Genomic DNA, 44,912 nt, shown 5'->3' with positions numbered 1-44,912 from the left:
AAGGATGGCCCATCGCGGCGGCCCACGGATTCAAGCCGGAGTGCGGGCATGCCGAGCCTAGGCGAGGCACCGAGTGGTGGGGCGAGGACCTTTTGGTTACTTTTGCGTCCTTGCAAAAGTGACCCGCTGTAAGAGCGGAACCCTAGGTAGCCGTTACCGCAGAAATGGATATGTACACCAAAAGACCGCCATCGCAGGCAAGCCAGCTCCCACAGTTTTTATCGAGTATCGGGGGAGTTTAGAAATCCCGCTTGTAGAAGATGTCCAACGAACTGGCCACACCACTGGCCACTTCCAGGTACACCTTCTTGCTCAGCAAGTAACGCAAGGCAATGGTATTGGCCGGCTCAAACACCCCCACTCCATAGCGCAAGCTGAGCTTCTCGGTAATCTTGCCACTGGCCACCACCGCTGTTTTGTTACCGCTGCCTTGGGTATCAAGGTCAAAATCCTGAATCCCCAGCTTGTTGGCGATATCCGAAGTCACCCCCGCACTGCCCATCAACCCCAGGCCCAGTGCAGCCTCAGCAAGCATATTGTTATCTTCACCGGTGTTGTTACGCGAACGCCCCAACACCAGATACGACAACGCATCCTCCTGAGGCATCGCCGGCTCAGAGAAAATCTGCGTAGTCGGCTGCTCCGCGCTACCACTCAGGCGAATACCGGCAGTCACAGTTCGGGAGTCTTCGACCACGACCCGTGTCGCCTCGATATCCAGGAACGGCTGATCCAAGGGACCTGCAAACAACAACCGCGCACGCCGCACATTGAGGCGCTGCCCGTAGGCACGGTAACGCCCATCGTTGAGCCACAACTCACCACGGGTGTCCATGTTGTCGCCAATATGCACATGGCCCTGAACCTTGGCGGTCAAGCCAAAGCCGGCAAAGTTAAGCTGGTCTTCACCCACCTCGACATCAATGTCCATGGCCATCGCCATCGGCGGCTTGCCCTGCTCGGTCTGGCTGCCGACGATCACCGTGTCATCCGAGACCTTGACCGTCGACGGCGGCAGTTCACGCACGGTGATATCGCCGCGCGGGATGTGCACCTTGCCGGCAATCGCCAGCTTGTCGTCTTTAAGGCTGATCTTAAGGTCCGGCGCCACTTCCAGCTTGGCATAGGGCTCAACCGTGACCGGCAATTTCGAACCTTGCAGGCTCAGGTCCACCGCGAGTGCCTGGCCCCAGCCGACATGGCCCTTGAGGCTGCCCTGCCCGTCTTTACCGCTGCGCCACCCGCCGTTGAGCTGCACACTTTCACCGGCGATCAGCGCCTGCACGTTCAAGCCCTCAAGGCTCATAGGCAGCTCCGGCCCGGAAACTTCACCGTCGACCAGGTTCACAGTGCCGTTGACCTGCGGCGCCAACAGCCCACCCGAGATGCGGCCGTTACCGTTGAGTTTGCCATTGAGGGTTTCCACCATGGGTACAAACGGTCGCGCCACGGCGAGGTCCAGGCCGGTAAGGCTGAATGTGCCGGTGATCGGCTTGTCCTTGGGCAACGGGTTGATCTGCGCCTGCAACAGCAACTCGCCGAGCTTGCCACCGCGAAAATTCAGCTGCGTGTCGATGCGCTTGGGGTTGAGGGTGGTTTCCAGCTTCAAGGTGTCGTAGGGGAAATCCACCCACTGATTTTTGTCCTTCACGCGCAAGGTGCCGCCGCTGGCGTCCACCGCGACTACGCCTTTAGGGCCGCTGCTGGGCAGGTCGAGTTGCACATCGGCGTTGAGCTTGCCCTGCCAGGCGAAATCCTTGGGCAAAAACGCCGCCAGGCTGTCGATCGGGAATTGCTTGAGGTGGTAGCGCAGCTTGGGTTCGGGCATCAGGCGTTGGTCTTCACCGCACAGGCTGGAACCGCCAGACACCCAGCAGTGCGCGGCAAAGGTCAGCTTGCCGTCGGCCAGGCGTTCGATTTTGGCCGGGGCTTGCAGCTTCCAATCCTGGCCGCCGGCCTGCACATCGCCACTGGACAGGCGCCCACGCCAGTTGCCTTTGTCGAGGTTGCCATCCAGGGCCAGGGCGAGTTTGACCAATGGCCCAGCCAGATCGAGTTGGACTTTCTGGCTCTTGATGTCGCCCTGGGCACTGGCGGTCAGGGTGCCGACCTGGGTTTCACCGGCTTGAATGCCGCTGCCCTTGAGGTCGATTTTCGCGCGCTGAGCGCTATCGAGGGCTGCATCGAGTGTGAGGCTTTGCAGTTTGTTGTCGGCAAACGCCAGTTGCTGGCCTTTGAGATCAAGCTTGCCTTGTGGCGCCTTCAGCGTACCGGACACGTCCATGCGGCCGTTGATTTGCCCGCGCAACTGCGGCCACAGCTGGGCCAGTCGCGCCAGTTTGATGTCGATCTGCCCGGCCAGGCGTTGTTGCAAACTGCCACTCCCGTTGATGCGGTTGTCACCCAGGCGGATATCCAGGTTGGCCAGGGTCCACTGCTCGCCCGCGCCTTCGGCCTTGGCCGACAGCACGGCGGTTTGGCCGCGCAAATGGCCCTTGAGGTCGAGGTCGGCATTCAGTTTAAGCTGCTGGTTTTTGAACTCACCCTTGCTGCGTAACGGCCCGGCCAAGGTGCCCGGCAACTCTGCGACCCAGTACGCCGGGTTGAGTGCCGATAAGTCCAGCGCAGTGTCCCAGGCGATACCGTCGGCAAATTGCAGGTTCAGGTGGCCTTCGGCCTTGCCTTGGCCGGCGGTCAGTTTCAGCTCGGGCAGGAAGATTTGCTTGAGGTCGCCACTGAAGGGCGTGACCAGATTGAATTTGCCCGCGGGGCCGTCGAGGTCAGCTTTTAGATTGCCAAGGTAGTTGCCGTCTTTATAGGAAACTTCGCCGTTGAACGTACGCAAGGCGACCTGCGGCTCGTCAATTAACGGATAGAGACGATGCCAAGGGAAATCCAGCCAGTTGATTTTCGCGTCGGCACTGAAGCCTTGCTGCCAGTCCAGGTTGGCGCTGAGCTTGAGGCTTTGCTGCTCACCGGCAGTCAGGTCGAGGCCGGCGATCTGTGCGCCCTTGGCGTCGACCTTGCCCTGTAACAGCAAGGCCACCGGGCCTTTTTCTGCGGGCAGCACGGCCCGGCCGAGCAACTGGTAGCCGCTGCTCAAGTCGCCCTTGGCAGTGAGGTCCAGTTGATTGAGCTGCAAAGTGTCGGGCAAGTCGGCGCTGGGTTTGAAGCCATCCGCCGTGATGTGCAACTGCGCGGGCAGGTTCTCCACCAGAGGTTGCAGCTCGCCGCTGAGCTTGGCGGGCAAGTAGCCGCTGCTGTCGGCGTCGAGCTTGAGGGTCTTGAGCAGGTCGCCGTCAACCTTGAGCGCAACCTTCCACAGCGCGCCGCCGGGTGCATAGGGCAGGCTCAGGTTCCCGGTGGCGCTCAGCGGCCAGTTGCCGGTGGGTTGCAGCAGGCCGTTGAGGTCCAGCACCAGGCCATCGCGTTGCAGGTGCACCGAGTCGATCTGCATACCGGCGACTGTCCAGTGCGCCGCCAGTTGCAGGCCCTTGAGTTCTTCGCTGCCGTTAAACAGCAGGCTGCCGACGCGAACGTCGCCCAATTGGATGGCAACCGGCAACTTGAGATCCGGCAATGTGATCGGGCCGCTACTCGGTTCATTGCTCGGCGGGAATTGCAGGCTGACCTGCTCCACGTCCAGCTGGTTGATGCACAGGGTCATGCGCAGCAAGCAGCCCGGTGACCAATCAAACTTCGGTGCATTGAGTTCTACCCGGCTGCCATCCTGTTGCCATAACAGATGGTCGGCGCTCCAACGGCCGCCCAGGTGGCCCTGGAAATTTTCCACACTCAACCCCGGGACCTGGTTCAAGGTCCACCGGCTGCCGGCCTGGGTGCCGAGCACTGACCACACTGCCAACAACAGCAGCATGAGGACCGCCACAAGGGCCAGCCCCGCTATTTTCAAACCACGCATCACAGCTCAGGCCCCATGGAAAAGTGCAAACGAATGCCGCCCGGATCTTCGAGGGCATGGGCCAGGTCAAGGCGAATCGGCCCCACTGGCGACACCCAGCGCACACCCACGCCCACGCCGGTTTTCAGGCTGGGCATTTCCAGGGTGTTGAAGGAGTTGCCTTGGTCGATAAAGGTCGCGATGCGCCATTTTTCCGCGATGGAATATTGATACTCGGCGCTCAAGGCCACCATGTAGCGCCCGCCAATGCGGTCACCGCGATCATTCTCGGGGGACAGCGTCTGGTACTCGTAGCCGCGTACGCTCTGGTCACCACCGGCAAAGAAGCGCAGCGACGGCGGCACCGACTTGTAGCCGTTGGTGGCACTGCCGCCGAACTGCGCACGGCCGAGGAAACGGTGGTTGTCCCACAAGGTGGTCAGGCCTTTGATGGTGGCGGTGCCGTACAGCAAGTTGGTGTCGGAGCCGAGCCCTTCCTTGGCGACCTTGGCATCGAACATCAGGCGATAGCCATTGTGCGGGTCGATGCGGTTATCACTGCGCAGGTAGGAATAGTTGATGCCCGGCATCACCAGGTTGCTCAAGCCCGAGTCATTGCCCAGGCGATATTCTTCGCGCTGGTATTTGAGCGAGATGACCCGGGTCCAGCCGCTAGGCAATTTGCTGTGCCATTCCGGGCCGAGGGTAAGCAATTTACTCAAGGTATCGGTGTTGGCGATTTCTTCATTCTGGTAACCACCGGCGAAGCGCAGCTTGTCGGTCAACGGCGGGTCAAGGGGAATGTCGTACCACAGGCCGACGTTCTGGCGTGGCGCCGACAGTTCGGCCTCCCAGCCATAGCTGTGGCCTTGCGGGTTGACCCAATGGCGGGTCCAGTTGGCTTTGCCGCGCGGGCCGACGTCGGTCGAGTAACCGAGGCCCAGGCCCATGGTGCGTGGCTTGCGAGTATCGAGCTGCACCGCCACCGGGATCACATCGTTGGTCGAGGCGGTTGGGCTGGCGTCCACGCGCACGCCTTCGAAGAAGCCGCTCGATTGCAGGTTTTGATTGAGTTCGGCGATCAGCTCGGAGTCATACGGCGTGCCACTTTTGAACGGAACCATGCGTTGCAGCAGGTCGTCATCGAACGGCGTATCGCCGGTAAACCCGACTTTGCCCAAGGTGTAGCGCGGGCCGCTGTCGTAGATGAGTTCGATATCGGCGACACCGGCTTGCGGGTCCACCAGCAGCTTCTGGCTGCTGAAACGCCCATTGAAAAAGCCATAGCGTGACGCCTGGTTCTGGATCAGACGCTTGGCGTCTTCGTAGTTGCCGTGGTTGAGCACGGCGCCGGATTTAAGGTCGTCGCTGACGGGCACGCGAAACGTCTTGAGGCTCGCGGCCTGGCCGTCGACCCGAATGGTCACGTTGCGCAAATGCACCGGCTCGCCGGGGTCGATGGTGAGGGTCAAGCGCGGGTTCTTGCCGCCCTTTACGTCACTGGAGATCTGCGGCTGATAGAAGCCCAGCGCCTGGGCCGCCTTGCGGGCCTGCTCCTCGGCGCCACGGCTGAACCGCAGCAAGGCTTCTTCATCACGATCGCCAACCCCGCCGATATAGCCTTCGATGTTGGCTTTCAACGCGTCGTTTGATGGCTTGATGCGCACGTCCAATTCGCTTTGCGCAAATACGCCGCAGCTTGTGAACAGCAGAACCAAGCCGCTGGTAAATCTTCCTGGGAGCTTCATAGGCGCGGATGCTACACAGCTGGGGAGACTCTTTGAACCCGGAATTGTCTGAATAATTCTGTCTTAAGCCGTTGCAGCATGTAACGCCTGGGGATTGGGATGAAAAAACACGTGTTCCAGGACGGGTCCTACGGCGACCTCACCGATTTCTTCATAGCCCTGGCGCTTGTAGAAATCCAGATAACGCGAATTGCCGGTATCGAGCACCACACCCGATGAATGCGGGTCTTCAGCACACCAGTTGTGCACCGCCTGCAACAGTTGTTCGCCGTAGTGTTTGCCCTGGAACTGCGGGTGAATACCCAGCAGCGGCAACACATGCACCGACTCGTTCGGCAGGCACGCCAGCACCGCGTAGTGGTAATCCAGGTAACGCCGAGTGCCGCGCACGCCGGTGCTCAGCCACATACGCAACTGCCAGGCCCAGCTCTCGGTGATGCCCAGGCGCCGTTGCGGTGGCGCAATCAAGGCGATGCCGATCAGCCGGTCGTTGACGAACAGGCCAATGGCAGGAAGCTTCTGGAAAAAATGCTGCTTGACCAGCTCACGCACAGTGGCACGCACCCGCTGTTCGTACCCCGACCGTTCAGCCTCGAAAATGTAGGCGAAGGTCGGCTCATGCCGATAGGCCTGGTACAGCAAGGAACGGGCCTCGCGGGAATAGCCGCTGTTGAGCAGGCGAATTTCGGCAATGGCAGTGGCAGTGTCCGGCATACAGTCAATCTCCCTGGGCGCCATTCAAAAGATGGCGTTCTTATAGGTACGAACCCGCGCAGCACCGGTCGTTCCCAGACATTAGCAGTGCATGCGCCCTACCGCCACGCTGGCCCCCGCCGGACTTGTCGGCTAGCATCGCCCTTTTGCCAGACTGGACTGCCGACCATGAAAATCGTCTCCTTCAATATCAACGGGCTGCGCGCCCGCCCTCATCAGCTGGCAGCGTTGATTGAAAAGCATCAACCCGACGTGATCGGCCTGCAGGAAACCAAGGTGCACGACGACCAGTTCCCACTGGCCGAAGTGCAGGCTCTTGGCTATCACGTGTACTACCACGGGCAAAAAGGCCACTACGGCGTGGCCCTGCTGTCGCGCAAGCCGGCGCTGAGCCTGCACAAAGGCTTTGCCAGCGACGAAGAAGACGCCCAGCGCCGCTTTATCTGGGGCACGTTTGCCGACGAGCATGGCCAGTCGATCACGGTAATGAACGGCTACTTCCCCCAGGGCGAAAGCCGCGACCACCCGACCAAGTTCCCGGCCAAGCAACGCTTTTATGAAGATTTGCAGCAGCTGCTGGAAAGCCAGTTCAGCAATGACCAGCCGCTGGTGGTGATGGGTGACATCAATATCTCTCCGGAAGATATCGACATCGGCATCGGCGCCGACAATGCCAAGCGCTGGCTCAAAACCGGCAAGTGCAGCTTCCTGCCGGAAGAGCGCGAGTGGATGGCGCGCCTGAAGAACTGGGGCCTGGTCGACAGCTTCCGCCACTTGAACCCGGACGTGGCCGACCGTTTCAGCTGGTTCGACTACCGCAGCCGTGGGTTTGAAGATGAGCCCAAGCGTGGGCTGCGCATTGACGTGATCCTGGCCTCTAACGGCCTGGTGTCGCGGGTCAAGGAGGCGGGTGTGGATTACGACCTGCGCGGGCTGGAAAAACCCTCGGACCATGCGCCGATCTGGCTTGAGTTGAGCTGACCCCAAGATTTGTGTACTTCAATGTGGGAGCTGGCTGTGTGTCAGTCATATTTTTGAAACCCCACTGACTTAATCTGGCGGCACTCCCTTTGGCTTAAGAAGGTGCCGGCATGATGCTGCGCGTTCTGTTCCTGTTGCTACTGCCGCTCTACGCTGTCGCCGCTGCCATCCCCGTTGCCGACCAAGGCCCCGCATTGCGCATCCAGGGTTCCAATACCATTGGTGCGGCGTTGGGGCCTGCGCTGGTCAAGGGCATGCTCGAGCACCAGGGCTTGCAGGCGGTGCACAGCGAGCCCGGCGATGGCGCCAATGAACAACGGGTGATCGGCAAGACGCGTCAGGGCAAAACCGTCACGGTCGAGGTCGCGGCCCACGGTTCCAGCACCGGGTTCAGTGCACTGAAAAAATCCAACGCGGACCTTGCGGCGGCTTCGCGCCCGATCAAGGACAGCGAGCTGGTGGACCTTGAACCCCTGGGCGACCTGAAAAGCCCGGACGCCGAACAGGTAATCGCCATCGACGGCCTGGCCATTATCCTCAACCCGCAAAACCCGCTGAATACCTTGAACACCGAGCAGCTGGCGCAGATTTTCAACGGAGAGGTCAGCCAATGGGAGGATGTGGGCGGTGTCGGCGGCGCCATTCATCTGTACGCCCGGGATGATCAGTCCGGCACCTATGACACCTTTAAAGAGCTGGTACTGAACCGGCGCGGTAAACCGCTGGCCACGACTGCCAAGCGTTTCGAGTCCAGCGAGGCGTTGTCCGATGCGGTGAGCCATGACCCGCACGGCATTGGTTTTATCGGCCTGCCCTATGTGCGCCAGGCCAAGGCACTGGCGATTGTCGACGGTGACTCACAGCCGATGTTGCCGGCGACCAGCCTGATTGCCACCGAAGATTATCCGCTGTCACGCCGCTTGTATTTCTACCTGCCGCCATCGAACCACAACCCGTGGGCCAAGGCCCTGGTGGACTTTACCCAAACTGGCAAAGGCCAGGCGATTGTGGCCGCCAACGGTTTTATCGCCCAGCAGGTGCAGGCGATTGCCGTGGAGCCACGGGCGTCAATGCCCGAGGACTATCAAGCCATCGTGCGTGACGCCCAGCGCTTGAGTGTGAATTTTCGTTTCGAGGAAGGCAGCGCCAGCCTGGACAACAAGGCGCGCCAGGACTTGCAGCGGGTGGTGGCGTATATAAAAAGCCACGGCAAGCTCGACAAGCAGGTGACGCTGGTGGGGTTTGGCGATGCCAAGAATGACCCGCAGCGGGCAGCGCTGTTGTCAAAGTTGCGGGCGATGGCGGTGCGCCGGGAATTGGTCAAGAGCGGCGTGGTGCTGCGGGATATTCGCGGCTTTGGCGCGCAGATGCCGGTGGCGGCGAATACGGCGGATGAGGGGCGGATCAAGAATCGGCGGGTGGAGGTTTGGGTGTACTGACCCCTCGGGTTTTGTGTTGTAAATACTGGCCTCTTCGCGAGCAAGCCCGCCCCCACATTTTGACCGCGTTCCCCCTTTGGAATACGGTCGAAATGTGGGAGCGGGCTTGCTCGCGAATGCAGGCGCCTCGGTCTTACTGCCCGCCGCGCATCAGCTCTTTAGGCACATACTTGCCAATCTCAAACTTGCCAATCGCCGCACGGTGCACTTCATCCGGGCCGTCGGCCAGGCGCAGGGTGCGTTGCATGGCGTACATGTAGGCCAGCGGGAAGTCGTTGGAAACCCCCGCGCCGCCATGTATCTGGATCGCACGGTCGATCACCTTCAAGGCCACGTTCGGCGCCACGACCTTGATCTGCGCGATTTCGCTTTTCGCGACTTTGTTACCGACGGTGTCCATCATGTACGCCGCTTTCAGGGTCAGCAGGCGTGCCATGTCGATTTCCATGCGTGAGTCGGCGATCTTGTCGATATTACCGCCCAGGCGCGCCAATGGCTTGCCGAACGCGGTGCGGCTCACGGAGCGTTTGCACATCAGTTCCAGTGCACGCTCGGCCATGCCGACGGAGCGCATGCAGTGGTGAATACGGCCAGGGCCAAGGCGGCCTTGGGCAATCTCGAAACCACGGCCTTCACCCAGCAGCACGTTTTCATACGGCACGCGCACATTGTCGAATAACACTTCGGCGTGGCCGTGTGGCGCGTCGTCGTAGCCGAACACCGGCAGTGGTCGTACGATTTTTACCCCTGGCGTGTCTACCGGCACCAGGATCATCGAGTGCTGCTGGTGGCGCGGCGCGTCCGGGTTGCTCAGGCCCATGAAGATCAGGATCTTGCAGCGCGGGTCGCAGGCGCCGGAGGTCCACCATTTCTTGCCACTGATCACCCACTCATTACCTTGACGCTCGGCGCGGGCGGCCATGTTGGTGGCGTCGGATGAGGCCACGTCCGGTTCGGTCATGGCGAACGCCGAGCGAATCTCGCCGCGCAGCAGCGGTTCAAGCCAGCGTTGCTTCTGTTCTTCATTGGCGTAGCGCACCAGCACTTCCATGTTGCCGGTGTCAGGTGCCGAGCAATTGAACGGCTCTGGGCCCAACAGCGAGCGGCCCATGATTTCGGCCAGCGGCGCATATTCGAGGTTGGTCAGGCCGGCACCCAGCTCTGATTCGGGCAGGAACAGGTTCCACAAACCTTCGGCTTTTGCCTTGGCCTTCAACTCCTCCATGATCGCGGTGGGCTGCCAGCGGTCGCCTTCGCTGACCTGGCGTTCGAACACCGGCTCGGCCGGGTAAACGTAAGCGTCCATGAACGCGGTAACGCGTTCACGCAGTTCCTGAACCTTGGGCGAATAAGCGAAATCCATGAGCAGCTCCCTTCTCTGAGAGGTTGTTTAGGTCATGCAATCGATGCTAGAACAGCGTTGATAATTTACCTAGCCTATTCTCGGCGTGTATTAACATTCATCACCGATATATGATCGGCGTATGAGCACCTGATAAATCGCCAACTGAAAATAAGAGCGCAACGACATGAATCTGAGCAAGGTCGACCTCAACCTGTTTATCGTCTTCGACGCGATCTACACCGAAGCCAACCTGACCCGCGCCGGGCAGATCGTCGGCATCACCCAGCCGGCGGTGTCCAACGCCCTGGCCCGCCTGCGCGAAACCTTCAACGACCCGCTGTTCGTGCGCACCGCCCAGGGCATGGTGCCCACGCCCATGGCGCAGAACATCATCGGCCCGGTGCGCAACGCGTTGTCGTTGCTGCGGGTGTCGGTGCAGGAAAGCCGGATTTTCAACCCGCAGCAGGCGGCCAAGACTTATCGCATCAGCATGACCGACCTCACCGAGGCGGTGATTCTGCCGCTGCTGTTTCAGCGCCTGCGCCGCCTGGCGCCGACCGTGGTGATCGAGAGTTTCTTGTCCAAGCGCCGTGAAACCACCAAAGAACTGGCTGCCGGGCGCCTGGACTTTGCCGTGGATGCACCGCTCAACACCGACCCGCAAGTGCGCCACGTCAAGCTGATGGAAGACCGCTACGTGTGTGCCATGCGCAAGGGCCACCCGATGGCGGGCAAGGACAAGTTCACGCTGGATGATTACCTGTCGCTGACCCACATCCATATCTCCAGCCGTCGCAACGGCTTGGGGCACGTCGACCTGGCGCTGGGCAAGATGGGCATCCAGCGCAAGATCGCCCTGCGTTCCCAGCATTACCTGATGGCCTCGCAAGTGTTGCAGCAGACCGACATGGTGATGACCGTGCCCGAGCGCTTTGCCCGACGCCATGAGCTGCATTGGTTCAACCTGCCGGTCAACGATGTGCCGCCGGTGGAAACCCACCTGTACTGGCACGAAAGCACCGACCAGGACCCGGCCAACCGCTGGATGCGCGAGCAGATGATTGAGCTGTGCCAGCAAGTGACGGCACACGAAAAGAAGCTGGATGGCAAGCAAGCCTAAGCGCCTCTGTGGCGAGGGAGCTTGCTCCCGTTGGCCTGCGCAGCAGGCCCAGCTTTTGGGGCCGCTTCGCGGCCCAGCGGGAGCAAGCTCCCTCGCCACAGGGTGGGAGTCAATCCAGGCTATTTGCTTGACGTAAACGTCAACCTGCCTTTAGCTTAACGCCAAGACCTTCTTGAGCGCCCCCATGAGCACGACCTACAGCATCTCCGACCTCGCTCGCGAGCTCGACATCACCACCCGCGCCATTCGCTTCTACGAAGAACAAGGCCTGCTGGCCCCGGAGCGCCGGGGCCAGGAGCGCATCTACTCGGCGCGCGACAAGGTCAGCCTCAAGTTGATCCTGCGCGGCAAGCGCATCGGTTTCTCCCTGGCCGAATGCCGTGAGCTGATCGAACTCTACGACCCCACCAGCGGCAACCACATTCAGCTCAACAGCATGCTGGCCAAGATCGCCGAGCGCCGTGAGCAACTCGAGCAACAGATGCTCGATATCGAACAGATGAAGCTGGAGCTGGACACCGCCGAAGAGCGCTGCACCCAGGCGCTGGCGCAAACCATGAACCCGGTTGGCCCATAAACACAAGGTAGCTGCCCATGTCTCTCCCCTCTTTTGTGCGCCTGGTGGAAGTCGGCCCGCGCGACGGTTTGCAGAACGAAGCCCAACCGATCAGCGTGGCCGACAAGGTTCAACTGGTGGACGCACTCAGCGCAGCCGGCTTGAGTTATATCGAAGTCGGCAGTTTTGTCTCGCCCAAATGGGTGCCGCAGATGGCCGGCTCCGCCGAAGTGTTTGCGCAGATCCGGCGCAAGCCCGGCGTGACCTACGGTGCGCTGGCGCCCAACCTGCGGGGCTTTGAAGATGCGCTGGCGGCGGGCGTGAAGGAGGTCGCGGTGTTTGCGGCGGCGTCCGAGGCGTTTTCCCAGCGCAATATCAACTGCTCCATCAGCGAAAGCCTGGAGCGTTTTGCGCCGATCATGGCGGCCGCCAAGCAGCACGGCATCAGCGTGCGCGGTTATGTGTCGTGTGTGTTGGGTTGCCCTTACGAAGGCCAGATTGCGCCTGAGCAAGTGGCGGCGGTCGCACGTGAGTTGTATGCCATGGGCTGCTATGAAGTGTCGTTGGGCGACACCATCGGCACCGGCACCGCAGGCGCCACACGGCGGTTGTTCGAAGTCGTCGGTGCGCAGGTGCCACGGGACAAATTGGCCGGGCATTTCCATGATACCTATGGCCAGGCAATCGCGAATATCTACGCCAGCCTGCTTGAGGGCATCCACGTATTCGACAGCTCTATTGCGGGCCTGGGCGGATGCCCTTACGCCAAAGGCGCCAGCGGTAACGTCGCCACCGAAGATGTGGTGTACCTGCTCAACGGCCTGGGTATCAACACCGGTATCGATCTTGCGACATTGATGCGTGCAGGCCAGCAGATCAGTCACGTGCTGGGTCGGCCGACGGGTTCGCGAGTCGCCAAGGCACGTAACGCCGGTTGAGTAGCTTAGCCGTGACAATGTGTTACCGCACGCCTACACATCGAGTAACACGGGAACATATTTTGTCGAATATCCCGCAGGGAAATTCCTACACAAAAATCAAACCATTGATTTTAAAAGACTTTTAAAAGTTGGCACGGCTCCTGCTATCTCTATGGCATAACAAGAATAAAAAGCGCCAAACCTAATAAAAATAAGACGAAACGACTCTGACATAACAAAAACAACACGGCAGAGACGCAGCTAACAGATTTTTTTGAAGAAGATGTGCTTCGCAGGGTACGGCGTGCCGAAACCCGCAACCGGTTAGAGAAAAATAAAACTACCTCAGGTAGCTACCACTGGTTGGATCGTTAACGAAGAAGCAGATCAGCGTTCAAAAAAATACGTTTGCTCTTGACCCCGGATGGGGGTCGCCAAAAACAGCGGTAAAGGGTAACGGTTGCCAAAAACAACAATAGACCGCCCCTCAATAATAAAAAAAGAGCACGCAACGACAAATTAAAGGGGACCTTCGGGTCCCCTTTGTGCTTACTGACGCACGGGGTCGGATGGGCCCGGTCGATCCAGTATTGATTGCGTAACCGCCACCAAAGCACGCTTTTCCTCCAGCGCCCAATTTTCTCCCAAGGCCTCTTGCTGGGTGGATATGAAGTTGGCGTGTGGCAACCCGGAAGGCTCAACAACTTGCTCGCGTTCCAAGCCAAAAAGCCTCGTCACCTCGGCCACCATCTCGTTGATATCTTCCTGATACGAGGCACGCGCCTCAAAGTTTTCGGTTTGATAATAGTCTGCGACGCTGGTTTCGAGTTCATCCAACGCCGATGACTTTTCCTGAAGCAGTTGTTTGGGTTCACTGAAGCGTTGTTCAATCTCTGTGGCATAGAGCCGCCTCAGGTGATTCTCCCAAAAGGGCTCCTCCACCAAAAAGCGCGCCAGTGCACCCGGCACAGCCTCCTGCTCAAGCACGGTATCGCCAGCCTGGCTTATAAGTGATTCGTTGACCGGGTACAGATCCCCAAACGTAATATGGCGCGGCTGAAGGGGGAGCTTGAGCCGATCGGCCAGGGAGGTTCGATACACCAGGTCCACCTCGATACCTTCACTGAATGGTTCTCTGGGCCAATCCACCACACCTACCTGACTGGCAATCTCGCTTAGCTGGCGCAGGGCGTCGTTTGCGGCCCGTAGCCCGGGCGCCCCTGACTCCGCGGCCGCTTGTGCGGCATCGGCAGACGCCGTTGCCGCCAGTGAGGCGTCGGCCAACGCTGCGGCGTTGGGCAAGCCTTGATCCTCAGCGGCTGTCGCAGCCACGTACACTGCATCAGCGGCAGCTCGTGCCTGCGATGCCGATTCGCGCGCAGCAATATCGGCGCTGACCCATTTATCCAGCTCCACCAGACGAAAATGGCCCTTGCCCAGCTCTATCAGCCCCGGCTCAACCTGCACGGTACCTGCGTCAAGCCCGGCTTTATGAATGCGCACCTGTAGACGCAGCTTGAACAACACATCAGTGCGCTGGTCCACGCAGGTGCCTGGGGCGTCGACGGCCTTGAAAATCTCCCGGCGAAGCGCCTCATCCTGCGAAACATCGCTTATCAGCTCCCAGACTTGCTCCGCAAGGGCGGCACGTGCAGCCGCTGCCTTGTAGGTTGCTGAACGGGTCATATCCGCCAACAACCGAAAGAACGCATCGGCCCCTGGTTCTACCCGAAGGTCCTGCCAACGCTGTGTGAGTTGTAAACGTTGAGCGGCTGGCATTTCCTCAAGCCAGACCAACAACGCCACGCTCTCGGTAACATGCCGTGGCATCGCCCTGTCGAGCAATGCCACACCACTACGGTGCCTGTAGGCTTCGATGCGATCCCGGGTTTGCTGCGACAGGGGATTCTCACCCAGCGTCGTGCCTCTGTTCTGCTCAGTCGTGCGTTGAAACAGCGCATCAGGCAGCTCCACCAACGCGTTTCTATTCACGTCCAGACGCTTTAACCTACGCAGCTCCAGTGCCCCGATGGGCAGTTCAAGTAACCCGCAATCTGACAGATAGAGTTGGTCCAGCTGTGTCATGGCGCTGACATCCGGGGCCAGTACCAGAGGGTTCTTCGCCAAAGAGAGCACGCGCAACTGTTTCAAGCGCGCCAACGCAGTCACGCTGTCCGGAGTCAACTGCAGTTGGTTGGCCTCCAGAGACAACTGGGTCAGCCCGCTCATACTGCCAATAATCTTTGGCAGCCGAGTCAATCGGTTCCCACTCAAAACCAAGTGGCGCAGCCCTTTGAAGGAACCCAGAAACGCGTCGACGTTATCCGTCAAGCCCATGCGTCGTAGACTCAGGCTCGATACGTGGGGGATTTCAACCGTTAATATCGGCAAGTCTTCGACAAGACAATCGTTGAGGTTCAAGGCATAACCCGTCACCTCACCGACATTACTGCGAACAATCTCGGTACGGCGCTGCCAGGCCGCCTTGATCTTCTGCGCCACCTGCAACTTACTGCGATGAGTACCTGCCCACTGCTCCAATTCATTGCCCAATCGGTCAAATTCGACCTGCCTGCGGCGAACCTCCTTGAGCATGAAGGCATCTCCCTGCCCCTTGACGTTCAGGTACTCCTCTATCTGCTCCAGTGTTGAGCCGGGATAGAGTTTCTGAGCTTCGAGTTGACATTGCAGCGCACGTGTCGACGGTACTTGCGCGCTGTAGCCCCGCGCACCCCGAGCCAATGCCAACGGCGATTGGTGGTCTTGCCGCACGGCCGGCATATCAAGGTTGCTGCGTAATTCGTCCGGGGTGGGTGCGTGTCGCCGCAAGGCTTGGCGCAAATTCACCCAGCGCGTTTCGGCCGGGTAAACCATGACCTCGACATCAGGCGTCGGCACCATGGCAAACAGCGACTCATAGAAGCGGTCGGTGTCATACGGGTGCCAGACACTTCCGACCCGACCATCGGCATGCTTGATCCAGACACCGGTCCGTTTGGCCTTGAGCGGTCCGATGCTGTCCAACAAAGGCCCTGCGAACGAGCCTTCACGCAATTCGATACGCACCGTGTCCGACCACCCTGGCATGTCTTTCAGAGTGCGCAACGCGAGACGCGCCATGTCTTCGCTGACGTCTTCATTGAGGTACAGGCCTTCATAGGTGCGCTGCAGTCGAAATGCATCCAGGTATTCGCGCGCTTCTTGCGAAAGCTGCAAGGGAGGGCGTTGTGTCGTACTCAGTTGGTTGCGCTGAGTTTCATTCGTATGCTCCAGCATTTGGTCTACCGCGGCAGCGGGCAGCTCGGAAAATGCCTCCTGCACCCACCGCGCAGGCTCGTCCGTACTCTGCGGCAGGACCGTCAACAGTTCATCACGCCGCAATCGAGCCGCCAGTGCCAGCCGCAGGCGCAACCTCGACAGGGTCATGCCGGGATCACGCGGGCGCTGCAACAATTTGTTCAGCTCGTGCGCGTAAACGCTCGCGGAGGGATTTTTTCTCAGCCCTTCGCGCAGTCGAGCTTCCTGAACATCCTCGCCCAACACGACCTGCAACTGTTCGTTGTTCAGCTCCGCAACCACAGAGTCGAGCAACTGACCGCTGTACAACGCCTGCTCACTGATCGCAACCTGGGCCTGTGCCTGGGAACCGACGGGGGCCTGATAAATCGTGTCGCCGTGTTCAGTGCCGATTACACTCAGGCCTCTGGACGATGGCCAGATTTTTTCGTGGGTCAGCAGTTCCAACTGCAAGTCAGGATCGGCCTGGCTGTAGACCATGGGGTCGGGGCTGCGCATCTGCTCAATGAAACTGCCATAGCGGCGATCAACTTGAAAACGTCGGATGCTCTCGGCCAATAGCGGCGGCGGTGGCGTGAGGTCGATATACATCTTGCGCAACTGATCTTCCTGAATCCCGCTGACCTGGAAAACCTGCTCTAACTGCTCGTCGTTGAGCCCATCCACTGAAGGGCCGATACGCCGCATAAGCGTGCGCCGGTCCCAACTCAGCGGCTGCTCGAATTCGTATACCCAGGCGCCCATACCGTTGTGCGTGGCGCGTGGCGTATAGCGGCGTAAATCACTGGGGTGGCGCAGGGTGTATACGTCATCTGCCCACGCTAGTTCGTAATAACGCCCATCCTGCGCAGGCAGGTAGCGTTTGCCGGCATGGGTATACACACCCTGGGAGTCCGGGCGCGCGCCCGGCGGTAAGGCTACGACGTGTTGATAATCTTCCAGGTTCGGTTTCGCCAAACGCGTCTTCCCTTGCGGGGAAACCACATGCACCCACCCTTTGACATACTCGGACTCGCTCAACGCCGGAATCAGCTTATGCCCGGCCGCCACAAACGCCAGGTTCAGCATGACCCCCGATACGTGTGCCCACGCCTCTTTCGTATCACCTGCGCGAAAAGCGGCAACGGTTTCCTCAAGCTCATACATCATTTGAACGGCACCGACCACCATCATCAAAGGACCCAGCCCCGGCACAACGAATGAGGCCAGGTTGAAAACATCCAAAGCCGCGCTGCCGACAGCCTGCAGCCATTCTCGCCGGGCGCGGCTGTCTTGATCAGCGGTGGACACGACGAGCGCCTTGGCGTTATTACGGATCAGGGTGAGTTTCTGTCGCGCCCAGGAATGCAAATCGACGTAGTACGTTGTCTCGAATATCCGTGGCCGGTGGTGCCCTGCATTGCTGTCCAACGTAAGGTCGTCTTGGGACGAATACCTGTCGTCAGGATCCAGGGAGCGCTGTATCGCGGCAAAAAATTCGTGCTGGTGTTCGACCGGAATAAATTGACTAAAAAACACTCGGTACTTGAATGAACAGAGGCGCCTGGCCAAATCATCGGCCACATTCCATAGCGAGGTGTATTCCATCAGCGGTTTGTCCGGATCCCCCGGCACGTAAAGGACGAAGTCCTCACTACGTGGTGCTTCGGTGTAAAACAACATGAGCTGCCGGGTTTGGACCCCCTCGATGGTCGGCGTCGAACACCGCAGATTGAACTCTCTCCAGATCACATCCTTTTGACTCAGGCGGTACGCGGAGTAATCAATCAGCATCTGGAAACTGTCGGCTTTAATGTGGTTTCGTGCAAACGCGATTCTAGCCTCCACCTCCAACCGTGTTTTTTTATACTTTACCAACGCTCCAAGCAATGCCATGGCCGCAGTGCCGGCCTCTGTGCCCGGTTCGTCAACGGGCAGCAGCACTGCGTCGACATGCGCCTGGTATTGTTTACCCAGATCAAGGCGGCGACAGAGGTCCGCAAACCGACAGGCCGGCAGCGTCAGCGCCAGCCGTTTGACGGCAAATTCGGTAGGCAATATTTCGCTGTCGGCGTGGAAGTCGAACTGCGTGATCAGGTGACAATCGCCGCATTCCCCTGGTAGCGCTTCAGCCGCAGAGAAGTTACCCATGGCGGCCTCCAGCAGCGTGGTGCCGGAGTAGTAAAAGTCTCTTGGCCCGCCAACGCCAGTGGCAAACGCAAACGCCCCGCCAAAATCGCTACGCTCATCGACACGATTGAGGTAGTAAATTTTGCGCGCGTAAAAGGTTCTGCGCACATCCAGGTCGAGATTGAGCTGGGTTTTTATTGCCTCGACCAGTAAAGGCTCGACAAACTCGACACTGTCCTTAAGGCCATCAAAAACCCGATCGACCGCGTTCAATGCCGCCCAACCGTCGGCATGGGCAGCATGGAAGGCTTCACGCGAAGAGGCACTGGCGGTGCGGTAAAAGTCCGGCACCTCAAGTGCCAGGCCAGCCAATTCGCGCTTGCGGCGCAGCGAAGCGTCGGCATACCAGCCAGGGATGTGCTCCCTGATCGGAGCAGCGTGGATACTTTGCACATCTACACGTGCGTTGACGCTGTCTATTTCGTCCATGTCAGGTCCAGAGAAGGTACTCAAAGGACCAATTTAAAGCGCTGCTCCTGTGCCGGGGGCTAAGTAGTTAACGCCGCAGTTCCTCGATACTGATTTCGCGCATGCGAAACTTCTGAATCTTGCCCGTCACTGTCATCGGAAACTCCTCCACGAACTTGAAGTGCCTGGGCGTCTTGAAGTGCGCAATACGGCCCTTGCACCAGGTTTGTAACTCCAGCTCGTTGGCCACATGCCCGGGGTGAAACTTGACCCAGGCGACGATCTCCTCACCGTAACGCTCGTCAGGAATGCCGATGATCTGCACATCGGCCACCGCCGGGTGGGTGAAAAAAAACTCCTCCAACTCGCGCGGGTACACATTCTCGCCGCCGCGAATAATCATGTCCTTATTGCGCCCGGCGATGCACACGTAGCCGTGCTCATCCATGGTCGCGAGGTCACCGGTGTGCATCCAGCCGGCATCGTCGATGGCGTCGCGGGTGCCTTCGGGGTTGTTCCAATAGCCGAGCATCACGCTGTAGCCACGGGTACAGAGTTCACCGATGTGGCCACGGGCCACGGTGTTACCGGCCTCGTCGATGATTTTGTTTTCGAGTTGCGGCTGGGTGCGCCCGACGGTGGTGACGCGTCGCTCCAGGTCGTCATTGGCGCCGGTCTGCAATGACACCGGGCTGGTTTCGGTCATGCCATAGGCGATTTGCACTTCACCCATATGCAACTCGCTGATGACCCGGCGCATCACTTCGATGGGGCACGTGGCGCCGGCCATGATGCCGGTGCGCAGGCTGGAGAGGTTCAGTTCACCCCGCTGCGGGTGATCGAGCATGGCAATAAACATGGTCGGCACGCCGTACAGGCCGGTGGCACGTTCTTCGGCAACAGCAGTGAGCGTCAGCAGCGGGTCGAAACCGTCATTGGGGTAGATCATGGTGGTGCCGTGGGTGATGCAGCCGAGGTTGCCCATGACCATGCCGAAGCAGTGATACAGCGGCACCGGGATCACCAGGCGGTCCTGCGCGGTGAGGCCCAGGCTTTCACCCACCATATAACCGTTATTGAGGATGTTGTGGTGACTGAGGGTGGCGCCCTTGGGGAAGCCGGTGGTGCCGGAGGTGTACTGGATGTTGACGGCTTGATCGACGTGCAGGCTGGCTTGGCGGCTATAAAGCTGCTCGGGCGGGATGCCGGCGCCGAGGGCCGCCAGCTGCGACCAGGGCATAAATCCCGCGGGCGGGCTGGGGTCCAGGCTGATAAGGCCGCGCAGTTCGGGCTGCAGTTCCTGCAGCATGGCGTGGTAGTCGCAGCTTTTGAACGAACCGGCGCATACCAGCCATTCGCAGCCTGACTGTTTGAGCACGTAGTCCAGTTCACTGCTGCGATAGGCCGGGTTGATATTGACCAGAATCACCCCGAGCTTGGCGCTGGCGATTTGGGTGATGCACCACTCGGCACAATTGGGCGCCCATATGCCCAGGCGATCGCCGGTTTGCATGCCCAAAGCCATGAATGCGCGGGCGTGCAAATCCACCGTCTCGGCCAACTCCCGCCAGGTGTAGCGGCGCCGTTGATGGCTCACCACCAAGGCTTCGCCATCGGGGTAGTGCGCCACGGTGCGATCGAAAGCCTGGCCGATGGTCATGGCCAGCAAGGTCTTGTCCTGGGAGCCACGGCTGTAGCTCGGGTGCGGTTGATCCATAACGACCCCTGTTGTCTTTTTTGTAGGTTGACGTAAACGTAAACTACGATTGACAGCGTCGTAACGCAAGCTTACGTTAACGTAAAGGTGAGCGCCCTCCCCCGCGCGCCGCCCACACAACAACAAAGCTCACATTAAGGTGCCTGTCCATGAGTTACCCGTCACTGAACTTCGCCCTCGGTGAAACCATCGACATGCTGCGCGACCAGGTGCGGTCGTTCGTGGCCAAGGAGATCGCGCCCCGCGCGGCCCAGATCGACATCGACAACCTGTTCCCCGCTGACTTGTGGCGCAAGTTCGGGGACATGGGCCTTTTGGGCATCACCGTGCCGGAAGAATACGGCGGCGCCGGCCTGGGTTACCTGGCGCATGTAGTGAGCATGGAAGAAATCAGCCGTGGTTCGGCGTCGGTGGCACTGTCCTACGGCGCGCACTCCAACCTGTGTGTGAACCAGATCAACCGCAACGGCAATCACGAACAAAAACTTAAATACCTGCCCAAGCTGATCAGCGGCGAACATATCGGCGCCCTGGCCATGAGCGAACCGAATGCCGGCTCCGACGTGGTCTCGATGAAGCTGCGCGCCGACAAGCGCGGCGACCATTACGTGCTCAACGGCAGCAAGACCTGGATCACCAACGGCCCCGACGCCAACACCTACGTGATCTACGCCAAGACCGACCTGGAAAAAGGCGCTCACGGCATTACCGCGTTTATCGTCGAACGCGACTCGAAAGGCTTCAGTCGCAGCAACAAGTTCGACAAGCTGGGCATGCGCGGCTCCAACACCTGCGAGCTGTTTTTCGATGACGTCGAGGTGCCCGAAGAAAACATCCTCGGCGTGCTCAACGGCGGCGTCAAAGTGCTGATGAGTGGCCTGGACTACGAGCGCGTGGTGCTCTCGGGCGGCCCTACCGGGATCATGCAAGCGTGCATGGACCTGATCGTGCCCTACATCCACGACCGCAAGCAGTTCGGCCAGAGCATCGGCGAATTCCAGCTGATCCAGGGCAAAGTCGCCGACATGTACACCCAACTCAACGCCAGCCGCGCCTACCTCTATGCGGTGGCCCAGGCCTGCGAACGTGGCGAGACCACGCGCAAGGACGCCGCCGGGGTGATCCTCTACAGCGCCGAACGCGCCACGCAAATGGCCCTGGACGCGATCCAGATTCTAGGCGGCAATGGCTACATCAATGAATTCCCTGCCGGGCGCCTGCTGCGTGACGCCAAGCTGTACGAAATCGGCGCCGGCACCAGTGAAATTCGCCGGATGCTGATTGGTCGCGAACTCTTCAACGAAACCCGCTGAAGGAGCGCCCCATGGCCATCTTGCACACCCAGCTAAACCCCCGTTCAGCGGAGTTCGCCGACAACAGCGCGGCGATGCTTCAACAGGTCGACGCACTGCACACCCTGCTCGCCCATGTGCAACAAGGCGGCGGCGCCAAGGCCCAGGAGCGGCACACCTCGCGCGGCAAACTGCTGCCCCGTGAGCGTATCAACCGCTTGCTCGACCCTGGCTCAGCGTTCCTGGAACTCAGCCAGTTGGCGGCGCATCAGGTGTACGGCGAAGACGTGCCGGCGGCCGGCGTGATCGCGGGGATCGGCCGCGTGGAAGGCGTGGAATGCATGATTGTCGCCAACGACGCCACGGTCAAAGGCGGTTCCTATTACCCGCTCACGGTAAAAAAACACCTGCGTGCCCAGACCATCGCCGAGCAGAACCGGCTGCCGTGCATCTATCTGGTGGACTCCGGTGGCGCCAACCTGCCGCGTCAGGACGAAGTATTCCCAGACCGCGAGCACTTCGGGCGGATCTTCTTCAACCAGGCCAATATGAGCGCCCAGGGCATCCCGCAGATCGCCGTGGTGATGGGCTCGTGTACTGCCGGTGGAGCTTATGTACCGGCCATGGCCGACGAAGCGATCATGGTGCGCCAACAAGCCACGATCTTCCTCGCCGGGCCGCCATTGGTAAAAGCCGCGACCGGCGAAGTGGTCAGCGCCGAAGACCTCGGCGGTGCCGATGTGCACTGCAAGATCTCCGGCGTGGCCGACCACTATGCCGACAGCGACGAACATGCACTGGCCCTGGCCCGACGCAGCGTGGCCAACCTCAATTGGCGCAAGCAGGGTCAGTTAGTGCAACGCCCGCCGGTGGCGCCGCTGTACAGCAGCGAAGAGCTTTACGGCGTAATTCCGGCCGATGCCAAGCAGCCGTTCGACGTGCGCGAAGTGATCGCGCGGCTGGTAGATGGCTCGGTGTTCGATGAGTTCAAGGCGCTGTTTGGCACCACGCTGGTGTGTGGTTTTGCGCACCTGCACGGCTACCCGATTGCGATTCTGGGCAACAACGGGATTCTGTTCGCCGAAGCCGCGCAAAAAGGCGCGCACTTTATCGAACTGGCCTGCCAGCGCGGGATTCCATTGCTGTTTTTGCAGAACATCACCGGTTTTATGGTTGGCCAGAAGTACGAAGCCGGTGGCATCGCCAAGCACGGTGCCAAGCTGGTCACGGCGGTGGCTTGCGCCAAAGTGCCCAAGTTCACGGTGATCATCGGTGGCAGTTTTGGCGCAGGCAATTATGGCATGTGCGGCCGCGCCTATGACCCGCGCTTTTTATGGATGTGGCCGAATGCACGCATCGGCGTGATGGGTGCCGAACAGGCCGCCGGCGTGCTGGTGCAGGTCAAACGCGAACAGGCCGAGCGCGCGGGCAATGCATTCAGCGCCGAAGAAGAAGCCGCGATCAAGCAGCCGATTCTCGACCAGTACGAAACCCAGGGCCACCCCTACTACTCCAGCGCACGTTTGTGGGATGACGGTGTAATTGACCCGCAGCAGACCCGAGACGTGCTGGCGCTGGCGCTGTCCGCCGCGCTGAATGCCCCCATCGAGCCGAGCCGCTTCGGCGTGTTCCGCATGTAAATGGAGCTGTACCCCATGAGCGATTTCAACACCCTCGAACTGGTCACCGACAGCCGTGGTTTCGCCACGCTGTGGCTCAGTCGTGAAGCCAAGAACAACGCGTTCAATGCGCAGATGATCCGCGAACTGATCATCGCCCTCGACCATGTGCAGGCCGATGCGTCCCTGCGGTTTCTGGTACTGCGCGCACGCGGCAAGCACTTCAGCGCCGGCGCAGACCTGGCCTGGATGCAACAGTCGGCTGAGCTGGATTACCACACCAACCTGGACGACGCGCGCGAACTGGCCGAGTTGATGTACAACCTGGCCAAGTTGAAAATCCCGACCCTGGCGGTGGTGCAAGGCGCAGCTTACGGCGGCGCGCTGGGCTTGATCAGTTGCTGCGACATGGCGATTGGCGCGGATGACGCGCAGTTCTGCCTGTCGGAAGTGCGCATCGGCCTGGCACCGGCGGTGATCAGCCCATTCGTGGTGCAGGCCATCGGCGAGCGGGCGGCGCGGCGCTATGCGCTGACGGCCGAGCGTTTTGGCGGCCAGCGTGCGCGTGACATCGGCCTGCTGGCGGAAAGTTACCCGGCCATCGAGTTGGATGCGCAAGTGGAACTATGGATCGCCAACCTGTTGCAAAACAGCCCGGCGGCGATGCGCGCCAGCAAGGATTTGCTGCGTGAAGTCGGCAACGGCGCCCTCACCCCGGCGCTGCGTCGGTATTGCGAAAATGCCATCGCGCGAATTCGCGTGAGCGCCGAGGGCCAGGAAGGCTTGCGCGCGTTCCTGCAAAAACGCCCGCCCAGCTGGCAAGCGCAGGAGCCACGTTCATGAGCACACTGACCACTGTGCTGGTGGCCAACCGCGGCGAAATCGCCTGCCGAGTGATGCGCACCGCCAAAGCGATGGGCCTGACCACCGTGGCGGTCCACAGCGCCACCGACCGCGATGCGCGCCATAGCCGCGAGGCCGATATTCGGGTCGACCTGGGTGGCAGCAAGGCCACTGACAGTTACCTGCAAATCGACAAACTGATCGCCGCCGCCCAAGCCAGTGGCGCGCAGGCGATCCATCCGGGTTACGGCTTTCTGTCGGAGAACGCCGGCTTTGCCCGTGCGATTGAAGCCGCCGGTCTTGTTTTCCTCGGCCCGCCCGCCTCGGCTATTGATGCCATGGGCAGCAAATCAGCGGCCAAGGCGTTGATGGAAACCGCCGGGGTGCCGCTGGTGCCGGGCTATCACGGTGAAGCCCAAGACCTGGAAACCTTCCGCGACGCCTGCGAACGCATCGGCTACCCGGTGCTGCTCAAGGCCACGGCCGGCGGCGGCGGCAAGGGTATGAAAGTGGTCGAGGAGGTTAGCCAGTTGGCCGAGGCCCTGGCTTCGGCGCAGCGTGAAGCGCTGTCGTCCTTCGGCAATGGGCAGATGCTGGTGGAGAAATACCTGCTCAAACCGCGCCATGTGGAGATTCAGGTGTTTGCCGACCAACACGGCCATTGCCTGTACCTCAATGAGCGCGACTGCTCCATTCAACGTCGCCATCAAAAGGTGGTGGAAGAAGCCCCCGCACCGGGCTTGAGTGCCGAGCAGCGTAAGTCCATGGGTGAGGCTGCCGTGCGTGCGGCACAAGCGATTGGCTATGTGGGTGCCGGCACCGTGGAGTTCTTGCTGGACGCGCGTGGCGAGTTCTTCTTCATGGAGATGAACACGCGGCTGCAGGTGGAGCATCCGGTGACCGAGGCGATTACCGGCCTTGATCTGGTCGCGTGGCAGATTCGTGTGGCTCAGGGTGAGCCGCTGCCGATCACCCAGGATCAGGTGCCGTTGATCGGCCATGCGATTGAAGTGCGCTTGTACGCCGAAGACCCGGCCAATGATTTCCTGCCGGCCACCGGGCAGCTGGCGCTGTACCGTGAGTCTGCACCGGGGCCGGGCCGTCGTGTGGACAGCGGCGTAACTCAAGGCGACATCGTTTCACCCTTCTACGACCCGATGCTCGGCAAGCTGATCGCCTGGGGCGAAGACCGCGAACAGGCACGCCTGCGCCTGGTGAGCATGCTCGACGAGTTTGCAGTGGGCGGGCTGAAGACCAACCTCGGCTTTTTGCGGCGCATCATCGGCCATCCGGCGTTTGCGGCGGCTGAACTCGATACCGGATTTATTCCGCGCTATCAGGATGAGCTGCTGCCAGCTCCCGGCGCCTTGAGCGATGAGTTCTGGCAGGCGGCGGGTGCGGCGCTTATACAGAGCCAGCCCGCCGGTGATGGCCCGTGGGCGGATACCCGCGGTTTTCGTGCCGGGTTGCCTGCACAAATATCGTTGCATTTGAGCTGCGCCGGGCAGGACCGGCTGTTGACGTTGCAGGGCGGCGTCGCGCAGTTGCGTGGCGATCAATTGCTGATCGAACACCAGGGCGTGCGCCGCGCTCATCTGGCGGTGCGCATCGAAGGCATACTGTACCTGCGCTGGGACGGCCAGATGCAGGCCGTCAGCCTGTTTGACCCGATTGCTGCGGTCGAGGCCAACCAGACTCATCAAGGCGGCCTAACGGCGCCGATGAACGGCAGCATCGTGCGGGTGCTGGTGCAAGTCGGTCAACACGTGGAGGCTGGCACTCAGTTGGTAGTGCTGGAGGCCATGAAAATGGAGCACAGCATCCGCGCGCCCCACGCCGGGGTGGTCAAGGCGCTGTTTTGCCAGGAGGGCGAAATGGTCGCCGAAGGCAGCGCTCTGGTAGAGCTGGAAGCCGCGGGCTAAAACTTCGCCGTGGCCTGCACCACAACGCCGAGGATTCGGCACGCGTCAGTGAACCGCTGTTTGGGGTAAGTCGGATTGAGCGGCACCAGGTAAAGCTGGCCGCTCTCTTCGAGCAATTGGCGAAAGGTCGCCTGGGTGCTGTCGGGCCATTGCGCGACCACCAGCTTGCCGGGCTCGGCTTCGATGGCCGGGTCCACCAGGATCATCATGCCCGCACCAATGCTCAGGCCGCTGGGCGCGGTCATGGCATCACCCGTCACGGGCAACCAGAAGGCTTCGCCCTGGGCGTGGTAATCGGTCAGTTCGAAACGTGCCGCGCCGTAAGCGGGGCGCTCTTCGCGGATTTCGCAGACGCCCTTCCAGTCGCTGACCGGGTAGCGGAAGTACGGGTTGTAGTGTTTTTCCAGCACTGGCGTTTCGTCGGCCTTTTCGCGAATCTCCAGCGCGACTTCCAGGTAGCCCAGCCCCAGCTCGGCCAGCACCCGGTTCATGTCCGCCAGGCTTGGCACACGACGCTTATTGAGCCAATGGCCAACCCCGCCCTGGGACATGCCCAAGCGTTCGGCCAGTTCATCCTGCGTGACCTTGCGGTCTTTCATGTTGGCTTTGACCAACGCTATCCAGTTATCCATGGGCGTGACGATACGTTGCGCAGTGGCCACGACAATAAACAGTTTGTAGTAATCCATCAAATGACATAAATACGATTCGTATTACTATCAGGTGCAGGTTTTCAACGTCCAGCCAGAGTAATCGCCCTCATGATGACCCTCCCGAATCACCTGCCCAGCACGCCCGAAACCGACGAACTGCTGACGCTGCGCAGCAGTGGCGCCGCACAACGGGCACTCGATTATTACTTGAAAGAAGATGTATCGGCGCCCACGCCAGACCCCGCTTTTTTCGACATCCGGCCCGGCATCAGCCAGGAAGACGCCCTGGTGCACGCATCGGACCTGCTACGCAGTGCGGCGGCTGCCGCTTATGAATCGGCAAGTAGCCGGCAAGGCAACCAGCGCGACCTGGCCTTTTCGGTGGTGTATTTGATTGATATGGCCAAAGCGATGGTGGAGCAGGCATTGCAGGTACCCGCTGCCCAGGCGAACGCCTGACAGGCACGAAAGAAAAATATTTCTATCCCTGGGATAAAAACATTTGACTTGCAAATGATAATGATTATTATTGGATCCAGCTGATCGCGAGATCAGTCGATAGACCAAGGGACCTTAGGTCGGACTCTTGGAATATCTCCTCATCAGGCTAATCACGGTTTTTGACCCGGCTCTTTGGCCGGGTCTTTTTTTTGCCAGTTTTTCTGGCGTGGCTTCAGGCTAATGAAGACTGTGTGTTGCTTGATGGCGCGCATGGTAGCAAAAGAGCATCGCCAAAAGAAAGCCGATGCAACGCTCTAGCCCGGATCTTTGCGAAATAGCGCTTGAGAATCAATCTCATAGATTCTAAGCTGCTGCGGCGTCAAGGACGACGCCCCCTTCCCCGTGCAACAATTTTGCACCAAGATTTTGCCTCACTCCTGTGTAAGATATCCGCCACAACAATCATACGCAGGCAGCCAGACCATGACAGTGGCCTTGACCTCTATCAAGATCAGCACCGACTTCGACAGCGGCAATATCCAGGTCCTGGATGCCAGCGACGCTTACCAGTTGTTGCTGGCGATCAAACCCGATACCCGCAGCGCACATTTCCAATGGTTTCACTTCAAGGCCGAAGGCATGCATGTGGGCCATACCCACACCTTCCGCCTGAGCAACGCCAGCCATTCGTCGTATAAAAACGCATGGAGCGGCTACAACGCCGTGGCGTCCTACGACCACGTCAACTGGTTCCGTGTGCCCACGCGCTTTGATGGCGATACCTTGCATATCAGCCTGGAGACCCGCGAGAAGCAAGCCTGGTTCGCCTACTTCGAACCTTACAGCCGTGAGCGTCACGACTGGCTGATCGAACAGGCGTTGAGCCGCGCCGGTACCCAACTGCTCGCCACCGGCAAAAGCGCCGAGGGCCGTGATATCCAACTGCTACGCCGCGGCAAAGGTGGCGAAGGCCAGCGCAAGGTGTGGATCATCGCCCAGCAGCATCCCGGCGAACACATGGCTGAATGGTTTATGGAAGGCGTCATCGAGCGCCTGCAACAGGACGGTGATGCTGAGCTGAAAAAACTCCTGGCCGTCGCCGACCTGTACCTGATCCCCAACATGAACCCCGATGGCGCCTTCCACGGGCACCTGCGCACCAACGCCATGGGCCAGGACCTCAACCGTGCCTGGCAGAACGCCAGCGAGGCGCTCAGCCCGGAAGTGCTGTTCGCCCAGCAGCAGATGGAGAAATACGGCGTCGACCTGTTTCTCGATATCCATGGCGATGAAGAAATCCCCTACGTCTTCACCGCCGGCTGCGAAGGCAACCCCGGCTACACGCCGCGTATCGAAGCGCTGGAAAAAACCTTCCGCAGCCACTTGAGCGCCCTGACCCGCGACTTCCAGACCACCCATGGCTACACCCGCGCCCTGCCGGGCGAAGCCAACATGACCCTGGCCTGCAATGCTGTTGGCCAGCAGTACGACTGCCTGTCGCTGACCCTGGAGATGCCTTTCAAGGACAACGACGACGCACCTAACCTGAAAACCGGTTGGTCCGGTGAGCGCTCCAAACAACTGGGCAAGGACGTGTTAAGCACCGTGGCACATATCGTCACCACCCTGCGCTGACCCGCCCTGCCCCCGGCATCAGCCTTTGGTGCCGGTCATGCTTTGCAGCACGCCATCACGGCGAATCAGTCCGTGGAACAACGCCGCCGCCAGGTGCAACAGCACCGTCAGGAACAACAGGTAGGCCAGATAGCCATGGGCCTTGCGCAGCAGCGCAAATAACGGTGCATTGGCGGATACCAATGCCGGCAACTGCACCGAACTGCTGAGCATCACCGGGTCACCGGCCGCTGAAATCATCGCCCAGCCCAGCAGCGGCAATACCAGCATCAACGCATACAACACTACGTGGGACGCCTTGGCGGCCAGCACTTGCCACAGCGGCAGGTCAGCTGGCAGCGGCGGTTGCCGGGTGGAAAAACGCACTACCAGCCGCACGATCACCAGCGCCAGAATCGCGATACCCAGCGGCTTGTGCAGGTGAATCAGCCATTCGTGGCGCTCCGACACCGACGCCGCCATGCCCGCGCCGATAAACAACATGGCAATCACCATCAGCGCCATCAGCCAATGCAGCAAGCGCGCCAGAGGCGCGAAAAACCGTGGTTGGACATTCATGGCTTCGACTCCTGAGGGGCACTTTGCAGCGGGCTGACTTCGCCGGCGCGGCGTACATAGGAACTGGCATAGGCGGCAGAGCGTGCAGCCAGCAGCGGGTCATTGGAGGCTTGGATACCGCTGGGCAAAATCAACGGGTCAAAATTGATATCGCGGCAATCGCCGTCAGCTTGCGGCTGGCTGCTTTGCAGCACCAGAGTGCCGGCGTTGAGCACCTTGTGCTCGCCGGTCCAGGCTTTACTGGCGTCGTCCAGCGGGTCGCCGGGGTTGGCCAGGGTCATGCTTAATTGCCAACGCAGCGGGCCTGCCGCCAAGCGCTGTACCAAGTCTTTTTCGAGGAAATCCGCCCCGGATGGCGCGGTATCTCCCGCCGCATCCTGGCTCTGTGGCACCACGCCCCAACGCACCGCCTGGCGCTTGCCATCGGCGCTTACCAGGTAAAAGGCATTGATGCCGTTGTAGGTTTCGGTCGCGTAACTGGCCGAGGGCTTGGCGGTCTTGACCCACGCCAGGAACGGCGCCGTCTCGGGGTGCGCGGCAAAAAACGCCGGCATACTGGCCGGGTTCGGCTTGCCGGTGGCCGGCTCGGGTGCGCCGGCCTTGAGCATCTGGTAAAACGCCTCAGGCGTGCCCACCGGGAACACCGGCATGCTGTTCATCCCCGTGCGCCATTGCTGGCCATTGGCCTGGCTGAACTGCAAGGCGAAACTGCGGATCGGCACACTGCTGTCCGGCGCGTAAGGGTTGCCGCTGGGCAGGGCGAATCGACCGATTACCAGGGTTTTCGCCTCGCTGAACACCTGGGCACTGGAGTAAGCGCGCGCCTCGGCGCTGCTCTCGAAGTAACCGGCCACACACACGCCCTTGGCATGGTTACGCCGAAACCCAGGGTGTACACCGTTATTGGTTTCCAGGGCATTGACCAGGGTTTTGGGACGCAGGCGCTGTGGGTCAAGCGTGCCATTGACGTAGGCGAATGCCCCGGCAACGACCGCCACTACACCGCCAATACACGCCAGCCTGACTAACAAACTGGCGGTACTGAGGGGCGTACGTGGCGGCAATGAGTGATCTACCATGAAAAACTCCAGGGCGAGTGGCCGCAGGGAAAATGAACTATGAGACGAATCCCACGTAGGTCTATTCCCTTTTCACTGTAGTTTTTTTCAGAGCAGATGCGTTGCCAAACCGAGCGTTCTTCTAAACCGCGTTGAAGACTGCCGGGCGCTTGTTTATAAACGCCTGCATGCCCTCCTGTTGATCCGGCGTCGCGAACAGCCCATGAAACAGTCGGCGCTCCAGGCGCACGCCATCGTGCAACCCAAGTTCCAGGGCTTGCTCAACTGCCTCCCGCGCCGCCCGCGTGGCGGTGCGCGAGAACCCGGCAATCTGTGCAGCCACCGCCAGCGTCTGCTCCATCAAGTCTGCCGCCGGGTACACACGCGACACTAACCCGGCCTGGTGCGCCTCTTGAGCCATCATCGGCCGTCCGGTCAACACCAGGTCCATGGTCTTGGCCTTGCCGATCAGCCCGGTCAAACGCTGGGTCGCACCCATGCCCGGGATAACGCCCAGTTTGATTTCCGGCTGGGCAAAGGTCGCCGTATCGGCGGCGAAAATCATGTCGCACATCATCGCCAGCTCACAGCCGCCGCCGAACGCATAGCCGGCCACTGCGGCAATCGTCGGCGTGCGCAGGCGGGTAAAGGCTTCCCAGCCGACGAAGTAATCCTCGTTGAGCATGTCCAGGTAGGACTTGCTACTCATCTCTTTGATGTCGGCCCCAGCGGCGAAGTATTCAGGCGTGCCGGTGATGACGAAACAGCCGACCTGCGGGTCCTGGTCCAGCACTTGCAGAAGGCTGATCAACTCCGTCATCAGCGCTGAACTCAGCGCATTCTTGAGCTGTGGGCGATTAAGCCTGACCAATACCACCCGACCATGACGTTCTATTAATACATTCATAAAGACCTCTACTGATTAATGGTGTGCCTCAATGCCGCGGCTTCAGGAATCCCAGATCGCGCCATAAGCCGGTATGCCGCGGGCTTCCATTTCGTGCACCACGCGCTCGGTCAACGCCTGGTTGGCGATACAGATCACCGCTTCTGAACCGAAGGTTTGCACCGCGCCATAGGCCAGTTGCACCAAGTCCGGTTTACCGCGCTCATCGGTGTCCCAGATCAATGCTCCGGGCTGTGCACGCAGGATTTCGTCCACCAGTTCATCGCCGTAGGTTTTGCGCGGGCTGCGGGTAGACCAGATCAACTGGATCGGCACCTGGGCGGCCAGCAGATGCGGCATGACCGGGCCGATTCCACTGCCGGTGGCGATATACACCACTGACTTGAACAGGGTTTCCACATTCGCCACGCCCGCCGTGGTGATGCCTTTGACCCACACGTGGCTGGGCAGGTCTTCGATAAAGTGCCCGGTCCAATCGCCGGCACGGGAAATAATCAGGCGAAAACCCGCCTCGCTTGGTGCAGGAATATTGGCAAACGAATGCCACTCCAGCAGAGGGTTGCGGCTGATCGCAGTGGATGAACCGGCGAACGGTGTGGTGTGCTTGAAGCGCGTAATCACCGCATGCCCGGAAGGCCGAGTGTGTTCAACGGCGACCTTGCGCAGACGCAGCCATGGCAGGGCAATACTCAACGTCAGCAGCACCAGCATCCAGAATGATCCACTGCGTAACAGGCTGGCCGAGGTCTCGCTGGATGCCAGTAACGTCAACGCCCAGAACAGCAGCAGCGCGCTCCAGCCGGCAAACCGATGGACCCGCTCGAAGCCATTATGGAATCGGCTGCGAACCCACGGCTGCGCCATGCTAACCATCAACAGCAACAGGCCGAGTAACATACCCGTGAGCCACAACCAGGCTGACGACACGCTATCGGGCTGGCGCAGATAGCGTGCAACCTGAACGCCGACCATCGCCATAAACCACGCGGTCGCCGCCAGGGCCGCGCCACTGTGCAGCCCGCCGAAGTGGTAAACCTTGGCCGCGCTGCGCCGCACACGCAACGGCCAGGTGACTGGCACGCGAGTTGCCAGCCAGAACAGTGCATTAATCAGGTATTGCTGGCGAATCAGGATGGCCAGCGACAGGTTGATCAGCACCATGTCCGAAAGCCTTTCAACCGTGATGGCAGCAAGATCGAGCGCCAACAGCAAAAACCCCGCATTTACAAGCAAAACCAGCGCCACCAGGCGGTTGTAGTATGAAAACACCGGCAGTGCGGTCCAGCGACGCCACAGCGCCAGCTTGGGCGGCACAACGGTACGGGTCAGTGCATCAAGCATGACGAGCCACCTCGGCCGCGAATGCCTGTTGCAGCAGCAAGGCCTTATCGATTTTGCCCCTGGCGGTCAGCGGAAAAGCCTCCACCGCGTAGATGGATGTCGGTACGCAGTAGTAGGCCAGGCGCTCCTGGCAACGGGCTCGGCACGACTCGACGTCTGCATTGGCAGGCGAGACGAAAGCCACCAGGTTGCGGCTGTCCAGCTTCAACGTGACCGCCCGCATGCAGCCATCGCCCGCCTCCAGGGCCGTGGACACAGCGTCCAGTTCCACACGAAAGCCACGCACTTTCACCTGATCATCGACGCGCCCCAAGTGTTCCAGTTGACCGTCTGCCGTCCAGCGCCCCAGGTCCCGTGTGCGAAACATCATGGCGTCCCCGCCCATAAAAGGGTCCGGGCGATAGCGCTCCCGGGTCAGCTCGGTATTGTTCAAGTAACCGACCGTTACCCCGACGCCGCCGGCCCACATTTCACCGGTTTCACCCAGTTCACAGGCACGGCCGTGTTCGTCGAGCACATACACGGTGTTATTCGGAGTCGGTTTGCCGATGGTCAACAACGTGCCGGGCACATGCCGGTGCAACGTGTTGACGATGGTGGTTTCGGTAGGCCCGCAGCCGTTGTAGAAGATGCATTGCTCGGCCCAACGGTCGGCCAGTACCTGGGAACAGGGCTCTCCCGCGACGGCGACCACTTGGAGGTCAGGACACTGCGTGGGGTCAAGGTTCGCCAGTATCGAGGGGGTGGCGATCAGCACGTGGCATTGCGCAGCGGTTTGCGCAATGTCCTTATCACGAATCAGCAAGGTCGCCCCATGGGCCAGGCAACCGAGGATTTCCCAGGCCGCCATATCAAAGCCGATGTTGAGGATTTGCCCCACGTTACGGCCCGGTGCCATGCCGATCTGTCCCGGCTGCGTGAGCAAGATGTTGCATACGTTGCGGTGGCTGACACACACGCCGTTGGGCCGCCCGGTCGTGCCGGAAGTGAACAGCACGAAGCAAAGGTCATCGGTGTCGCCGGCAGCGACTACAGGGGCGTTGTCCTCGACGATAAAGGGCTCTTCGGCGAGGAAACTGTCCAGGCACAGGCTGCGCGGGGCCGCATCGGCCGGCAGGCGATCGGCCAGGTTCGACAAGGTCAGAATCACGGGACTGGTCAACGACTCCAGCACCATGCCCAATTGCACGGTCGGCACGATTCTGGCGTCTTGAGGCACATACGCAGCCCCCACCTTCAACACCGCCAGAAGTCCTACCAGCATGGAAATCGAACGCTCGACAAACAGCCCCACGGTGTCACCACGCTTAACGCCCAGCTTAATCAGGCGCGCGGCCAATCGATTGGCTTGACGGTTGAGTTGTTCATAACTAATACGCTGTCCCGCCCATACGGCAGCGATTGCCTGGGGCGTTAACGCCGCTTGCGTTTCGATCGCCTGGTGCACACTGCCATAGGCAGGCTTGGCCCAAATACCACAGCCCCATTGCTCAAACACCACACGTTGGGCGGCAGGCAAATGGGCCAGAGCGGCTCGGGAAAAGAACTGTTTGTCGGTCGGAGAAAATGTCATGCACACACCCTCATCAATGAACTGCGCGAAATTGTTCGCGGCGGTTACATGGATTGATTGAGCGGTGGAAACGGTATTACAGGTCCGTATACAGAGCAGATACCCCCTACAGGAAGGCCCAAATTTCTTACAGCCCTTGATGGAATAAGCTACGTTGTCTGGCGTCTTCCTCTGCACAACCGACCAGAATTCACGCCCATGCACGAGCTCGACGAACCGTTACGTGAACTCATCCCCAGGCTGCGACGCTTTGCCGTGTCCTTGACGCGTAACACCAGCAGCGCCGACGACCTGGTGCAGTGCACGCTCGAACGGGCGATCACCAGTTGGGCCGACAAACGCCTGGAAGGCGACCTGCGTGCCTGGCTGTTCTCGATCCTCTACCGCCAGTTCCTCGACGCCCACCGGCGCAGCCGGCGTTATGCACGCATGCTCGAATTCTTTACCGGCCGTGACGATACGCAACCCTCGGTGGAGCGCACGGTGATGGCCCAATCGACCCTGCGCGCCTTCGACCAACTCAACACCGAGCAACGGGCACTGCTGCTGTGGGTGTCGGTCGAAGGGTTAAGTTACAAGGAAGTCGCCGAGATCCTGGCGGTGCCGGTGGGCACCGTGATGTCGCGCCTGTCCCGTGCGCGCCAGGCCTTGCGGCAACTCAGCGAAGGCGAAATTACCAGCCCTGCCCTGCGGATACTCAAATGATCAGCCTGCCCCCCAGCGAACGCGATTTGCATGCCTACGTCGATCACCAACTGCCGGAGAGCGACCGTCGCGTGCTTGAAACCTGGCTGGCTGCCCACCCTGAAATGGCCGCCCAGGTGCATGCCTGGCAACAGGATGCACACGCCCTGCGCGCGGCCTTGAGCGGGACGTTGCAGCAACCGGCCAACCCCGACCTCGACCCGGCGCTGATTCGCCAACGCATTCGGCATCAATCGCGCCGCCACCTGGCCAGTGCCGCCGTGCTGCTGATCGCGGTCTGCCTCGGCGGCCTGGGTGGCTGGCACGCCCGCGAAGCGACTCAACCACCGATGTTGCCAATGGCCGATGCCATGCAGGCGTTCCGCCTGTTTGCCCAGGACGGCATCATGCCCGCCGACTTCAGCGCCAACGATGGTGGCACTATGCAGGCGTGGCTGGATCGCTATTTCAACCAGGCCCATCGCCTGCCCGATTTGAGCCAGGCCGGTTTCAAGCCGGTGAGCGGGCGCCTGCTCACCACTGAGCAAGGTGCGGCAGCGATGGTGTTGTATGAGGATCAGCAAGGCCATCGCATCAGCTTCTACATCCGCCCGCCGGGACCGGAAAACGGCTTCCTGCCGCGTGGCAGCCGCAGCGCCGATGGGCTGCAGGCCGATTACTGGTCCGATGGCGGGTACAACTATGCGATGGTCAGCCCGGTGGATCAGGCGGCGACGCACTTGCTCAAGTTCTAGAAGACCCAGACCGGCTTTTGTGGGAGCGGGCTTGCTCGCGAAAGCGGTATATCAGTGACAAATGAATTGACTGACCCACCGCATTCGCGAGCAAGCCCGCTCCCACATTTTGATCGCGTGGGCCTTCAACGGATGCTGTACTAGAAGCCCACATCCAGCACCACATTATCAATGTAGGTGCCGCCCGGCGGCGTGGTTTGGTCGGTGTAGATCTTGGCGTTGTAGTTGAACACCTGGCTGCCGGTGCCCAGGCCGTTGCCGGGGTTGATCTCGGCCGAGGAACTGGCCCGTCGCGCTGCGCCCACACTGCCCCAGCGTGTAGTGCCGGCACTCATGAAGATGTCGTAGGCGAGGAAGTTACTGCCGGAAATCATTTGCCGACGCCCGCCCACGCTCACCGGGTTCTGCCCATCGCTGAGGCCGACGGTGTAGGCGCTGCCCTTGGTGCAGGCCACGCTGGCCTGGCCGTTGACAGTGGCGAAGGCGCTGACCACCGGCGCGCTGCCGAAGGCAATCGGTGGCGTGGTGATCTGGCAGTCGTTGACCACCGTCATGCTCACCGTCAGTGTGGTGGTGCCGTTGTTGATCTCACGGCCCAGGCAGATCCCGCCAATGCCAATGCCTGAGCAGTAGTTCCAGTTCCAGAAAATACTCAGGGTCTCGCTGTACACGCCTGACGCCACATTGCTGCCAAGGGTGGTGGCGAAGTACAACGGCACGACTTTGGTGCCAGGCCCGAACACCAGGCCAAGGGAGGCGGCAATGCCGCCGCTGCCGCCAAAATCGAACGCGGTGCCGCGTGTCATCGGGAACGCCGTGGTGTTGTTGGCATAGATCGTATATTTAATGACATCACCGGTCGGCCCCACCAGCCCCCCTTGGGGCGAACCGCTGACAGTCGCATAGAAATGGTCATTGGAGGTCAGCACCGACAGTACCGCAGGCGTGCAGCTCAAGCCGGCGTTGGTGGTCGAACTGGGCTGGGAGGTGGTGCGCACGGTCATCGAACTCACCGTGGTGCCAAAGCTGGCCGGTACGGTGGCCACCACCGAACACACGGCCTGCACCTGCGCCGACACGCCCAGGCCCGCCAGCAACACGCCCCGCAACAGCCATTCCTTGACCCGCACACCCACACTCCTTATGTCATTGGCACACCAGTGGCCCGATCAGCGGCACCTGGGCCTGGGTGGTATCCAGCTCAAACGTTGCCTGGCAGGTCTGGCCGTTACCCAGGGTGACTTGCAAGGTGTTATGGGCCGCCAGGTTTTCCAGGTACACCAGGCCGTCCCACCCCACCACCGCCTGCGCGCCGCTTTGCTCGTGCCGCACCTGGCTGCCCAGGGGCAAGTCCTGGTGCTGGGCGTCGACCAAGGTGATGCTTGCCGCGATCACCTGGCGCACCGGAAACTCCAGCAGGTAGCCACTGCCACGGCGCACGGCCACCCGTTGCTCGACGTTGGGCACCTGCACGTTGGATGGCAGGTTCAGTGGGTCGATCTCATATTTGGCGCGGTAGTAAGCACTGGTCCACGGCACCAGCAAGTGCCCGTTGCGGTCGGTTTCGCCCACCACCTGGTTCTCGTAGCGCACCGGTACACCACTGACCCCATCGGTGCTCACCACCACAAACGCATCGTTGACACGGTTGGCGGCGAACACTTGATTGTCCATCCACACCAGCGAGCCACTGGCGTCGGCCCAACGGGTTTCGGCGTCGCTGCTGCCGTACACGCCGGCCTGCAACTGCACCGACTGCAGGCGCCAGGTCAGGTCGGCCTGGCGATAAGCCGGCCCATCACCGCTGGCATAGCCCAGGTTAAAGCCCACGCCGCCTTCGGCCGGCACGGCTCGGCTGTAGTTGACCCGCTGCAGGCTCTCGCCGGTTTTACTGCGCTCGGTGCCCACGCTGAGGCTGCCGTACACGTCGAACGGCACCACCACCTGCGCCTGCACCGCCCAACTGCTATCACCCACTTCATGGTTGGCCGACAGGTAAAAACTGCTGTTGCGCCACAGCGGCTTGCTCCAGGTCAGGTTCACCAGGCGAGTACGCGAATCATCGGCCGCCTGCACATCGAAATAGCCGACGCCCAGACTGCCAAAATTATTCAGGTTCAGGCTCACCGTCGCCTGCTGGCTGCGCTTGCTGAGGCTGGCGTAAGGCGTGTCGATCAGGCTCAAGTCGGCGTATTGCTCACGGCGCTCGACCCGTTGGTACGACAAGCTGTAGCGCTGGTTGCTGTATTGGTAGCCCAGGCTCAGTTGCTGACCGGTCCGGCCGTCGTACTGGCTTTGGCTGACGGCGGTATTGAGCACACCAAAATTACCCACCCGCAGGTTGCCGCCGACACCGCCCAGGCTCAGGTCATTGGAAGCTTCGGCATGGCTTTCCAGGGTAAACGCGTCGGAAACCCCATAGCGAAAGGTGCCGCTGGCCACGCCAGGGCCATAGCCAAAATCGCGCAAGGTGTAGTCGCGGCGCAAATTACCCGCCGCCACCGAGAAGTCCGACAAACCCTTTTGCAGCAATGTACTGGTGACATAGAACGGCACCGTGGTCGACACCTGCCGACCCAGCGCATCGGTGGTGACCACCACCGCCTCACCGGCGCCGTTGATAAACGGCACGTTGGTCAGGGTATACGGCCCCGGCTGCAGGTCGGCGCTGCTGGATTTATAGCCATTGATAAACAGATCCACCGACGACGGCACCGCCGCCTCCCCGGCAAACTGCGGCAGCGGGTAAGTGACCAGGTCCGGGCGCACGCCGAAGTCGCGCGACAGCTGCACACCGCCCAGGCGCACCGAGGTGCTCCAGGGCAAGGCGCCGCTGATCACATCGCCCGCTTCATAAGTCAACAGGCGTTCATCGTCAGAGAATCGCCAAGTGGTGTCATAGCGTCGATAGCCATTGTCCAGGCTACTGCCGGCGGTTTCCCGGCCAATGGTGGTACGGTATTGGCCGGTGTTGGACAAGGTGCCCCAGGTATCGAACAAGCGCACTTCGTTGAAAATGCCGAGGTAGGTACCGGCATCGTCGGTGTCGTTCAGGTAGGCGTCATAGTTGAGCAACGCACCGAAGCTGGTCAGCGCCTGGGTGCGTGGGTAGTTGTTGCGGTTGCCGATAAACTGCTCCGGCAGCCAGGCTGGCGGCACGCTCAGTATCAGGCGTTGGCCCTGGCTGTCGTAATCGGTGTGCAGGCCGGGAAAGCTCTCCAGCGCAACCTCGACCGGCACGTCGCCTGGCAACTTCACGCCAACCTCCTGCAACACCGACGCCGGCAAAAAAAGCTGCCCGGCACGCTGATTGACGGCGACCACACGGCCGGTGTCCATCTGGTTGACCACCAGTTCCAGGAACAACTGCGCATCGGCAACAGCCTCCATACTGCTGGGCGGGGGCGGCAATGGCGCGGCGAAGCCCGGCGGCGCCAGCACCAAGCCAGACAAGCCGCCCACCACCCACACCGATCGCCATAGACATCGAGCCCGATCCTGGCTCACCAAGGCTTTGTGTCCATCAATGGACATCTCCATCCGTATTTAACACCAGGGCCTACTCCATGCCCTGCCACACTGAGTCAGCGTCCCGGCGCGAGATTCTCCACTTGCGTTGCCCCGTTGATGCGCACCTGCAACGGTTGATCGGCCGGCAAACCGTCCGGCACCGGCCAGCGCATGGTCGCGCCCGGCAGCACATAGCCCATCAAGCCTTCCACCAAGGGCCGCGGCTGGCCGCCCTGCTTGAACGTGGCATCGGTGAGGCGCGCATGCACGGCGCCCTGGTTGCGCATCTCGACGTAGTTGCGCCCGCCCACGCTGACTTTTTTCCAGCTTAAATCCGGTTTACCGGCAGTTTTCGGGTCGCGGTCTCGGGTGCCGTCAACCTTGCTCCACAGGCCCGGGCCGTAGGCAAACAACGGCACCGAATAGCGCATCTGGAAGCGGATAGCGGCGGCGGTCTTGCCATCCGCCGGGGCCGGCGGCGGCGTGGCCGAAGGGATCTCATCGATGATGATGCGATAGGCCAGCTCCTGGCCGGGCGGCACTTCTTTGGTTCGGGTCAGGCGCACCAATTGTTTTTGCCCAGGCTCGATTTTCGCCACCGGCGGGCTGCCAATCACATCGCGCTGGTTCTGGTATTGCTCGTCAAAACCACTCTGGGACCAGGCAAACACGCGGATCTGCAGGTTGGCGGTCTCGGTGCCGCGGTTCTCCAGCCACAGCGCGCTGGCCTGTTGGTCGGCCTCCAGCACCGGGTCGATTGGCCAGATCAGCACCGAGCTGGCCGCCTGGGCCTGTCCCGCAGCCAACATCAACAACCCGCTCAAACCCGCTGCCCACCCGTGCCGGGAAGCTGCACACATAGATCTCACTCCTTATACCGAAAGCCTTACCACGACAGCTGCACCTGCAACGTGTCGCTGTACGTCCCCCCAGGCTGGTTACCCGGTAATTGCACTCGCCCATAAATCGGCAAGGTGATGTTGTTGGCGTTGCTGTACGCCACGCTCACGCTTTGGCTGATGCCCAGGTTCTGGCTGAACGCCGCGTCCCGAAACAATTGATAAGCCACTTGGGCAGTGCCGCTATTGAGCTGCATCCGCCGCCCGCTGTTGTTATGCAAACCACCATCGACACTCATGCTCAGCGCCACCCCCGGCGTGCATTGCAGCGTCACGCCGCCGGTCAGCGCGACAGACGCCGTGCTGGTGGCCAACGCCGAATAAGTGCCGAACGCCAGGCTGCCGTAATTGCTGCCGCCGCCGACCACCAGGCAGCCCGGCGTGATCGTCGCGCTGACCTGAAACGACTGGCTGGTCACCGCCAACAGCGACAGCGGCATTCCCCAGCCGATGCACACCGCCAACGCCGCCCATCCTGACCGGCTCATGGCCCTTAGAACGTCAGCGTCACGTTAACCGTGTCGGTGTAAGTACCGGCCGGCAAGCCCGCTTTGCCATTGGCCTTGCCGTAGATATTCACGGCCTGGGCCACGCCGGTGCTCGGCGCCAGGTTGATCACCCCGCCGATGGCCAGCAGCGTCGAGTGGCCGCTGTCGGTGTAGAGGTCATACGGCACGTAGTTGGCCACCCCGTCATACAGCGCGCGGCCACCGCCCACGGACTTGCCGTCGTTGGCACCGGCAGACACCGTCAACGTCGGTGAGGTACCCGCCGAACACAGGATCGACAACGCCCCACCGCCGCCGCCCAGCACCTGGCCGTCGGCTTCAGTGAACAGGCTGTTGGCGGTACCGAAGTTCAAGTTACCGAAGCTCATCCCGCCGGTGGCTGCGGCGCCGTTGACCTGGCAGCTGCTGGTGAGCACCAGGGTGGCGCTGACCGTACCGGCCACCGTCGCCGCCTGTGCGCCCGACACCCACGCCAACGCCATCAATGGAAAAACCGCCTTCGCTATAAGTGCATGCATGATGTCCATCCTCATGGTTTACCAATCCAGAGTCACCGTCAGGGTGTCTGTGTAGATGCCGGCCGGTAAGGCCCTGGTATTCGCCACCACTGAGCCGAATACCGGGATCGGTACTTGTGTGCCCTTGGTCACGACGAAATTGCGTTGCTCGCCAATGCTGTAGCTGCGCCGGCCGAGCGGGTCAGCCGAGAGTTGATAGGGAATGGTCTGGCGCCCGTTACTCAGGCGCCTTGTAGTGCCGTCACCGTGGGCGCCGCCGTCGATAGTCACGGTGAAGCTGCTGACCACCGAGGGGTTGCAGGACACCGACAGCGGCGCCTTGCTGCCGTCGGTAACGCCCGCGCCCAACGGGTTGCTCCACGTCGGGCCCTGGCTGCCGAAATCCAGCAGCGCGCTACCGCCGGCCGGGCTCACCGGCGCGCTCTCAATGTCTTTGCTCACCTGGCAACTGGCGGTAATCACCAGCCGTGCGTGGATCTGCCCGGCGACGGCCGCCTGGGCGTCATCGGCCAGCAGCAACAGCCCGCCCATGGCCACCACGGCCCAGCCGCGGCTTACCATGTGACGGTGACCTTGAGCACGTCGGAGTAGCGACCGACCGCCGGAATGGCCTTGAGCGGCTCAATGCGCCCATACAACGGCAGGTCGACACTGCCGGAGTCCGGCACGCGCCCACTCAGCGGCTCGTTGATCGGCAAGGGAATACGCCGCGCGGCGTCGGCATAAATTCGATAGGGAATCGGTTTGCTCGAAGGGGTCGCGGCACTCAGGTAGCGCACTTCGCCGGTGCCGCCATGCAGGCCGCCGTCAACGCGCAGTTGGTAAGGGGTGTCGGGGTTGCACTCCAGGCGCGGCTGGCGCTGGCTGATCAGGGCCGCACTCAGGGGCCCGGCCGGGTCATCCAGACGCGGGCCGCTGCCAAAATCCAATACGCCAAGTTGCTCGATGCCCGCACTGCGGGTAGTGCCCACCAACTGGCAGCCCCGCTGCACGTCGATGCGCACCTCCACCTGGAGTTGCGCAGCGTAAACCGTGCTGCAGAGCATCGTGCCCATGACTGCCAAAACGCCTCGTCCCTTCACTGCCCCAAATCCTTGTACAGGGGTGACTGCTCTGTAAGAGGTTAGCCACAAAGGGCGAAACTGCCAGTCTGGGCCGGGTGGCAGGCGTAACATGCCTTTTCGAGATAGCGAGAGGCGCCGTTCTGTATTGGTCAAATCGACGTGAGCGCCCTAAAGTGGGCAACCACCGAAATACAGAGTGACGTGCATTGGCTGTGCTATCCCTGATTCAGCGTCTGCTGGGTAAAAAAACCGCGTTGACCAGCGCCTCGCCTATCGCGGCGTTCTTCGAAAACAAGGCCCGAGCCCAGGGCTATACCCTCAGCGCCGGCCAAACCCAGGCGATTGCCGCCCTCGCCCGCGAGACCCGGCACCTGCTCGCCGGCCAGCCCACGCGCAGCCTGTACCTGCATGGCCCGGTGGGGCGTGGTAAAAGCTGGCTGCTCGATGGGTTTTTCCAGGCGCTGCCGATTGCGCAAAAACAACGCGTGCACTTCCACACCTTTTTTACCCGCCTGCACCAAGGCATGTTCCTGCACCGTGAACAGCACGACGCCCTGGGCGTGACCCTGGACGCGCTACTGGCCGATTGCCGGGCGCTGTGCTTCGACGAATTCCACGTCCACGATATCGGCGATGCCATGCTCATCAGCCGCCTGTTCAAAGCCTTGTTCCAGCGTGGCGTGCTGGTGCTGGTGACGTCCAATTACGCCCCTGAAGGCCTGCTGCCCAACCCGCTGTACCACGAGCGCTTCAAGCCGGTGATCGACTTGATCGCCACACGCATGCAGGTGCTGGAAGTCAGCTCGCCCGAAGATTTTCGCAGCTTGCCCCAGGCCCACGCCGAACAGCGTTTCACCGGTGGCCAATATGTATGGCCGGGTAACGCCGCCCAGCGCGACGCCCTCGGGCTGCCCGCCACACCTGGCCCGGCGCAGACCTTGACGGTCGGCAAGCGCCAATTGCTCTGCCGCAGCCATCAGGCGCGCAGCATCGTGTTCACCTTCAACGACCTGTGTGAACAGCTCACCGCCGTGATGGATTATCTGTTGCTGTGCGAGGATTTCGACCACTGGATTATCGACGGACTACCCTTCTTGGCCGACTGCCCGATTGCCGTACAACAGCGCTTTATCAACCTGGTGGACGTGCTCTACGACCAGGACAAACGCCTGACCCTGATCGGCCAGCAACCCTTGGCGCGCGCCCTGGAAGGCCAGGCCATCGACCTTGCCCGCACCGCCAGCCGACTGAACCAATTACCAACGGTGTGCCCGCAACCCGCGCCCGACCCGGTATCATGAGCGCCTTTTACGCCCACCTTGCCGAGTGACCGCGCCGTTCATGAATACCCTCGCCCAACTCAAGGCTGGCCAATTGGCCGGTATTACACGCCTGGACCTGTCTTGCGGGCTGACCGAATTCCCGCCGGAAATCTTCGCGCTGGCCGACAGCCTGGAAATCCTCAACCTCACCGGCAATGCCCTGAGCCGCCTGCCCGACGACCTGCATCGGCTGTCGCACCTGCGCGTGTTGTTCTGCTCGGACAACGCCTTCACTGAGCTGCCCGCGTGCCTGGGCCAGTGCGCCAACCTGAGCATGATCGGCTTCAAGGCCAACCAGATCCGCCACGTACCCGCTGCCGCGTTGCCGCCACAGTTACGCTGGCTGATCCTCACCGACAACTGCATCAGCCAGCTGCCCAGCGAGCTGGGCGAGCGGCCACTGCTGCAAAAGCTGATGCTGGCCGGCAACCACCTGACGGACCTGCCGCACAGCCTGGTCAACTGCAAAAACCTCGAGCTGCTGCGCATCGCCTCCAACCGCTTCACCCAACTGCCGCCATGGCTGCTGACGCTGCCAAGCCTGACCTGGCTGGCCTATGCCGGTAACCCGGTGGAAATGGCCGTTGACGTGGCGAGCGATGACGCAACGCCGAATATCCCTTGGGCTGAACTGGAACTGGGCGAGGTGTTAGGCGAAGGCGCTTCGGGGATCATCCGCAAGGCATTGTGGAAGCCGCAAGCGCTGCCGGTCGCGGTCAAACTCTACAAAGGCACGATCACCAGCGACGGCTCGCCGCTGCATGAAATGCAAGCCTGCATCGCCGCCGGGCTGCACCCGAACCTGATCAAGGTGGAGGGGCGCGTGGTCGGCCACCCGGAGGACCAGGCAGCCTTGGTGATGGACCTGATCGACCCGAGTTACCGCAACCTCGCGGCCCTGCCGAGCCTGGCGTCATGCACCCGCGATATCTACGCGCCGGGCACGCGCTTCAGTGCTGAAGTGGCGTTGCGCATGGCCCGCGGCATCGCCTCGGTGGCGGCGCATCTGCACCGGCACGGCATCACCCATGGCGACCTGTACGGCCACAATATTCTGTGGAACGCAGCGGGAGACTGCTTGCTCGGGGACTTTGGCGCGGCGTCGTTCCATGCGACGGCGGACACGCTGGAAACCAGGGCGTTGCAGCGCATTGAAGTGCGTGCGTTTGGGGTGTTGCTGGGGGAGTTGATGGAGCGGGTAGACGCAGGCTTCAATAGTGAAGCGCTGGTGACGCTGCAAAAAAGCTGCTGCCAGCCCGATGTGTTGGCGCGCCCGAGCTTTGAAGAGATCGAAGCGCTGCTGGGGTCTTTGCCACACCACTGAACAATGTGGGAGCGGGCTTGCCTGCTCCCACAGAAAAGCAGCTCTTCAGTGCATGCAAATCCGCAGCCGACCTCATATTCAGAACTGCATGCGGTCAACTGTGGGAGCGGGCTTGCTCGCGAATGCGGTGGGTCAGTGACAGATGAATCAACTGACCCACCGCATTCGCG

General features: G+C 61.0%; 34 protein-coding genes. 15 read left to right on the top strand and 19 right to left on the bottom strand.

What is annotated here, in order from left to right:
• Positions 1 to 238 precede the first annotated feature (238 nt).
• The 3 genes from ACTD9P_RS16460 to ACTD9P_RS16450 all read right to left on the bottom strand — a co-directional run bounded on the left by ACTD9P_RS16460 (position 239) and on the right by ACTD9P_RS16450 (position 6,363).
• Positions 239 to 3,922, bottom strand: coding sequence for a translocation/assembly module TamB domain-containing protein (locus tag ACTD9P_RS16460; RefSeq protein WP_438868515.1), 3,684 nt, complete (start codon positions 3,920 to 3,922; stop codon positions 239 to 241).
• Positions 3,922 to 5,649: an autotransporter assembly complex protein TamA gene (locus ACTD9P_RS16455; RefSeq protein ID WP_438868514.1), complete on the bottom strand. Its 1,728-nt coding sequence runs from the start codon at positions 5,647 to 5,649 to the stop codon at positions 3,922 to 3,924. Before ACTD9P_RS16455 ends, ACTD9P_RS16460 begins: the two co-directional genes overlap by 1 nt.
• Positions 5,650 to 5,712: 63 nt before the next feature.
• Positions 5,713 to 6,363, bottom strand: a complete 651-nt coding sequence (locus ACTD9P_RS16450) for a GNAT family N-acetyltransferase (RefSeq protein ID WP_138814865.1) — start codon at positions 6,361 to 6,363, stop codon at positions 5,713 to 5,715.
• A gap of 168 nt (positions 6,364 to 6,531) precedes the next feature.
• Between ACTD9P_RS16450 and xthA the strand changes: the two genes are divergently transcribed.
• Positions 6,532 to 7,344 carry an exodeoxyribonuclease III gene (gene xthA, locus ACTD9P_RS16445; RefSeq protein ID WP_438868513.1) on the top strand — a complete coding sequence of 271 codons (813 nt, stop codon included), beginning with the start codon at positions 6,532 to 6,534 and terminating at the stop codon, positions 7,342 to 7,344.
• A gap of 110 nt (positions 7,345 to 7,454) precedes the next feature.
• Entirely contained in the window at positions 7,455 to 8,783 is a 1,329-nt protein-coding gene (locus tag ACTD9P_RS16440) for a phosphate ABC transporter substrate-binding/OmpA family protein (protein WP_438868512.1), read from the top strand.
• 133 nt (positions 8,784 to 8,916) lie between these two features.
• On the opposite strand, the gene ACTD9P_RS16435 is transcribed toward ACTD9P_RS16440, so the two are convergent.
• Entirely contained in the window at positions 8,917 to 10,146 is a 1,230-nt protein-coding gene (locus ACTD9P_RS16435) for an acyl-CoA dehydrogenase (protein ID WP_438868511.1), read from the bottom strand.
• 166 nt (positions 10,147 to 10,312) lie between these two features.
• Between ACTD9P_RS16435 and ACTD9P_RS16430 the strand changes: the two genes are divergently transcribed.
• The 3 genes from ACTD9P_RS16430 to ACTD9P_RS16420 all read left to right on the top strand — a co-directional run bounded on the left by ACTD9P_RS16430 (position 10,313) and on the right by ACTD9P_RS16420 (position 12,742).
• Complete coding sequence (locus tag ACTD9P_RS16430; RefSeq protein ID WP_017136514.1) at positions 10,313 to 11,248, top strand: LysR family transcriptional regulator; 936 nt, start codon at positions 10,313 to 10,315, stop codon at positions 11,246 to 11,248.
• Between the two features lie 184 nt (positions 11,249 to 11,432).
• On the top strand, positions 11,433 to 11,825 hold the full coding sequence (locus ACTD9P_RS16425) for a MerR family transcriptional regulator (protein WP_017136513.1): 393 nt from the start codon (positions 11,433 to 11,435) through the stop codon (positions 11,823 to 11,825).
• A 17-nt stretch (positions 11,826 to 11,842) separates the two neighbouring features.
• On the top strand, positions 11,843 to 12,742 hold the full coding sequence (locus ACTD9P_RS16420; RefSeq protein ID WP_438868510.1) for a hydroxymethylglutaryl-CoA lyase: 900 nt from the start codon (positions 11,843 to 11,845) through the stop codon (positions 12,740 to 12,742).
• A gap of 531 nt (positions 12,743 to 13,273) precedes the next feature.
• Here the strand turns inward: ACTD9P_RS16420 and ACTD9P_RS16415 are convergent.
• Together ACTD9P_RS16415 and ACTD9P_RS16410 are read right to left on the bottom strand one after the other, a co-directional pair.
• Complete coding sequence (locus ACTD9P_RS16415) at positions 13,274 to 18,619, bottom strand: NEL-type E3 ubiquitin ligase domain-containing protein (RefSeq protein ID WP_438868509.1); 5,346 nt, start codon at positions 18,617 to 18,619, stop codon at positions 13,274 to 13,276.
• A gap of 67 nt (positions 18,620 to 18,686) precedes the next feature.
• Positions 18,687 to 20,315, bottom strand: a complete 1,629-nt coding sequence (locus tag ACTD9P_RS16410) for an AMP-binding protein (RefSeq protein ID WP_438868508.1) — start codon at positions 20,313 to 20,315, stop codon at positions 18,687 to 18,689.
• A gap of 149 nt (positions 20,316 to 20,464) precedes the next feature.
• Here ACTD9P_RS16410 and ACTD9P_RS16405 point away from each other — a divergent pair, with 149 nt between their 5' ends.
• Genes ACTD9P_RS16405 through ACTD9P_RS16390 form a run of 4 tightly spaced genes read left to right on the top strand, consistent with a single transcriptional unit; the run spans position 20,465 to position 25,991 of the window.
• Positions 20,465 to 21,628: an isovaleryl-CoA dehydrogenase gene (locus ACTD9P_RS16405; RefSeq protein WP_438868507.1), complete on the top strand. Its 1,164-nt coding sequence runs from the start codon at positions 20,465 to 20,467 to the stop codon at positions 21,626 to 21,628.
• 11 nt (positions 21,629 to 21,639) lie between these two features.
• Positions 21,640 to 23,247 (top strand): carboxyl transferase domain-containing protein, encoded by a 1,608-nt coding sequence (locus tag ACTD9P_RS16400; RefSeq protein ID WP_438868506.1) that lies wholly within the window; start codon positions 21,640 to 21,642, stop codon positions 23,245 to 23,247.
• A gap of 15 nt (positions 23,248 to 23,262) precedes the next feature.
• The gene (locus ACTD9P_RS16395) at positions 23,263 to 24,069 is read left to right on the top strand and encodes a gamma-carboxygeranoyl-CoA hydratase (RefSeq protein ID WP_438868505.1); all 807 of its coding nucleotides are present in this window, start codon (positions 23,263 to 23,265) and stop codon (positions 24,067 to 24,069) included.
• Positions 24,066 to 25,991 (top strand): acetyl/propionyl/methylcrotonyl-CoA carboxylase subunit alpha, encoded by a 1,926-nt coding sequence (locus ACTD9P_RS16390; protein ID WP_438868504.1) that lies wholly within the window; start codon positions 24,066 to 24,068, stop codon positions 25,989 to 25,991. Before ACTD9P_RS16395 ends, ACTD9P_RS16390 begins: the two co-directional genes overlap by 4 nt.
• On the opposite strand, the gene ACTD9P_RS16385 is transcribed toward ACTD9P_RS16390, so the two are convergent.
• On the bottom strand, positions 25,988 to 26,623 hold the full coding sequence (locus tag ACTD9P_RS16385) for a LexA family protein (RefSeq protein WP_438868516.1): 636 nt from the start codon (positions 26,621 to 26,623) through the stop codon (positions 25,988 to 25,990). The genes ACTD9P_RS16390 and ACTD9P_RS16385 overlap by 4 nt on opposite strands.
• A 129-nt stretch (positions 26,624 to 26,752) precedes the next feature.
• Between ACTD9P_RS16385 and ACTD9P_RS16380 the strand changes: the two genes are divergently transcribed.
• Together ACTD9P_RS16380 and ACTD9P_RS16375 are read left to right on the top strand one after the other, a co-directional pair.
• The gene (locus ACTD9P_RS16380; protein WP_438868502.1) at positions 26,753 to 27,103 is read left to right on the top strand and encodes a DUF6124 family protein; all 351 of its coding nucleotides are present in this window, start codon (positions 26,753 to 26,755) and stop codon (positions 27,101 to 27,103) included.
• Positions 27,104 to 27,568: 465 nt separating this feature from the next.
• Positions 27,569 to 28,720 carry a M14 family metallopeptidase gene (locus ACTD9P_RS16375; protein ID WP_438868501.1) on the top strand — a complete coding sequence of 384 codons (1,152 nt, stop codon included), beginning with the start codon at positions 27,569 to 27,571 and terminating at the stop codon, positions 28,718 to 28,720.
• An 18-nt stretch (positions 28,721 to 28,738) separates the two neighbouring features.
• Here the strand turns inward: ACTD9P_RS16375 and ACTD9P_RS16370 are convergent, their stop codons facing one another.
• The 5 genes from ACTD9P_RS16370 to ACTD9P_RS16350 form a co-directional block, all read right to left on the bottom strand.
• Entirely contained in the window at positions 28,739 to 29,278 is a 540-nt protein-coding gene (locus ACTD9P_RS16370) for a cytochrome b (protein WP_438868500.1), read from the bottom strand.
• The gene (locus tag ACTD9P_RS16365) at positions 29,275 to 30,357 is read right to left on the bottom strand and encodes a catalase family peroxidase (RefSeq protein ID WP_438868499.1); all 1,083 of its coding nucleotides are present in this window, start codon (positions 30,355 to 30,357) and stop codon (positions 29,275 to 29,277) included. Before ACTD9P_RS16365 ends, ACTD9P_RS16370 begins: the two co-directional genes overlap by 4 nt.
• A 121-nt stretch (positions 30,358 to 30,478) precedes the next feature.
• Positions 30,479 to 31,243 carry an enoyl-CoA hydratase-related protein gene (locus tag ACTD9P_RS16360; RefSeq protein ID WP_438868498.1) on the bottom strand — a complete coding sequence of 255 codons (765 nt, stop codon included), beginning with the start codon at positions 31,241 to 31,243 and terminating at the stop codon, positions 30,479 to 30,481.
• A 42-nt stretch (positions 31,244 to 31,285) separates the two neighbouring features.
• Entirely contained in the window at positions 31,286 to 32,584 is a 1,299-nt protein-coding gene (locus ACTD9P_RS16355; RefSeq protein WP_438868497.1) for an FNR domain-containing protein, read from the bottom strand.
• Positions 32,577 to 34,157, bottom strand: coding sequence for an amino acid adenylation domain-containing protein (locus ACTD9P_RS16350; protein WP_438868496.1), 1,581 nt, complete (start codon positions 34,155 to 34,157; stop codon positions 32,577 to 32,579). The genes ACTD9P_RS16355 and ACTD9P_RS16350 overlap by 8 nt, the downstream gene beginning before the upstream one ends.
• A 198-nt stretch (positions 34,158 to 34,355) precedes the next feature.
• Between ACTD9P_RS16350 and ACTD9P_RS16345 the strand changes: the two genes are divergently transcribed.
• Together ACTD9P_RS16345 and ACTD9P_RS16340 are read left to right on the top strand one after the other, a co-directional pair.
• On the top strand, positions 34,356 to 34,862 hold the full coding sequence (locus ACTD9P_RS16345) for a sigma-70 family RNA polymerase sigma factor (protein ID WP_438868495.1): 507 nt from the start codon (positions 34,356 to 34,358) through the stop codon (positions 34,860 to 34,862).
• Complete coding sequence (locus tag ACTD9P_RS16340; RefSeq protein WP_438868494.1) at positions 34,859 to 35,596, top strand: anti-sigma factor family protein; 738 nt, start codon at positions 34,859 to 34,861, stop codon at positions 35,594 to 35,596. Before ACTD9P_RS16345 ends, ACTD9P_RS16340 begins: the two co-directional genes overlap by 4 nt.
• A gap of 140 nt (positions 35,597 to 35,736) precedes the next feature.
• On the opposite strand, the gene ACTD9P_RS16335 is transcribed toward ACTD9P_RS16340, so the two are convergent.
• Genes ACTD9P_RS16335 through ACTD9P_RS16305 form a run of 7 tightly spaced genes read right to left on the bottom strand, consistent with a single transcriptional unit; the run spans position 35,737 to position 42,087 of the window.
• The gene (locus ACTD9P_RS16335) at positions 35,737 to 36,726 is read right to left on the bottom strand and encodes a Csu type fimbrial protein (RefSeq protein WP_438868492.1); all 990 of its coding nucleotides are present in this window, start codon (positions 36,724 to 36,726) and stop codon (positions 35,737 to 35,739) included.
• Between the two features lie 16 nt (positions 36,727 to 36,742).
• Positions 36,743 to 39,136, bottom strand: coding sequence for a fimbria/pilus outer membrane usher protein (locus ACTD9P_RS16330; RefSeq protein WP_438868491.1), 2,394 nt, complete (start codon positions 39,134 to 39,136; stop codon positions 36,743 to 36,745).
• Between the two features lie 44 nt (positions 39,137 to 39,180).
• Positions 39,181 to 39,966: a fimbrial biogenesis chaperone gene (locus ACTD9P_RS16325; RefSeq protein ID WP_438868490.1), complete on the bottom strand. Its 786-nt coding sequence runs from the start codon at positions 39,964 to 39,966 to the stop codon at positions 39,181 to 39,183.
• A 26-nt stretch (positions 39,967 to 39,992) separates the two neighbouring features.
• Positions 39,993 to 40,493: a Csu type fimbrial protein gene (locus ACTD9P_RS16320; RefSeq protein ID WP_438868489.1), complete on the bottom strand. Its 501-nt coding sequence runs from the start codon at positions 40,491 to 40,493 to the stop codon at positions 39,993 to 39,995.
• A gap of 5 nt (positions 40,494 to 40,498) precedes the next feature.
• Positions 40,499 to 41,032, bottom strand: a complete 534-nt coding sequence (locus tag ACTD9P_RS16315; protein WP_200432417.1) for a Csu type fimbrial protein — start codon at positions 41,030 to 41,032, stop codon at positions 40,499 to 40,501.
• Between the two features lie 18 nt (positions 41,033 to 41,050).
• Positions 41,051 to 41,593, bottom strand: coding sequence for a Csu type fimbrial protein (locus tag ACTD9P_RS16310; RefSeq protein WP_200432416.1), 543 nt, complete (start codon positions 41,591 to 41,593; stop codon positions 41,051 to 41,053).
• On the bottom strand, positions 41,587 to 42,087 hold the full coding sequence (locus ACTD9P_RS16305) for a Csu type fimbrial protein (RefSeq protein ID WP_438868487.1): 501 nt from the start codon (positions 42,085 to 42,087) through the stop codon (positions 41,587 to 41,589). Before ACTD9P_RS16305 ends, ACTD9P_RS16310 begins: the two co-directional genes overlap by 7 nt.
• A gap of 215 nt (positions 42,088 to 42,302) precedes the next feature.
• Between ACTD9P_RS16305 and zapE the strand changes: the two genes are divergently transcribed.
• Both zapE and ACTD9P_RS16295 read left to right on the top strand, forming a co-directional pair.
• A complete protein-coding gene (zapE, locus tag ACTD9P_RS16300; protein WP_438868486.1) occupies positions 42,303 to 43,397 on the top strand; it encodes a cell division protein ZapE in 1,095 nt (364 codons plus the stop codon).
• A 40-nt stretch (positions 43,398 to 43,437) separates the two neighbouring features.
• On the top strand, positions 43,438 to 44,742 hold the full coding sequence (locus tag ACTD9P_RS16295; RefSeq protein ID WP_438868485.1) for a protein kinase: 1,305 nt from the start codon (positions 43,438 to 43,440) through the stop codon (positions 44,740 to 44,742).
• The last annotated feature ends 170 nt before the right edge of the window (positions 44,743 to 44,912 follow it).

It is taken from the genome of Pseudomonas onubensis (assembly GCF_965653655.1).
Lineage (GTDB): Bacteria > Pseudomonadota > Gammaproteobacteria > Pseudomonadales > Pseudomonadaceae > Aquipseudomonas.
Note: the sequence above shows the minus strand (reverse complement) of the source record. Positions and strands in the feature narration are given on the sequence as shown.

Coding starts and splice junctions, on each gene's coding strand:
- ACTD9P_RS16390 (WP_438868504.1), top strand. CDS start 24,066: ATGAGCACACTGACCACTGTGCTGGTGGCCAACCGCGGCGAAATCGCC.
- ACTD9P_RS16410 (WP_438868508.1), bottom strand. CDS start 20,315: ATGGATCAACCGCACCCGAGCTACAGCCGTGGCTCCCAGGACAAGACC.
- ACTD9P_RS16345 (WP_438868495.1), top strand. CDS start 34,356: ATGCACGAGCTCGACGAACCGTTACGTGAACTCATCCCCAGGCTGCGA.
- ACTD9P_RS16405 (WP_438868507.1), top strand. CDS start 20,465: ATGAGTTACCCGTCACTGAACTTCGCCCTCGGTGAAACCATCGACATG.
- ACTD9P_RS16425 (WP_017136513.1), top strand. CDS start 11,433: ATGAGCACGACCTACAGCATCTCCGACCTCGCTCGCGAGCTCGACATC.
- ACTD9P_RS16360 (WP_438868498.1), bottom strand. CDS start 31,243: ATGAATGTATTAATAGAACGTCATGGTCGGGTGGTATTGGTCAGGCTT.
- ACTD9P_RS16305 (WP_438868487.1), bottom strand. CDS start 42,087: ATGGGCACGATGCTCTGCAGCACGGTTTACGCTGCGCAACTCCAGGTG.
- ACTD9P_RS16460 (WP_438868515.1), bottom strand. CDS start 3,922: ATGCGTGGTTTGAAAATAGCGGGGCTGGCCCTTGTGGCGGTCCTCATG.
- ACTD9P_RS16455 (WP_438868514.1), bottom strand. CDS start 5,649: ATGAAGCTCCCAGGAAGATTTACCAGCGGCTTGGTTCTGCTGTTCACA.
- ACTD9P_RS16395 (WP_438868505.1), top strand. CDS start 23,263: ATGAGCGATTTCAACACCCTCGAACTGGTCACCGACAGCCGTGGTTTC.
- xthA (WP_438868513.1), top strand. CDS start 6,532: ATGAAAATCGTCTCCTTCAATATCAACGGGCTGCGCGCCCGCCCTCAT.
- ACTD9P_RS16400 (WP_438868506.1), top strand. CDS start 21,640: ATGGCCATCTTGCACACCCAGCTAAACCCCCGTTCAGCGGAGTTCGCC.
- ACTD9P_RS16420 (WP_438868510.1), top strand. CDS start 11,843: ATGTCTCTCCCCTCTTTTGTGCGCCTGGTGGAAGTCGGCCCGCGCGAC.
- ACTD9P_RS16385 (WP_438868516.1), bottom strand. CDS start 26,623: ATGGATAACTGGATAGCGTTGGTCAAAGCCAACATGAAAGACCGCAAG.
- ACTD9P_RS16415 (WP_438868509.1), bottom strand. CDS start 18,619: ATGGACGAAATAGACAGCGTCAACGCACGTGTAGATGTGCAAAGTATC.
- ACTD9P_RS16315 (WP_200432417.1), bottom strand. CDS start 41,032: ATGCATGCACTTATAGCGAAGGCGGTTTTTCCATTGATGGCGTTGGCG.
- ACTD9P_RS16325 (WP_438868490.1), bottom strand. CDS start 39,966: ATGTGTGCAGCTTCCCGGCACGGGTGGGCAGCGGGTTTGAGCGGGTTG.
- ACTD9P_RS16430 (WP_017136514.1), top strand. CDS start 10,313: ATGAATCTGAGCAAGGTCGACCTCAACCTGTTTATCGTCTTCGACGCG.
- ACTD9P_RS16310 (WP_200432416.1), bottom strand. CDS start 41,593: ATGGTAAGCCGCGGCTGGGCCGTGGTGGCCATGGGCGGGCTGTTGCTG.
- ACTD9P_RS16375 (WP_438868501.1), top strand. CDS start 27,569: ATGACAGTGGCCTTGACCTCTATCAAGATCAGCACCGACTTCGACAGC.
- ACTD9P_RS16365 (WP_438868499.1), bottom strand. CDS start 30,357: ATGGTAGATCACTCATTGCCGCCACGTACGCCCCTCAGTACCGCCAGT.
- ACTD9P_RS16370 (WP_438868500.1), bottom strand. CDS start 29,278: ATGAATGTCCAACCACGGTTTTTCGCGCCTCTGGCGCGCTTGCTGCAT.
- ACTD9P_RS16435 (WP_438868511.1), bottom strand. CDS start 10,146: ATGGATTTCGCTTATTCGCCCAAGGTTCAGGAACTGCGTGAACGCGTT.
- ACTD9P_RS16380 (WP_438868502.1), top strand. CDS start 26,753: ATGATGACCCTCCCGAATCACCTGCCCAGCACGCCCGAAACCGACGAA.
- ACTD9P_RS16330 (WP_438868491.1), bottom strand. CDS start 39,136: ATGGAGATGTCCATTGATGGACACAAAGCCTTGGTGAGCCAGGATCGG.
- ACTD9P_RS16440 (WP_438868512.1), top strand. CDS start 7,455: ATGATGCTGCGCGTTCTGTTCCTGTTGCTACTGCCGCTCTACGCTGTC.
- ACTD9P_RS16340 (WP_438868494.1), top strand. CDS start 34,859: ATGATCAGCCTGCCCCCCAGCGAACGCGATTTGCATGCCTACGTCGAT.
- ACTD9P_RS16450 (WP_138814865.1), bottom strand. CDS start 6,363: ATGCCGGACACTGCCACTGCCATTGCCGAAATTCGCCTGCTCAACAGC.
- ACTD9P_RS16350 (WP_438868496.1), bottom strand. CDS start 34,157: ATGACATTTTCTCCGACCGACAAACAGTTCTTTTCCCGAGCCGCTCTG.
- ACTD9P_RS16320 (WP_438868489.1), bottom strand. CDS start 40,493: ATGAGCCGGTCAGGATGGGCGGCGTTGGCGGTGTGCATCGGCTGGGGA.
- ACTD9P_RS16295 (WP_438868485.1), top strand. CDS start 43,438: ATGAATACCCTCGCCCAACTCAAGGCTGGCCAATTGGCCGGTATTACA.
- ACTD9P_RS16355 (WP_438868497.1), bottom strand. CDS start 32,584: ATGCTTGATGCACTGACCCGTACCGTTGTGCCGCCCAAGCTGGCGCTG.